Origin of the sequence: Bacillus sp. cl96 (assembly GCF_900100505.1) — a bacterium.
Lineage (GTDB): Bacteria > Bacillota > Bacilli > Bacillales > Bacillaceae_G > Bacillus_A > Bacillus_A cereus.
The window spans coordinates 272,560-330,230 of the sequence record NZ_FNDM01000001.1; the positions used below are offsets into that span (position 1 = coordinate 272,560).

Sequence of the window (57,671 nt, forward strand, 5' to 3'; positions counted from 1 at the left end):
TTGCAGACTATGTACATGATCAATTATGCAAACAATATTCCATCATTCGTCAGCATACCCTTCCAGAAGTACTTCCTGAAAATATTCATCTCGCTCTCGTATTACATGACGGATCTCCTTCTACTATTCATCATGACGCTGAGCTAATTTTTCGGTCAAATCATATTCCATGGCTACGTGGTTTTACTTCATTTGGCGAAGGTATTATCGGTCCTTACATTCATCCTCTTACGCCCGGATGTTCCCATTGTTCTGATGGACGCCGTTTTATCGCTGGCTTTGACCAAAAAGAAATGTGGGAACTACAGCGGAAATATGCCTTTAAAGCAGATGATGTAACGAGGCGTGATGTACGTGCCACCCAAAATGGAATGTTACAAATGTGCCATCTTATTTGCGCAGAAACAGAAAAAATATTAACTCATAACCATTCTTCTTTAGAAAATGAACTTATTTTACTAAACTTACAAACATTACAATGTACGCGGCATTCTTTTCTTCCAGATCCTCTCTGTCCTGTATGTAGTAATTTACCTAATGATACTGCGGATGCGGCGGAAATTTCTTTACAACCGAGTTTAAAAGTAAGCACCGAAACGTATCGCTGCCGTTCCATTCATGAATTAAACACATTTTTAACGAGAGACTATTTAGATTATCGGGTCGGTATGTTGAACGGCAAAATGCAGCATTCATTATTACCATTCGCTGACGTCATTATAAACATGCCATTAATGTTCGGAAATGAAGGTGTTGCAGGCCGAACTCATTCATTTGCAGTGAGTGAAGCAACTGCTATTTTAGAAGGTTTAGAACGATATTGCGGGATGTCGCCTCGCGGGAAAAAGACAAATGTGCATGGTAGTTTTCATGATTTAGAAGAACACGCACTAAATCCCCTCTCGCTCGGTGTACATACAAATGAACATTACAATCGTGATAATTTTCCATTTAAACCGTTTGATCCTGATTATGAGCAAAACTGGGTATGGGGATATTCTTTATCACAAAACAGACCGCTTTTAGTTCCTGAATCAATTGCTTATTATAGCCTCGGTCATCGAGACGCTTTCGTGTATGAAACATCAAATGGATGTGCAATTGGCGGTAGTTTAGAAGAAGCGATTTTTCACGGCATTTTAGAAATTGTAGAGCGTGATGCCTTCTTACTCACTTGGTATGCCGAATTACCTCTTCCCCGCCTTGATCTTAATTCAGCAAATGATACAGAATTACAATTAATGATCCAGCGGTTACGTACGATTACCGGATATGAATTACACGCTTTTAACGCGACGATGGAACACGGCATCCCGAGCTTATGGGTAATTGCAAAAAATACGCGTGAAAATGGAATGAACGTTGTTTGTGCGGGAGGCGCTCATTTAGATCCTATTCGAGCTTTAAAAAGTGCCATTCAAGAAATAGCAGGCATGTTACTTATAACAGACGATGAGCTCGAGCACAAAAGAGAATACTACGAAAAATGCTTACAAGATCCTTATTTCGTTAATAAAATGGAAGACCATAGTATGCTGTACGGATTGAAAGAAACGGAAGAACGTCTTCACTTCCTTTTACGAGAAGATGCACCGGTGCAAACGTTCCAAGAAATGAATGTATCACAATCATTTGATATGGATTTAACATCCGATCTCCACCAACTTTTAAATCGTTTGCATCAATCTGACCTTGAAGTAATCGTTGTAGATCAAACCGTTCCCCTTATAGAGAAGAACGGACTACACTGTGTAAAAGTTATTATTCCAGGTATGTTACCAATGACGTTCGGACACCATCTTACTCGGGTTACAGGACTGGAACGGGTATATACCGTACCGATGACACTTGGATATACAGACGAACCTTTAACAAATGAAAGATTAAATCCACATCCGCACCCGTTTCCATAGTAAAGGAGGGATTTCATGCAGCTAGATACTTTTTTACATCATCTCCATTTCTCTATCGATGAAATTATGCCGAATCATGAGGTGGACTGGAAAGACGCACCGCTTCCTTATAAATTATATCGAAATGTACCTACCATCCCGCTCTCCTTAGAAATCCCGTTATCTTTATCGAACTCTTCTACTACACCTACTCTAAATGAGATTGGTCACTACCTTTGGTATTCATTTGGTGTAACACAATTATGTCAGCTAAATAGCGAGAGAAATGTATTACGTAGATCCATTCCTTCAGGCGGTGCTTTATATCCGAATGAATTATATATCTATTTAAAGATTGACGATTATCCAGACGGCATTTACCATTATGACGCCGCGCATCACCGGCTTATTTTACTTCGCGAAGGAAATTTCGATTCTTATTTAGCAGACGCACTCGGTAATCGCTGTAATATACAGGATTGTTTCGGTGCCGCATTCGTATCCACTATGTTTTGGAAAAACTTCTTTAAATACAATAACTTTTCATATCGCCTTCAAGGATTAGATAGCGGGGTTCTCATTGGACAATTACTTGAATGTGCCAAACAGTTCGGTTATACGAACGGCGTATACTTTCAATTTCTAGACCGTGCACTGAACCATTTACTCGGATTGTCAGAAGGTGAAGAAAGTGTGTATGCCGTTATTCCTTTAAGTACAGAGCCAGAAACTAATTGGTTTCACAATGATTACCATGAAAATAAAACAGTTACTTCTCATGAGTTGTTGCAACAAATTCCGCCGCTCGCACATGAACATTTCGTTCGCTCAAAACATGTAGATAAATATCCGATGATAACAAAAATAAATGAAGCTTCTATGATCGAATCGACAGCACACTTCCAAACACTAGCTCATGAAGAGCACTATCAATATCATGAGCATGCTGTAAAACTGCCGAAAGTAGAGCGTTTATCTTATGATTTCTTACAACTTTGCAGAAAACGGTATTCCCCTGATGCTGACTTTACTTTAACGAAATGGGATGCAGCCGAGCTCGCTACTTTACTACAAGAAGCGAGCCTCTCCCTCCCTTATTCCAACGACCTTGATGGTAAGTATATAAATGAAAATGCGCGCGTCTCATTATATGGATGTTTCTATAATGTAAAAGATATAAAAAACGGCGCTTACACTTATAACAGTAAAACGCATTCCATACAACCACTTCGATATGGGGACCTTCGTTATCCTCTTCAATCTAGTATGACGATGGATAACGTAAACCTTTTTCAAGTATCACTTTGCCTACATGTAGTTGGAAAGAAAGATTATTATACAAATGCATTAGGCTATAGAGGGTATCGTATTCATCAAATGGAAGCAGGTATACTTGTTCATAAACTCGTTTTTGCAGCGACCGCGATGGGGATGGGCGGGCATCCTTTACTTAGTTTTGATACAAATTCATGTGATCAATTGTACGGAATAGATGCTGGGAATGAAACATCTCTTATTCAAGTTCCAGTTGGGGCATATCGGGCGCGGAATTGGTTAAAAGGGGCTTTGCATAATTAGAAGCACGCCGGTAGACGGCGTGCTTTTTTACTAGATTAACTTAAAAATACTCTTAATTTGTCTAGCAAATAACCAATTTTTCGTACCGTAGTTATCATTTAAACTATCTAAATTGATAGATTGTCCGTTAGCAAACTTTAATTCTAACGTAGTATTTTTGTCATTTGTTTTTAAGTTACTATTTGTAATGGCATCATACTTTAATTTTTCAATCTCAACATATTCGTCTTTTTCTTGTCCAATCACGACATGGTCTTGGAAGAAGAAAAATACTTCTACTTTTTTACCGAAACAAAATACATTTTTCGTATAAATTAATGTCGCGTTATCAAGTCCGACACATACTTCTTTCATTTCTTCCACAACGTGTCCAAAGTCTTCTTCATGTCTTGCATTTGATTCAGCAATCCATTCTTCGATTGTTTTCATGTTAATTGCCATACTGCGCCCCCAGGTTCGTTCATTGCTTCGTTTAAAAAATAAATACTATATGAAAATATAAGCGATACGTAATATGTTTTCAAGGGGAAACGGTATATTCAAAATAAAGTGAAACTTTATTTACTCCCTCATTGTAAAAAAAATAGCACTTTAAAAAGTGCTATTCCGCTCTCCTTGCCGCTTGCTGAATTGGATCCCAAACGCTGTTATATGGTGGGGCATAACTTAAGTCGACATCTTCTAAATCATGAATGCTCATTTTATTGAAGAGTGCCATTGCGATTACATCAATCCGTTTATCTACACCTTCTTCTCCAATTACTTGTCCGCCTAATAATTGTTTCGTGTCGGAACGGTATAGTAATTTCAAGTAAAGTGGTTTCGCATTTGGATAATAGCCCGCCATATTAGTCGAATCTACTTTGACTGTTTTATACGGGATGTGTAGCCCTTTCGCTTCTTTTTCATTTAATCCTGTTCTTGCAAGCGTCAAATCCATAAATTTAATAATGCCTGTACCTAACGTACCTTTAAATGCTCTTCGTTTATCAAGCATATTCAGTCCAGCAAGTCGCCCTTGTTTATTGGCAGTCGTTCCGAGCGGGATATGATCATGAATTTCCTTTATAACGTGGTAATGTGTTGCGCAATCACCAGCTGCATATACGTCTTGCACATTCGTTTGCATATATGCATTTACTTCAATTGCCCCTTTATGATTCTTACGTATATTTGTTCCTTCAAGAAAATCAGTATTTGGCTTCACCCCGACAGATACTAAAACAAGATCTGCTTTATACGTACCTTTATCCGTTTCAATTGCTTCTACTCGTTCATTCCCTTTAAACGCTTTTACATTTTCATTCGTTAAAATTTCAATATGATGTTTATCTGCTTCTTTATGTATGTACTCTGCCATATCTGCATCATAAATCGTACCGATATGATCATTTCGCTCAATCATTCTTACTTTCTTACCAAGTTCGACGAATGTTTCTGCCATCTCAAGTCCGATTGCGCCACCGCCAATAATCGTTACATCTTCAACTTTATTCGTTTCTAGCGTTTTTAATATGCGCTCAGCATCAGGAATTGTTTTTAAAAGATGAACGCCTTGTAATTCCCGTCCTTCCCATTCTGGCATAACAGGACGCACTCCAGTCGCAATTAATAATCGATCGTACGGAAATTCAAAGACATCTTTCGTCTTCGTATGCTCTGCGTACACCATTTTCTTTTCCGTATCTACTTTCGTTACTTCATGACGCACTTTCGCATCAATTCCATATTTCTCACGAAACGTCTTTACGTTACGCGCGATTAACTTTTCAGTTGAAGCGATAGCACCACTAATGACATACGGTAATCCACACTGAGCGTATGAATAAATTTCACCTTTTTCTAAAGTTACAACATTTGCATTTTCATCGTTTCTAACAATTTGCATCGCTGCACTCATACCAGCTGCATCTCCGCCAATAATGACATAGTTCACTTTACCACTCCTTCTTTTTTACATACTCTTTACGTTTTCCATATTTTATAGAAATAACACCTACTTCCATTGTAAAGAAAGAGAATTTCATCTTCAAATTTTGTGCACAAACCTATGCTTGAATAGGTAACTGTCGTGTCTTATAAACAATATGTTTAATATGCTATAACAGTAACAATTGAAAGTAGGTGAAACATACATGTGCGCCGGCCTTCTCGCTCAAACTCCAGAGGAACCGAAAGAACCAAAACCCGCCTTGTCGCTTGATCAAGAATTCTCTATTAACGCAACCATCTATAGTGCTCGTGCTTGGTTATCTAATGATGAGACTTTCCCACAAACGATTTGGAAAGGCTCTCGCTTCGCTTCAGCATCACACGCTGGCAAGTCCATCTTACCAATCGGCACTGTAAAAATTTTGAACTTATCTGATGATACAATAACAGTTACTGCATCATCAGAATCAGATGATAATCTCAAAATAGTCGTACCCCCTCATTCTGAAGGTGTTTTAACATCTAATGGTTTATCTGATGTGCAAGCAAGTACATCAGGAGGAGCAAGTAAAGTCACATTTCTCTTTCATATCTTTTTCTCAAGGGATCCTGGTTCAGATAAAAAACCATAAAAAGGTACAGTTATGCACTGTACCTTTTTTCCTGTGTTCTATTCTCTTGATTTGATTAGTTCAATATTATAAGTTTCGATATCTGTTAACTTTCCTTTAAAATAAGGATTTTCTCTATACCAAGACTGTTTTGCAAAATACGCTTGCATATCTTTCGTTTGAAAAATATGTCCATGCCTTGCATATATTTCATTTCTAGCAATTTTCAACTGCTCTTTCGATAAATATGTTAAATCTGCACTCGTTAATTTTCGAATATCACTATCAGGAAAGATGAAACCATTATATACATGCCCAATCGCGGGCGTTGGAGTAACATTATAAACAACTGTTTTTTCTGTACTTTTCTTTTGGAATGGAAGATTATAAGACGAAAGTGTCGTTATCGTCTCTACTTGTGTCGTTTCTCGTCCGCTTTCTCCATTTCGTTCTAAATAAATCGTCGCACTTCCATCAGTCGCTACAGGCCCCCATGTAATTTCTTCTCCTGCCAGCGCTGTAACCGGTTTTTGATTTACGTACAATGTTGCACCAGGCGCGTTCGTTTGAACTGTAATATATTGACCTTGCAACGTTAAATCTATCGTTACGTTATATTGGCTTTGTTTCATAAGTACAACCTTTTCCTCACGAGATAATTTTACATAGTCATTTTTATAATCTGATTGAAACACTTGATTTCCCGGAAGAAATGGCCCATATTGCTTCTCAAACTTTTTGTCATCTGTCTTATCAATTTCTTTTCCATTCATTTTTAACGATACGCCTTTTTCATTTGTAAGCAAAGTTGTATAGTACGTCTTCGCTTTCAATTTATATCGATCAAATATAAAGAAATACTTTCCGTCTTTCGTTAATGAAAAATCAACTCTTTCTATCCCGTCCCGTTGTTTTTCACCTTGTCTCAAATATCCTTTTAATTCATTTACGTAAGATGGATTTTCTTTTATATATGAAAATAGAGGCGTTAAACTCTCTCTCGTTATCATAACCGATGGATCATCTGCCGTAACGATCTCAGCTAATTTCTCTCCATCCCTCTCTTGTAAAATCGTAATCATCCGGTCTACTTGTGCCACCTGCGTATAATACGATGCTCCGTACAAATACAAGCCAATAATCACTATAACAAATAGTGCTAACAGTGTAATGCCAACTTTTGTACCGCCGCTCATGTTCTTCTTTACTACAGGACGTCCCCTCTTCGACCCGCAGTTTTGACAAAATTGCACACCATCTTCAAACTGAGCTCCGCACTTTGTACATACATTCATTCAGTCAACCACCTTTTCATTAGAAGCCAGTTATTCCCTTTGTTAAGGCTTGAATTATCGTACTAATGTAAGACCAAAGTACAATGAACGTTGCAATTCCAATTAAAACATTTGCAATAATAAGTGTGTAAACGAGATCTAATCCGCCATTGTCTAGCTTTAATACGGCTACAGTTATACTAATCCCTATATAAGTTGCAGCTACGGATAATAATATAGGTAAGAAAAAGATTAATAAGAAACTAAAAAGAAAAGAAAGGACTAATATGACAATAGTCGGCGTCGCTATCGTTCCCCATATACCAAATACTTCAAGAAACGAAAAAGACGATTTCATCATCTTACCACTTACAAAAATAATAAATCCGACAAATAAAGTTAAAATTAATAAAAAGAAAAAGACCGTTATAGATTCTCCAAAAAACGTGGGAGTAGATATATCTGGTGCAAATGTTCTCGTAACTGCTGATGCGGCACTCATCATTCTATAAAAAATACATGCTCCTAAAAAACAAATAAGAACAAGACTTACAATTCCATTTCGCACTTCAATAGCGCCGCTTTTCATAATCGCTGTGGGTGCTTGTAATGCATGTTTAAAAAATTGAAAATAGCCGCTCGCGAACCGCTTCGCTTGCTCTACCGTTTCATTTGGCCGAGCTTCCTTTGCTTGTGCCGCACGTACTTGTTCCGGCCCTTCTTCTTGGCCACTACTTGCCACTACTTCTTCCGTTAACGAATGTCCACAATTCCCGCAAAACTTTGCCTCCGCTGCATTTTCTGTATGACATGACGGACATTTCATTCTCTTATCCCTCCTTAAGCATATACCTTATAGGGTGTTACAAGTTCAATATATGACTTTGGACATAAAACATGACTACAAGAAAAAGATTCTGAAATCCTTCTTCCGAAAGAAAATATATGTGCTAGTAATCTTGAAAAAAAATGCTATTATGAAACAGAATAAATAATATTTTTAACAGATTGGATGACTGGCAATGGAATTGGTAAACTCAATTTTTCAAATACTCCTTACAAGCGTAATCCAATTATTATCTTTAATTGGCGTTATCATTGTAATTGGATTTCTATTAGGCTATTTAGAATCTCTCACACGGATGTATTGGTCGAGAGCTTTCGGAAGAAAAGGATTCCTATTAACGGCTTGGATCGGTGTTCCGATTCACGAACTTGGACATGCCATTATGTGCGTACTGTTCCGTCATAAAATTGTGGCGACTCAGTTCTTCCCGACAGATACAAGCCAAGGCGCTTTAGGCTACGTACAACATCAATACAATCAAAAAAGTGTGTATCAACGGATTGGGAATTTCTTCATCGGCATTGGGCCTATTATTTCTGGTATTACTGCACTAATCCTTTTAATGCGCTATTTCGTACCAGAATCATATTTTTTATTTAATACAACTCTCGAAAAAACGATTGCTTCTACTTCTATTAATATAGAAATGATCCAAAACATGCTCTTGTCGACGTTTGTATTATTGAAAAGCTTATTTACAATAAGTAATTTATTGAATCCTTCCTTTTGGCTATTTTTATTTATCGCCATTTGTATTTCTGCACATATCGCTTTAAGTAAACCAGATATTAAAGGATCAATAGACGGTGTGATCGTCATGTTTATCGTATTATTTTTATTCAACATAATCGCAGGACTATTTCAATACGACAGTAACCAGCTAATTGGACAGGTTATGAAATATAATATGTATCTCATTGCGTTTTCTAGTGTAGCACTGCTGTTCTCTTGCCTTTCTACACTTGTTAGTTTTGGGTTTTATAAAATAAGAGGAGGGCGTTCTTTTTGAACGCCCTCTTCTTATTAATTATTCCTCTTATAATCACAATGTTCAACCGGAACACGAGCATGCCCTTCTTCATCGGTACACCATGACTGTGATTGGAATGCAAGAAAGATACCAATCCATTCTTCTTCCTTTTCAAAGTGAATGAGTATCCCTCCATCTTGCCATATTCCATCATCACCTTGCCATTTTTCTACATTCCCTTGGTTCATATGAATATCATGTATACCGTTTCCTGGTTTGAAATGAAAATAGGAATCTGGTGTATTTTCTTCTGGTCCCCATCTTTCGCCAAACGCGTAAATAATTGCTTTTTCTTCTATCGCTCGCTTTATATAACGTTCTATTTTTTCATTTAAATCATTATCTGCTCCTGCTTTTTCGGGAGGTAAAGGAATCATTTGATTTGAGTCAAATAGATTTCCTCTTATATAATCTAAAGCTACTTTCGGTTCATTGTTTTTTATTTCTGTAAAACCGAATGGTAATGTCGGTAAAATATGAATCGCCTCTGACTTAATATTGTTACTCGCAAAATATAAAACTTCTGATGGATAACTTTGTGACTTTACGTTAATTGCAATACGATAATCTACTCCTGTCTCGCCCTGTAAATGAACTTGATAATGAGGTGTTTTCCCTTTTCCAATCTTTGATTGTATAACTGTACCTTTTAACACACCGTAGTTTTTTAGGGGCATACATTTCATCTCCTATTCATTTAGTAGAAGCTATTCATATTTAAATCATTATCCATTCATAAAAAAAAATCCTCCTATGTTAAGAGGATTTTTAATTTCTCAACATATACCAAACAATAACCTCTACCACTACAAGTAAAACCGCACCAAAGATCATTAACGTCGTCTTCTTTAATAGTTCATTTTCACGGTAAGGGATATTACATAAGTAAGCACCTAATGTAATCCGTGATGGACAAGCGATTGTCGCTACTGATGATGCAGTGTTTTGAAGGGTTGTGACATATTGCCACGGGAGTGCTACGTTTTGTGCGGTTTGCATTTGGAGTTTTATAAACATTGCATTTGATCCTGCGTTACTACCTGTTAAAAATCCACCAATAGCGCCAATAAACGGAGCAACGAAAACGAAAAAGGTTCCAAATGTATCACCAGCTGTCTTTGCGAGTAATGAATGCATGCCTGATGCACCCATGAGTTCTGAAATGGCGATAAACATTGTCGTCGTAATCGCAAAAGGAATCCATTGTTTGATCGTTTGTGAGAGTGATTGTTTAATAATATTAGACGGGATGCGGAAGAAAATAATAGTAAATAAGCAAGTCATACCGAGCCAAAATCCTGGTGAATACAGCATTTCTAATTTGTAAGAGTATGATTTCAAATCAAGGACTGCATATAATCTGAACAAGTCATGTAATGCAGGAACGAGGCGAGAAAGTAAAATACAAACTGTTAGAAATATATAAGGGCTAATAATTTTTATAATGGATACTTCTCTCTCCGTTGCAGCCGCATGTTCTGTTATAAGATTTTGCCCACTTTTTCCTTTTAATTTAATGATAAGAAAGCCAAATGTAATCGTAACGATAGAACTTAATATCCCTGCTAGTTCAACACTTACGTACGCATTAGAAAGGTAGATTCCGAGAGAAAATAATAGAAAGAATCCTACTCCTTCTTTCCACTTTTCTATAACCGCTCGCCAGCCGCCAACAACGTGTAAAGAAAGAATAACGAAGTAAGCAAACATCGGAATACTTAATAGCGCTGTATTTGTGCCAAGTGTTGTAAGAGGCATATTTATTAGCTGCGAACCGATAATCGTACCAGTTGCCATTGCGCCCCATGAACTAGCTAGTAAGCCGATGAATGAGAGTAGTACAGCTTGAAATGGTTTATATCCTAGTGAAAGAAAAATAGGTGCTGCAACCATGAAGCCGATACCGAATCCACTTACTGATTCAATAAGCGGGCAAATGCCAAAACACATAAGCAGCATTTGTAATAAGCGATCTTGCGTCACTGCTTCTAGAAAACGTGCCACTTGATCGATGTACCCCATTTTGTTCATGAGGTGAAATAAAAAAATACCGAAAAATAAAACGTACCCGACAATAAAACAAATTAACCATCCTTTAATCGTTGCGTGTACAGTTTCACTTATCCCTAATTGAAACGTTGGCGAGAGTAAAACGATTCCAACACATACAGCATAAGAAATTAACGAAGACCTTAATGACGTTTGTTTAAATAAAAATAAACAAATGAAAATCATCATAATTGGGATAAGTGCCAACAATATGGCCATGTTATCATCTCATTTCGTTTAAAATACAATTTTTAACTATTATATAACAGATGCTATAATTTTCAATTGTTTTTAAAACAGATTCAAAAAAGGAACCAAACGGCTCCTTTTCATTCACTCCCATTTTCTATTATCCTGAAAAACTGTCTGCTTTCCGACTATTTCTTTCAACACAACAAACACAATGTAAGTACATATTGCTTGCAATATAATATTCCAAAATTTCATTAATGTAAATGAATGAATCCGTAGAAATAGTTCGTTTAATAATACAATCGAAACGATACTAAATAATTCTATACTAATCGAAAATAGACATATTTCTAAAATAGACTGTTCTTGAATGCGATTTAAGTTGGAAAAGATGAATACATACCCTAAAAATAGAGCCATTAATTCTATTTTCGTCATGCTAATGAGCCAAGCGTATAATGGTACAGTTAAAAATAGATATAGTAATTTACGTCTTAGCATGCCTTCTCCCCCTCTGAATTATATGTATTTTCTGTATATTTTAACACTTATTACGCAAAACAAAAAGAAGAGACTATGCCTCTTCTTTTTGTTTTGTTGCATATATTAATTCACATATTTCTTCTCGCTTTTCATTTTCTAAAAGCTCAATGACCTTACTTCCAACGACAACTCCGTCGCATATTGTAACCATTTCTTCTACATGTTCTTTTGTTGAGATGCCGAATCCAGCGACTACTGGTAAGTTGACGTGTGATTTTACTTTTTCTAAGTAACTATGAATCTCCTCTTTAAAGTTTTGACGTACTCCCGTTACGCCCGCTACTGTAACAGCATAAACGAACCCTTCTGATTCACTCGTAATTTTTTCAATTCTTTCAATAGGACTCGTTACGGTAACCAGTGGGATGAGCGCAATGTTTACCTCTCGAAGTAACGGCGCAATAATATTTTGTTCTTCATACGGTAAGTCTGGAACGATGATGCCGTCTACACCTGCTTCTATACAGTTCTCAATGAATCTCTCTTTTCCGAATGCAAGTACCGGATTTAAATATGTCATAAGAACAAAAGGCATTTGTACTTCTTTCCTTACCTCTGCTAACGCTTGAAAAATGCCTTTTAATGTTACGCCGCTATCTAGCGCTCGTTTCCCTGCTCTTTGAATCGTTGGGCCATCTGCGACTGGATCTGAAAACGGAATACCAATTTCAACGATGCTTGCTCCAGCCTCATCTAGAAAACGAATTCTTTCTTTTAATTTTTCAAGGCCACCATCTCCGCCCATTACGTACGGAATAAATGCTTTCTTGCCATTTTCAAACGCTGCTTTAATTTTTTCTACTCCCATTTTTTACACCTCTTCCATATAACGTTTTATACTCTCTACATCTTTATCACCACGGCCAGATAAACAAATAACAAGTCCTTCATCTTCCTTCATTTTCGGAGCTAATTTTAATGCGTATGCGACAGCATGCGAGCTTTCTAACGCCGGGATAATACCTTCTTTTTTCGTTAATAATTGAAATGCTTCTAATGCTTCTTCGTCTGTTATCGAATGATAAGAAACGCGGCCAATATCTTTTAGCAAGCTATGTTCTGGACCAACACCTGGATAATCAAGTCCTGCTGAAATAGAGTGTGCTTCTTGAATTTGTCCTTCTTCGTTTTGCAGAAGATACATCATTGATCCGTGGAGAACGCCAACGCTTCCTTTCGTTAAAGTTGCTGCATGCTTTTCTGTATGAACGCCTTTTCCAGCTGCTTCTACGCCGTAAAGAGCAACTTCTTCATCGTGTACGAACGGATAAAACATCCCCATCGCATTACTACCACCGCCAATACAAGCAACGACTGCTTCTGGTAACTTTCCTTCTAACGCCTCATATTGTTTTTTCGTTTCATTTCCAATTACACTTTGGAAATCACGGACAATTTGCGGGAATGGATGTGGTCCGAGAACAGATCCCATAATGTAGTGCGTATCATGCACATGTGAAACCCAGTAACGAAGCGCCTCGTTTACCGCATCTTTTAATGTACCGCTACCTGCCGCTACACTTTCTACTTTCGCTCCGAGTAATTCCATTCGGAACACATTTAATTTTTGACGTCTTACATCTTCTTCTCCCATAAAAATGACGCATTCTAATCCGAGAAGAGCACATACAGTAGCTGTTGCAACTCCGTGTTGTCCAGCTCCTGTTTCAGCGACAACTTTTTTCTTGCCCATTCGCACTGCAAGTAGTGCCTGACCGATTGTATTGTTAATTTTATGAGCTCCTGTATGATTCAAATCTTCACGTTTTAAATAAATCTTTGCACCACCGCAATACTTCGTCATATTTTCAGCATAATATAGCGGTGTTTCTCTTCCGACGTACGTTTTTAAATAATGATTTAATTCCTTTTGAAATGCTTCATCTTGCATCGCTTCTTTATATGCTTCTTCTAGTTCTAGTACAGATTGCATTAACGTTTCTGGAACGTATCGTCCTCCGTATATACCGTAATGTCCTTTTTCATCTGGATATGCGTAGTTCATTTGGAACACTCCTTCGCTTTTATAATAAATTGTTTTATTTTCTCTACATCTTTCTTTCCTTCTGTCTCTACTCCGCTGCTCACATCGACCATATATGGCCGAACAGTTCGAATTGCTTCTTCTATATTAAGAGCGTTTAATCCACCAGCTAATATCATTTTCTTTCGCAATTCTTTTGGCATATCTCTAAGTAGTTCCCATGAAAATGTCTTTCCATTTCCTCCATGAAACTTTTCTTTCGGGCTATCAAATAATATATAATCCGCTTCATACCCTTGGGCGTTTTTCATATCACTCTCTGAAGTTACTCCTAGTGACTTTATAGACGGAATATTCAATCTTCTAATTTGATAATTGTCTTCATCCCCATGTAGTTGTACATGTGTTAACCCGCACTCATCTGCAATTTTCTGGATCACTTCTACTGATTCATTTACGAAAACACCGATTTTTAACACGTTGGCTGGAAGCTCCTGAATGATTTCTTCCGCTCTCTTTGGAGTGATCTCCCGCTTACTTTCTGCAAAAACAAATCCGAGTGCATCTGCGCCATATTCGCACGCACTTTTCGCTGTTTCCACATCAGTGATGCCGCAAATTTTCACTTTCATATATTCACCTTACAATCTTCAAAAAAACTACTAATAGAAGATGATGTCATAAGCGCCTCTCCAACTAATACACCTTTGGCTCCAGCTCTTTTAACACGAATAATATCTTCTTTTGAATGAATGCCACTTTCACTAATCCAAAGTAGTTTCTCCTCATTCAATCTTTTTCCAAGCTTTTCAGTTTGGCTTAAATCTACTTCGAACGTTTTTAAATTACGATTATTAATGCCAATAACGTGCGGATTTAATACAATCGCAGTTTCTAATTCCTGTTCATCATGAACTTCAACAATCGCTTCTAATCCTTTTTCTAACACGTAGCTATACAGCTCTTTTAACTTCTCTTTCGTTAACGCTGCTACGATTAGTAAAATAATATCTGCTCCCGCTTCATACGCTCTATCGATTTGAATCTTATCGATTATGAAATCTTTACATAAAAGCGGAATGTTACTTTCTTCTCTTGCTGTTTGTAAATCGTGAAACGATCCTTTAAAAAATTGACCATCTGTTAAAACAGATACTGCTCCTGCACCACATTTCTCATATGTTCCCACTTGTTTTCGTACGTCAACGTGTAAATTGATATCTCCTTTTGATGGTGATGCTCGCTTTACTTCTGCAATGACAGTAAACTGCTGTAACGCTTCTACAAGTGAATGTGTCTTTCTTTTTGTTTTTACTGGTGTATATATTTCATATAACTCCGCAACTTCCTTTTTCTTCTGTTCTACAATTTTATCTAAAATCGTCCCCACTTTAGTTCACCCTTTCTAATTTTTCGTTGCTTGCTACAATTAATAAGTTTAATTTGGCTAATGCTTTTCCAGAGTCAATGCTATGTGCCGCGAGTTTAATTCCTTCTTCAATCGTTTCCGTTTTTCCATTTGCGAAAAGAGCTAGACCTGCATTTAATAAAACTGTATCGCGATAAACACTCTTTTCTCCGCTCAATACTTCAAGCGTAATCTTTGCATTTTCTTTTGAATTCCCCCCTCTAATTTCTTCATTTTTCACTCTTGAAAAACCATACTTTTCTGGATCAATACTCATTTCCACTATTTCATTATCTTTTAAAAGGACTACGTGATTTTCCCCTTGTAATGATGCTTCATCTAAAAAACCACTTCCATTTACGACAAGCGCTTGTTTCCGGCCTAACTTTTGTAATACTTGCGCAACTGGTAATAACATATCTCGTTTATAAATACCGACAAATTGTGTTTCTAAATTTACCGGATTTGTTAAAGGACCAATTAAATTAAAGATCGTCGGCACGTTTAACTCTTTTCTTATTTTCATAATGCGCCTTAGTGCTGGATGCATCGCTGGTGCAAATAAAAATGCAATGCCCACATGCTCTAATAAATAATCAATTTCGTTTGGCGTACTGCTAATATTTACACCTAATTCTTCTAATAAGTCCGCACTTCCTGTTTTACTAGAAACAGCTCGATTACCATGTTTTGCAACCTTTACGCCAGCTCCTGCCAGTACAAATGCCGATGTTGTACTAATATTAAACGTTCGGGCACCGTCACCACCCGTTCCGCAATTGTCCATCGCTCCTTGTATATGGTTCGAAAATGGTAGTGCCTTTTCGTGAAGAGCTCGAACAAGGCCGTATATTTCTTCTGCAGTTTCACCTTTCGCTTTCAGTAAGACTAAAAAAGCTGCAATTTCACTTTCCAATATGTTTTCATTTAATAAAAGAAGCCCTGCTCTATACATTTCCTCTTCTGTTAAATGTTTCCCCTCCACTAATTTACGAAGATAGCTATTCATACTCTTTCCGCCTCCTTCACTTCTGTTAAAAAGGCACATATTAACTTTCCGCCTTCTTCTGTCGCGATTGATTCCGGATGAAACTGTAATCCGAAGAGCGGATAATAATTGTGACGAACTGCCATAATTTCTCCATCGTCCATCGCTGTCGCTAGTATGTCAAAACACTCTGGCAAGCTCGTTTGCGCTGCAACAAGGGAATGGTAGCGCATCGCTGTTAACGGCTGTGTAACGTATGAAAAAATTGACGTTCCATTATGTTTCACGCGTGATGTTTTCCCATGTTTAATACGTTCTGCTCTAACAATGTCTCCTCCAAATGCTGATATAATCGCCTGATGACCAAGGCAAATACCTAATATGGGAACGTTCTTATAAAAATGACGAATCACTTCGATACAAATACCAGCATCCTCTGGTTTTCCTGGTCCTGGTGAAAGTACAATTCCTCTTGGATTCATCTCTTCTAGCTGTTCTATCGTTATTTGATCATTTCTTACAACTACAATTTCTTCTTCATGTTCGCCTAACAGTTGATACAAGTTATATGTGAACGAATCGTAATTATCGATAAGTACAATCATTTCATTACCTCCAAAAGCGCTCTCGCTTTATTTAACGTTTCTTCATATTCAGCTACTGGGTCTGAATCATAAACAATTCCCGCTCCTGCCTGAACGTATGCTTTTTCATCCTTTACGACCATCGTTCGAATAGCGAGCGCCATATCAAGATTTCCTGAAAAACTAACGTATCCAACTGCACCCGCGTATACATTTCTTTTTTCATTCTCTAGCTCATTTATAATTTCCATCGCTCTAATTTTCGGAGCCCCAGAAACCGTTCCTGCTGGTAGGCAATACGCTACTGCATCAAATCCGCTCATTTGTTTTCGCAATGTTCCGTAAACTTCAGATACAATGTGCATAACGTGAGAGTATTTTTCTACTTTCATATATTTATCTATCGTAACCGAGCCGATTTCGCTCACTCTACCAATATCGTTTCGCCCAAGATCTACAAGCATCATATGCTCTGCTCGCTCTTTCTCATTGTCTAATAGTTCTTTTGCGATTTCCTCATCTTCCCTCTTCGTTTTCCCTCTCGGTCTTGTACCAGCAATTGGATTCGTCATTACTTTATCCTCCCTTACTGATAGCAAACTTTCCGGCGAAGAACCGAGTACAACATAATCTTGAAAATCGATATAGAACATATATGGTGATGGATTTGCAATTCGAAGTTTTCGGTATAACGCGAATGGATCACCAATACATTCACTTTGTAAACGCTGTGACAGTACGACTTGGAATATGTCTCCGGCTCTTATATGTTCTTTCGCCATTTCTACCATCCCACAAAACTCTTTTTCCGTTATAGAAGAAGTGAATGATAATGTGGATTGTATTGCATTTACTTCAGTTTCTTCTCCTTGTAGCACTTCCTCTTTGTATACTCGTAGCCTTTCGTATACTTCCTCATAATCTGCTGAATCATCTTCCCTGCATACATATACAAACGACAACCTTTGGCGTAAATGATCGTAAACGATAAACTCACGATATAGTAAGAGGTGTACTTCCGGAATATTTAATGGGTCGTGTAAATCCGCTCCAATGTTTTCATACTGCCGAATGACATCATATCCAATATAACCAACTGCTCCTCCGCAAAATGGAAATGGGCTGTCTACTTGTGATGATGCGATTATTTCTTCTAACACTTGTAGTACGTTACCTTGTAACTTTTCTGCCCGGCCGAAAATCGTTCGTTCTACTTCCGTACCAACGCTTTTCACTTCTCCATAAGGATTACATCCTAAGTAAGAATAACGCCCTTTATCTTGATGAAGCTGTGAACTTTCTAATAAAAATTTCTTCTTTCCTTTCATACGTCTATATAAAGAAATTGGCGTAATGCTATCTCCTTCTTCTTCAGTAATTACTAAAAATGTCTTTCTCTCTCTTTTTTGTTTTATAAATTCTTCTTTCGTCATCATGTCCTTCACCTCACTCTGAAAAATAAAAAAGTCCCCTACATATCGAAAATATGTAGAGGACGATAAATATACCGCGGTACCACCTCGTGTTGGATGCAAAAGCATCCCGCTTTGTTCAGGTACAAAATTTATACCTTATCCTTGTAACGGCGGAACCCGGGTTGCCTACTGAAAACAATTGTTCAGCATACCTCTCGTAAGCCCATTCCGTATATGGCACCGTACCGGGCTCCCACCTATTCCCGGCTCTCTGTAACGTCTCCAATATACGTACTCTTCTTACTTAAACGATTTCATTTATTTAATTTTTTATACACAAAAAGGGAGTACTCATCCTATAGAAAGGACGGGTACTCCCGTGGTGCCACCTTAATTCGTTACAAATGTAACGCACTTTACCGTATCAAAAACAATACGTGTCTCTTGTATCGATGAGATCATGTCGCCAAAGCCTACTTCTTTCGTTTCGGTTTGGAAGCTCCGAAGCCCATTCCACATCAATTCCATACTGATTCGCACCAACCATCAGCTCTCTGACATGTTCATCATGTGTACTCTTCTTCATCAACGCTTGCATTTTTTTAAGTTGCACTCATTATAGACCTGACTTTTTTCACAAGTCAATACTTTTTTAAAAATTTTATTTTTCTTTCCTTTCAATATTATATTGACAAAACAACCTCTTTTTATGTAAATATAATAAATACTCTATTAAAAATAAGGTTTTTTGTATGAATATTATATATTAAAAAAGTAAAATGACATCAAAAAACGCTTACATTTCTGAAAATTCATATTTCTATATGGATTTTTCAGAATAATCATGATAGATTATAAATATGCATAACGCATCAAAAGACATGACAAAAGGAAGGGGAACTACATGAGTACGCAGATGTTAACTTTAACTTCGATCTCTATCTACATGCTCGGGATGTTAGTAATTGGCTATTTCGCCTACAAACGAACGTCCAACTTAACAGATTATATGCTTGGCGGGCGTACACTAGGCCCCGCAGTAACAGCATTAAGTGCTGGAGCATCCGATATGAGTGGTTGGCTTTTAATGGGATTACCCGGTGCAATGTTTAGCGTTGGATTAAGTAGTAGTTGGATTGCGATCGGCCTAACACTAGGCGCATACGCAAACTGGCTTTATGTCGCTCCTCGCTTACGTACCTACTCAGAAATTGCAAATAACTCTATTACTATCCCAGAATTTTTGGAACACCGTTTCCACGACAAATCTCATATGCTACGTTTAGTATCTGGACTTGTTATTATGATTTTCTTTACTTTCTATGTAGCTTCAGGATTAGTTTCAGGCGCTGTATTATTTGAAAATTCATTTGGCATGAACTATCATGTTGGATTATTCATTGTAGCAGGCGTTGTTGTAGCTTACACATTATTTGGTGGTTTCTTAGCAGTAAGTTGGACAGACTTCGTGCAAGGAATCATTATGGTAGTTGCTCTTATTCTTGTTCCTATCGTAACAATTATGAATTCGAACGGACTTGGACCTGCATTTGATACAATTCGATCTGTAGATCCAACACGTCTAGATATTTTTAAAGGTGCCTCTACTTTAGGAATGATTTCTCTATTCGCATGGGGCCTTGGTTATGTCGGACAACCTCATATTATCGTACGCTTTATGGCAATCGCTTCTGTAAAAGAACTTAAAAGCGCACGAAGAATTGGTATGAGCTGGATGATTTTCTCTGTTGTCGGAGCTATGTTTACTGGTCTTATTGGTATTGCTTACTATTCACAACAAGAGTTAACATTATCTAACCCAGAAACAATTTTCCTTGAACTTGGGAAAATTTTATTCCACCCACTTATTACTGGATTTTTATTAGCCGCAATTTTAGCAGCGATTATGAGTACAATCTCATCTCAGTTACTCGTTACTTCTAGTGCCGTAACGGAAGACTTATATCGTACATTCTTCAAACGTTCTGCATCTGATAAAGAACTTGTATTTGTCGGTCGTATGGCTGTACTTGTTATTGCATTAGTTGGGTGCGCTTTAGCGTTTAAACAAAATGATACGATTTTAGCTCTTGTTGGATACGCTTGGGCTGGTTTTGGTTCTTCATTCGGACCTGCTATTTTATTAAGCTTATATTGGAAACGTATGACGAAATGGGGCGCGCTTGCTGGTATGATTTCTGGTGCCGCTACTGTTATTATCTGGACTCAATTCAAATTCTTAAAAGATTTCTTATATGAAATGATTCCAGGTTTCGCTATTAGTTTACTAGCCATCGTAATTGTTAGTTTACTAACACAACCTTCAAAAGAAGTTGAAGAGCAATTTGAGGATTTCGAAAAACAACATCGTCATAATTTATAAAAAAATCTCTGCTGTTATCGTAACAGCAGAGATTTTTTACAGTTCGACAATCTTCTTATCAAATTTAACAAATTCTTTATGTTTCGTTAAATTTAACATAACACTACTCCTTTATAGTATGAGTATCAGCACTTATACAGAAAGGGGACTCCAACATGTTAGCAGTTTTCCAGCAACAACAAACACGAAAATTTTCACCTATCACAAATACTTCTGCGTCTTGTTTAAACATGCAACCTAACCCGCCTAAAATTTCAATTGCTCCTTCTGTTATTTCAGTCATCGGTGTTCATATGGAAAAACATAAATTAAAAATAAAAACGGGACAAAACATTGTGTTAGCAGCTTCTACTTTGCCAATACAAGCAACGAATAAAGAGCTTATTTGGTCAAATATGAATTCTGATATCATCACCATATATCCAAAAGGTGACACCGTGACGATTACTGGAAAAAGTGCAGGTAAAGCAGTCGTAATTGTTACAACTGCTGAAGGCAAATTCCGTGACCTATGTGTCATTCACGTACAACCTTATATGACAAACCCAAAGTAAAAGAGTGGCTTCGTAGCCACTCTTTTACTTTGTTTCAATATTTGAGTTTTTACTTTTTACAAGGTTAATAAATTGTTCTTTATTTCTTGGAGAAATAATTTCTGTTTTTATGTGTATCGTAAACAATTTCAAGTCGTTCAAATGATAATGCATGAGCTACTATTGGATTTTTCGTATTTGAAATTTGTTTTATATCTCGTATAAATATACGTTTTGTAACGAGACCCGATCTAATCGTAATTGTTTCTTTCCCGGCAATATATTTTGCCAAAAATCAACTCCAACTAAACAACATTGCTAATGGAATTGTAAAAAGCAAAAGGAAATATTCTCTCCCTGCAAATATAGGAGCAAAACAGGCGCCTACAACAATAAAAAAAATTGGATGTAACCATACATCTTTTTTTGATGGAAATTCCATTTTCCTCCCCCTTCTACACCCGTATTTCTATAAAACAAAAAGAGAAGTATCACAACTTCTCTTTTCTCCCCTAACACTATAATTCCTGTGTATACACCGGCTCGTTTACGACATTTTTTGCTGTACGTTTTTGTTGCTGCAGTAAGAAAACAGATACACCAAACAATACGAGCATGCTACCGATAATTTGCATTGCATTTAATTTTTCTCCAAGTAAGAAGAACGCAAGTATAGATGCTCCAACAGGTTCTCCTAAAATACTCATTGAAATTGTCGTTGCATTTACATAATTTAATAGCCAGTTATTAATTACATGTGACACTGTTGGCACAATTGCAAGTAAAAGAAAAACAGTCCAATCCCACCTCGTATAACCTGTAAAGGGAACTTGTAATATGACATTATAAATCCCCATAAAAAGACCTGCGAACGCAAAGACTGTAAAGCTATAAATCCAGTGCGATACTTTCTTCACTGTCGTTTGCCCGATAAATAAATAACCGACAACCGCTATTACACTTAGAAAGGATAATATGTCACCATAAATTGCTTGCTTACTTAAACCTAAATCTCCCCAACCAATGCACATTACTCCCAAAATAGCGATTCCCATCGTTGCAATGGCTGAATATGTTGTTCTTTCTTTAAATAGAAAAAAACCTCCAACTAAAGATACGATTGGTTGAAGCGCCAAAATAATTGTTGAACTAGCAACTGTTGTATGCTTTAAAGATTCAAACCATAAAAGAAAATGAAGTGCTAAAAAGAAACCAGATCCAATTAAAAAGCCCCAATCTTTCATTTGAATCCTATTAAATTCCTCTCTTTTTTTCCATACGATAGGCAGCATAATAAGTACGATAATCCATAAGCGGTACATACTTAATATTGAAGATGGTGCTGAGGACATCTTTACAAAAACTGCTGCAAAGGAAATGGCAATTATAGAAATAGCCAATGGTAGTGCGATTGATTTTTCTTGTTTCAAATCCTGTCTCCCCTCTCACCTGTCAAAAATCCCACTTCATTATATCCGTTTTCTTTCGTAACTTAAATACTAATTTTTTAGATTCTTCGTACCATTATGGTAAAATAGAAATTAAGGCACCAATTAGTGAATATTTCTTTCCTTTTCACTACAAGCGTCGCTCTTACAATCGTTACAGTAAATTTTTATTTAGGGGGATCTACATGAGTCAAACAATAGGGAGAATTGAAGAAATTTCATTTTATAGCGCATCACTTCAAGAAGATGTTACACTTCTCGTTTATTTACCAGTAAATTACACACCACTGCACAAACATACAGTTGTAATTGCACAAGATGGTAGAGATTATTTTCAGCTCGGTAAAGCGCACCGTGTAATTGAGCGCCTTCGTGAAACCGAAGAAATTGACCGTACAATTATTGTCGGTATTCCATATAAAAATGTACATGATCGTAAAGAAAAATATTTCCCAAATGAAGTGAAAAATGCTGCATATATTCGTTTCCTTGCTCATGAACTTGCACCATATATTGATGAAAATTATCCAACGTATCAAATGGGAAAAGGTCGTGTTTTAATTGGTGATTCTCTTGGCGGAACAGTTTCCTTTATGACTGCACTTATGTATCCGCATACATTCGGTAAAGTCGTTATGCAATCACCATTTGTGGATGAGACAGTGATGAACTTAGCAAAAGAATTCAAAGATCCACAGGCGTTAGAACTGTATCACGTCATCGGTACAGAAGAAACGGCTGTAAAGCGTACTGATGGACAAGTATCTGATTTCGTAGGGCCGAACCGTGAGTTAAATACGCTTCTTACAGATAGAAACTTCATCACGCATTACGAGGAATTTGAAGGCAATCATACTTGGAAATATTGGCAGACTGATTTACCGAAAGCCTTCTCTCATATTCTATCAATGAAATAATAGAGAGCAGTATTCAGAATAATTTGATATAATAGATAAAGAGATTTATTTATCTCAAAATCTAACTAGACTTACAAAGGGAGGAATTGGAACATGAAATTAGGCATTGTAATTTTTCCATCTAAAATGATTCAAGATAAAGCGAACGGATTGCGTAAACGTTATGACCCGCACTACGCATTAGTTCCGCCACATATTACATTGAAAACACCCTTTGAGGCGCAAGATGAACAATTAGAGTCGATTGTAAACGAGTTACATACAATCGCAAGTAAAACGAACCCTTTCACCCTTCATGTTGGGAAAGTTGGTTCTTTCGCACCTGTTAATAACGTCCTTTACTTTAAAGTAGAAAAAACACCTGAACTTACTTTCTTAAATGAAGAAATGCATAGCGGGTTATTCACGCAAGAACGCGAATATGCTTTCGTACCTCATTTAACAATCGGACAAGGCTTATCAGATGCAGAGCATGCTGATGTGTTGGGCCGATTACGTATGAAAGATTTCTATTACGAACAACCAATTGATCGTTTCCATCTTCTATATCAATTAGAAAATGGAACATGGACTGTACACGAAACATTCCGTCTTGGAAAGGGGAACAACTAATTTGCACGCACAGATTGTACAAACGGACGAACAACTAAGAGATGCATTCTCTGTACGTAAACAAGTGTTTGTAAATGAACAACGTGTCTCTGCTGAAGAAGAGTACGATGAGTTTGAAGAAACTTCAACACACGTTGTTATATATGACAATGATGTTCCAGTTGGTGCTGGACGTTTTCGCATCCTTGATGGTATAGGAAAAATGGAACGCATTTGCGTGCTAAATTCCCATCGCAAAAAAGGGATTGGAAAAATTGTTATGGATTCTCTTGAAGCGTATGCAAAAGAAAATTCGCTACCAAAATTGAAACTTCACGCTCAAACACATGCTGAAGATTTCTATAAAAAACTTGGATATGTAACAAGTTCTGATGTATTTATGGAAGCAAATATCCCGCACGTCGTAATGATAAAAAAATTGTAATTTGAAAACAGGAGGTAACCCCTCCTGTTTTTTTACATTGCTATTTTCTTTTTCTTCCGCTAAAGTTAAATGTTGATGCTATAGTTTTGAAGGTGAACATATGACACAAGAAAAATTTTCACAAAAATCGTTAACACACGCTGATATTCCGCGTGCGACATATCATATTCCGAAAACATCTACCCATTTAATTATGGAAGAAGATGTAGATGCGGCTTATTTCCGCGCTCTTGAACAACAAAATGTTTTTTTAAACGAAAAACAATTAGAAGCCGTGCGCACAACAGAAGGTCCTGTTCTTACACTAGCTGGTGCTGGAAGCGGGAAAACATCTGTTTTAACAACTCGCGTTGGTTATTTAGTAAATGTAAAACAAGTTCATCCACGAAATATTTTATTACTTACATTTACACAAAAAGCAGCTGAAGAAATCCGAAGTCGTGTTGCGAAGTTACCAGGTATGAATCATGCAGCAAGTAGCTACGTTGTTGCTGGTACATTTCACTCTGTTTTCTTAAAATTGCTTCGTAGTCAAGGTTATAATCAGCAAATTTTAGCAAATGAAAAACATAAACAAATTATGATAAAGAAAATCTTAAAAGAATTGCGTTTAAAAGACGATTATGATGCGGAAACGATGCTCGCGATGATTTCACTTGAGAAAAACAAATTAAATCGTCCGAAAGATGTAAAAGCGAAAACACCAGTGGAACAAGAATTTAAAGAAGTATATGAACGTTTTGAAGAGGTAAAACAACGATACAATTATATTGATTTCGATGACATCTTATTGGAAACATATTACATGTTAGAAAATAATGCTCCTTTACTAACTCAATTACAACAACGTTTTCACTACATTGAAGTAGATGAGTTTCAAGATACATCCTATGCACAATATGAAATTGTAAAATTGTTAGCCACGCCAAGAAATAATTTGTTCATCGCAGGTGATGATGATCAAGCAATTTATGGCTGGCGAGGGGCAAGTCACCAAATTATTTTATCTTTTCCAAAAGAATTTGATAACACAACAATCATTGCACTAAATACGAATTATCGATCCAATCCCTTTATCGTCGGGCTTGGAAATGAAGTTATAAAATTAAATCAAGAACGTTTTGATAAAGAGCTATACTCCGTTCGTGAAGAAGGTGTACAACCTTTTTATGCAAGACCTGCTACGACTCTTGATGAAGCAAATCAAATTTTGCAGCTCATTCAAGAAAAAGTAGATAGCGGTGACCGAAACTATAAAGATTTTTGTTTACTGTATCGCACACATTCTGTAAGTCGTTCGTTACTTGATCAGCTTACCATTCATAAAGTCCCGTTTATTAAACACGGGGCGAGCCAATCATTTTATGAACATTCTTTAATCAAGCCTGTATTAGATCATTTAAGACTCGTGATTGAGCCGTTTCGACTAGAATCACTTTCAAACATATTGCCGACGATGTATATCGGACGTGATGATTGTATTTCATTTATTGAACGTGAACAATGGAAATATGGTGAGGGTCGCTTCCCTTCTCTTCTTCATTTCTTACTATTAAACCCAAGCTTAAAACCTTTTCAAGTGAAAAAGGTAAATGAGCGCATCGATTTTATTAAGTTTATTAAAGAATTAGAACCGAAAAAAGCATTAAAAGAAATCATTCATGGTAAAGGAAAATATTTAGAATACTTACAAAGTAACGATCGTTCTTCCTTTACGATGCATAAAGACATACAAGAAGAAATGTTGGAAGAATTAATGGAGTCTGCAACTCGTTTCACCGATATTCCAGCTTATTTACAATTTATCGACGAGGCGATTCAAGGTCAAAAAGAAATGGAAGCATTAAAAACAATGCCGCAAAAAGATGCCGTTTCACTTATGTCAATCCATAACGCAAAAGGCCTTGAATTTCCATGTGTCTTTTTACTTGGAGCGAGTGATGGAATCCTGCCCCACACTTCTTCTTTAAAAGATGCAAATGATCGTGTTACGGAAACTTCTGAAGCGTTAGAAGAAGAACGCCGATTACTGTATGTCGCCATTACACGTGCGAAAGAAGAACTTTATATTTCTTCTCCGCAATTTTTCAGAGGAAAGAAATTAGATATATCTCGTTTTTTATATACTGTGCGAAAAGATTTACCTGAAAAGACATCCACTAAATAAGGATGTCTTTTTTTTATATCACGTTATGTACATCCCTCCTATATAAATTCCTTGTTTTTATCGTGAGAATTAACGTAATATCAGCCATATTCCACTCATATTGTAATAGTGTATGTCAGAACTCACGAGAAGGAGTGAACATAATGAGCTGCAATTGTAATGAAGATCATCAACATGAGTGTGATTTCAACTGTGTATCGAATGTTGTTCGTTTTATACATGAACTACAAGAATGTGCAACGACAACATGTGGATCTGGTTGCGAAGTTCCATTTTTAGGTGCACATAACAATGCATCAGTAGCGAATACACGTCCTTTTATTTTATACACAAAAACTGGAGAACCTTTTGAAGCATTTGCACCATCTTCAAGCCTTACTAGCTGCAGATCTCCCATTTTCCGCGTAGAAAGTATAGATGATGATGACTGTGCTGTATTGCGTGTATTAACTGTAGTTTTAGGTGATGGTACCGCTGTACCACCTGGTGACGACCCAATCTGTACGTTTTTAGCTGTACCAAATGCAAGACTAATATCAACCTCCACTTGCATTACTGTTGATTTAAGTTGCTTCTGCGCTATTCAATGCTTACGCGATGTTTCTATTTAAAACTAAATAATGAGTTAAGCATGGATTGGGTGGCAGATAATTCTGCCACCCAATCCATGCTTAAAGAGTATTCTTATGTAAATTTCTTAAAATTGGGAACTTGTCTAGAACATAGAACCTGTCCTTTTCATTAACTGAAAGTAGAAACAGATAAAGGAGTGAAAAACATGTTCTCTTCTGATTGCGAATTTACTAAAATCGATTGCGAGGCGAAGCCAGCTAGTACACTACCTGCCTTTGGTTTTGCTTTCAACGCGTCTGCACCTCAGTTTGCTTCACTATTTACACCACTATTATTACCTAGCGTAAGTCCAAACCCAAATATTACTGTTCCTGTAATAAATGATACAGTAAGTGTCGGAGATGGCATTCGAATTCTACGAGCTGGTATTTATCAAATCAGTTATACATTAACAATTAGTCTTGATAACTCACCTGTTGCACCAGAAGCTGGTCGTTTCTTCTTATCATTAAATACACCAGCTAACATTATTCCTGGATCAGGTACAGCAGTTCGTTCTAACGTTATTGGTACTGGTGAAGTAGACGTATCCAGCGGTGTTATTCTTATTAACTTAAATCCTGGTGACTTAATTCAAATTGTGCCAGTTCAGTTAATTGGAACTGTAGACATTCGTGCTGCAGCATTAACAGTTGCACAAATTAGCTAGTAAAAAGCGGTATTTCTAATACAGAAATACCGCTTTTTATATATAATAAAAAACACTCACAGTAGCATGAGTGTTTCATTCTTCATATTGTTTTATTGTGTTCTTCTTTTTCCCACAATTGCATCCCTTTTTCTTCACAAATCCTTGTTGTTGTAATTGTTCTTGATATGCCTGTTGTTGTGCTTGGTGTTGTTGCTGTATATGATACCACTGCTGCAGGTCATATGAATTTTGCCTTGGATTATTGCTCACAGCAAACATCTCCTCTACTGTCAATTCTGTCTATTTACTATATGAACAACTCTTTATTTCCGTTCCCTCATTCTTTTAAACTCCGCTTTTTCTCGTATTATGAAAATATATTATTCTCCCATAAAATATCCTGTAATCGTTTCAATGATTGCTGCTGCTCCTGCAATAGCTAATAATGCAAGTAACGGTTCTGCAACGATAGGAATCCAATTATATAAGACTAATAAAAAAGCACTAACCCATACACCTGTACACCAATAACAGCTTAACAATTCGCCAATCCACTTTCTTAATCCTTTACCTTTCACTTTTGTAAACGTTGATACACTTCCATCCGGCTCCGTAATCTCTAATTCATCAATAAATGGTCTTCGCAAAAAGGCTGTAATTTTATCATAAACAATTAAACGAGTGAGCCTAAAAGCAGCTAACGCAAAAATAAAAAATAAAAGCCAGCTTGTAAACAGCATGATTCCACCTTCCCTTATCCTCTTTCGCCTATTTAAAAAAAAAGGTCTTGAGATTGTGACCAAATCTCCTCGACTCCAATATCTTATTAATGTAAATACAAACAAGAAGATAAGGAGTGACATTAATGAGTTGTAACGAAAATAAACACCATGGCTCTTCTCATTGTGTAGTTGACGTTGTAAAATTCATCAATGAATTACAAGATTGTTCTACAACAACATGTGGATCTGGTTGTGAAATCCCATTCTTAGGTGCACACAATACTGCATCAGTAGCTAATACACGCCCTTTTATTTTATACACAAAAACTGGAGAACCTTTTGAAGCATTTGCACCATCATCAAGCCTTACTAGCTGCCGTTCTCCAATTTTCCGTGTGGAAAGTGTAGATGACGATAGCTGTGCTGTACTACGTGTATTAACTGTAGTTTTAGGTGACAGTTCTCCGGTACCACCTGGTGACGATCCAATTTGTACGTTTTTAGCTGTACCAAATGCAAGATTAATATCTACAACTACTTGCATTACTGTTGATTTAAGCTGTTTCTGTGCGATTCAATGCTTACGCGACGTTTCTATCGTAAAGTAAACTAAAAAACTATTGGGGTGGTAGAAGCTTTCTACCACCTTTACATATTTAAAAACCGGCCATACTAATCGATTGGATATCATCTATAGACAGCCTAATATCTCTCATACTATTTTGCGGCATAATAGATACAATACCATTTCGATACGATATGATCGATCCAACATATGAGACTGTAGCTGTTTTTATTCTGCACCTTACTTTCGGAATGTAATGAGGGCGGTTTAGTAAAAAATGAATTTTTTCATCATTATTCATATCCTTAAATGATTTATTATACGGGACAGTTCTTACTGGTTCTGGTTCTTGCTCTTCTTGCTCTTCTTGCTCTTCTTGTTCTTCTTTTTCTTCTATTTTTTCTTCCACTTGCTGCTCTTCTTGTTGTTCTTGTTCTATTACCTCTTCCACAGCACTACTTACAATATTTTCTTGTCTATTACTTTTCTCTTTTTGATCTTCATTTTCAAAGTTTGTCAGGATAATCCTTTTTATTTTCGGTGCAGCAAGTTCTAAACTTACTTGCGTGATATATAACAACGGTTTTCCAACTGTTGAACTTTTATTTTTATTCTTCACACTCGTCCCTCCCACTTCCATACGTAGCTAAATAAATCGTGTACTATTATAGTTATATTCATCACGTGGTAAGAACTTTCGTTAAAAATCGTTCTTTCTCAGAACAAATAAAAAGGACAATCTCAGCATTTAGAGATTGTCCTTTAAAAATTAATATTATATTTATCCTAGGATATGATACCCTGAATCAACATGAATGTTTTCTCCTGTTACACCGCGTGCTAAATCACTGAATAGGAATACTGCTGTATCGCCAACTTCTTCTTGCGTTGTTGTACGACGAAGTGGTGCGCGCTCCTCAATTTCTCTTAAGATTGAGTTGAAATCGCCTACACCTTTTGCAGATAACGTACGAATTGGTCCTGCAGAAATAGCGTTAACACGAATACCGTGTTGACCTAAATCGTTCGCTAAATATTTCACGCTCGCTTCTAATGAAGCTTTCGCAACACCCATAACGTTATAATTCTTCACAACGCGCTCGCCGCCAAGGTATGTTAACGTTAAAATATTTCCGCCTTCTGTCATTACTTTTTTTGCTTCTCTTGCTACAGCTGTTAAAGAGAATGCACTAATATTTTGTGCAAGTAAAAATCCATCGCGAGAAGTATCTACAAATTCACCTTTTAAGTCATCGCGATTTGCAAAAGCAATACAATGTGCTACACCGTGAATAGTACCTACTTCTTGTTTAATTGTTTCAAAGCAAGCTGTAAGTTCCTCATCATTCGTTACATCACAAGGTAATACAAGTGATTCTTGTCCTTCTAATGTGTCCGCTAATTCACGAACGTTTCTTTCTAAACGTTCTCCTGCATATGTGAATATTAATTTTGCACCTGCATTATGCAAAGAGCGAGCTATTCCCCATGCAATACTTCTTTGGTTCGCAACGCCCATAACAACAAATGTTTTCCCTTGTAATAGTTCCATGATATATCCTCCCAGAAATACTTATACTTGTTATTAGTACCTGATACTATAATTATAGTACCATAAAACCGCTTAAAGGCAAACAAAAAAGTCATTAACAGAAATTTGTTAATGACTTTTGGTTTCTATAAAAAACCGCTCTAATCCTTCTTCCCAAGACGGCATTTGTGAAAAACCATTTAATCTTAGCATGTTATGTTGAAAAATAGAATATTTGGGCCTCGCAGCCGCAGCCCCGAATTCTTCCGTTGAAACAGGTAATACATTCACTTTCATATTGGCGTACGAAAATATCTTTTGTGCAAATTCAAACCAAGAGCATGAGCCTCTGTTTGATACGTGGTATGTACCGTATAAAGAAGTATGAATGAGCTTATTAATAACCATATTCAAATCCGCCACATACGTAGGAGAGCCAACTTGATCCGCTACAACAGATATTTCATCTCTTTCTTTTCCTAATCGCATCATCGTTTTCACGAAATTATTCCCATATTTACCATATAGCCACGATGTGCGAACGATAAAATATTTATTATGTAACTCTTTGACGAACTGCTCCCCCGCATACTTAGAGGCCCCATATATATTTATCGGCGCTGGACTATGAAATTCGTCGTATCCATCTGGTCTGGCGCCTTGAAATACATAATCAGTACTAATATAAACTAGCTTCGCCCCTACTAATTGTGAAGCAACCGCTACATTTCGAGCTCCGATTGCATTTATTCTATATGCAAGATCCTGTTCTTTCTCCGCATGATCTACTTTCGTATAGGCAGCACAATGAATAATTATATGTGGTTTTATTTCTTGTACCACTTGTTGTATTCGGGATATATTTGTCACATCTAATAACTTTTTATCAAATGGATATATATCATATTCTTCAGAGTCTAACTCTTCAAATAGTTGCTTTCCTAATTGACCGTTTGCTCCTGTTATGATAACCCTCTCTTTCATTTAACATGCCCCTTACTAATCTTTTAGTGGTTTCCACCATTCCTTATTCTTTTCATACCATTTCACCGTCTCTTGTAATCCTTGTTCAAACGTATATTTCGGTTCCCAATCAAATTCATTCTTCATTTTCTCTGCATCAATCGCATAACGACGATCGTGCCCTAAACGATCTGTAACATATTCAATGTCTTTTTTTGTTTTTCCTAAAAGAGTAATAATTTGTTCCACAACTTCTACATTTGTTTTTTCATTATTTCCACCTATATTATATACTTCTCCGACACGTCCCTTATGCAAAACAACGTCAATCGCACTGCAATGATCCGTTACATGTAACCAATCTCTTACATTTAAACCATCACCATATAACGGTAGTTTTTTTCCTTCTAGTGCATTCGTAACCATTAATGGAATTAATTTTTCAGGATACTGGTACGGTCCATAATTGTTAGAACAACGCGTTACTATAACCGGTAATTGATATGTTTTATAGTAAGATAGAGCTATCATGTCCGCGCTCGCCTTACTTGAAGAATATGGACTATTTGGAGCTAACGGCGTTTTCTCTGTGAACTTCCCTGTTTTTCCTAAAGAGCCATACACTTCATCCGTTGATACTTGCACAAGTTTTATATGCGAATATTTTTTAACTAGTTCTAATAAAGTGACCGTCCCAATTACATTTGTATCATAAAAAGGAATCGGATTTTCAATACTACGGTCCACATGTGATTCAGCTGCAAAATTTACAATCACTTGTACGTCCCGCTCTTTTATAACGTGTTCTAATAGCTCTCCATTTTGAATTTCTCCCTTTACAAAAGAGTAATTCGGGTGATCCAGAAGAGATTTTACGTTATTTAAATTCCCGCTATATGTTAATGCATCGTAATTAATAATTTTATATGTTTCATAACTTTGTAGCATGTAATGAACGAAATTACTTCCAATAAATCCAGCCCCACCTGTTACTAATATATTCATAAACAACGCTCCTACTTAAAAACTATCTTCATATTCCTCTAATAATGGTAATATCTGATCCTTATCGGACAATATAGGATCGGTTACTGGCCAAGGAATTGCTAAATCTTTATCTTCCCAAAGTAATCCTGAGTCATGCTCTGCGCTATAATATTCATCTACTTTATACATAACGATAGTATGCGGAACAAGCGTGCAAAATCCATGCGCAAACCCTTTTGGCACTAGTAATTGCCGATGGTTATCTGCACTTAAAATATATCCTTTCCATTGTTTAAATGTTGGTGATTTTTTTCGTAAATCAACGATAACATCATAAATTGCCCCTTGCATAACTTGAATGAGTTTCGTTTGTGCTTTCGGTTTTTTTTGAAAGTGTAGTCCCCGAATCGTTCCTGCCTTAGCCGAATAAGATACGTTATCCTGTACAAATGAATACGTTATCCCTAATGTTTCTAGCACCTGCTTATTATAACTCTCTGAAAAAAAGCCACGCTCGTCTCCAAACAACCTCGGTTCTAACAATTTTGCATCGGTAAAATTTGTTTCTACAACTTTCATATTCTCACCTATTCTCCGTTAAACTGTTTCCCAAAATTAATATCACGCGCTAACGTATTCGCCTTTTGAAGCGAAGCATGAGTTCCCGCATCAGTCCACCAACCGCTCATTTCATTATAAGTAAGTACCCCTCGTTTTAAATACCAATTATTTATATCTGTAATTTCAAGTTCTCCCCGCGCAGAAGGTTTTAATTCTTTAATATAAGAAAAGACTTTCGAATCATACAAATAAATTCCCGTAACCGCATAAGAACTTTTCGGCTCTTTCGGCTTTTCTTCAATTTCAACTATTTTTCGGTTTTGAATATGTGCTACGCCAAATCTTTCGGGATCTTCTACAGATTGCAATAGCACTTTCGCACCTTCTTCTTGATTTGCAAACTCTTCAACATACGGAAGAATATCATCTGAAAAAATATTATCCCCTAATATAACTACCATACGATCATTCCCGACGAAATCTTCACAAAGCCCTAACGCCTGTGCGATCCCGCCCGCTTTATCTTGCACACGATACGTAAAGGATACTCCAAATTCATGACCACTTCCTAAAAAGCTAACAACATCCCCCATATGCTCTTTACCTGTAATAATCATAATATCTGTAATATCACATTGTTTTAACTTATATACCGCATGATAAATCATCGGATACCGACCAACAGGAAGTAAATGTTTATTCGTTACTTTCGTTATTGGATATAATCTCGATCCAGTACCACCTGCTAAAATAATTCCTTTCACTTTGCATCTCTCCTTTATGATGGAGATAATATATCTTTGTAATGTTCTACAAACACTTTCCGGTACTTCTCATATGTATCCGCATCAAACTCATCCCCGTTGTAATGAATACACCATAAATTTGCTTGATTTGGGATACCAATTAAATAACCAGCCCTTTGAAACTCTAAAGACTGTGACACATCATAAAAGTGAAACCCTTGAAACAAATCTTCTCGCCACGGAATATCATACTGCGTTGCCATGAATAAGCCATCAATTGCCTGAACTGACAAAAATGGTTGATTACCATAAAAAACCTGATCTAAATTTAATAATTGATAATTCCGTCTTCTATACTCAATCACTTTCCCTACTAAATTTTTTCCTTCCCACCATATCCCGTTATTCGGTAAAAACTGAGCCCCAGCGACTCCTATTAAACCAAGTTTTTCATTTTCTTTAAAAAGAGATATAAGTGTAGAAAACATGTCTCGATTAATAAGATATGTATCTTGATGTATATATACTTTGTATTTCGCTGGATATGAAAGGGCTCGGTTGTATGCACTTGCCATACTTTGTGCATCTCGTATCGGAAAAATTTGCACGACATAACCTGGGGGAACAAAAATGTTTCTTATTTGGCTCTCACATTGTTTGAAAAGCTCCTCATTATTTACACAAACAACAACTAATATTGTATGATCTTTCATTTTTGTCCCCCCTTTTATTCTTCCTTATTTACATCTGACATATAGTGTTCCACAAATATTTTCCGATACTTTTCATAGTTCGTCATATTCACATCAAAATGATAATGGATACACCAAGCATCGCGCTGTACAGGTACACCGACTGTATATCCTGCTTTTCTAAATTCAAATGATTGAGATACATCATAAAAATCAAATCCGTCAAATAAGTCTTCTCGCCACGGAACATCATATTGTGTCGCCATTAATAAACCATCAATACATTCTACAGGAATAAATGTTTTTGATTCATGATACGGTTGTTCTAAACTTGCCATATAAAACAAATCATTCATATAACCAATGACTTTTCCTACAATGCCACGCCCTTCGTTCCATACACCAGTCGGAGGAACATATTGCGCTCCAACCATCCCGATCATCCCAAGGTGTTCATGTTCCTCAAATAATTGAAGTAATCCATATAAAAAAGCCCTATTTATAATAAAAACATCTTGATGTAAATACACTTTATACTTCGCTGGATGCGAAATGGCTTGATTGTATCCACTCGTCATACTTTTCGCATTTCGAATCGGCATGAATTGGACAATATACCCTGGCGGTACTAACAATTGCAATATATGTCGCACGCAGTTTGCATACAATTTCCGATCATTTATACATGTAACAAATAATATTGTTTTGTCTGCAGCACTCATAATTGTGATTTTTCAGCTTCAATAATATACTGAAATACAACTGTCTCAGCCATGAAGCCACTTCCAAGACGATATTTTTTACAAATTCCATATAGCTCCTCAATAAGCGGTTCATACATTTTATGATCAACATATACACGATCTACTTTACTAATTGAATATCCTGCTTTTAAAAACATTCTTAGCATTTCATTGAATGTAAAGAAACGAATATGTGTTTTATCTAATAAACCATATTCTGTATACGTCCAATTTCCAGCAAGTAAGGGAGCTAATACTGAAATATGAGCAACGTTTGGTATACTTGCTAAAATCACACCATTTTGCTTTATATATGGCTTAACCTTTTCAATCACAGCCCACGGATCAAATAAATGCTCTAATACATCCCCAAATAGGACGCAATCAAATTGCCCCTCCTCATAAGGAAGATCTATTTTTTCTATATCCCCTAAAATAACATGATCTAGTCTTTCCTTCGCTTTTTCTGCCGCCTCTGGAAATGCCTCTATTCCTGATACACGTGTACCGTTTTCTTTAATAGCTGCTCCCAATGCACCGCTCGAACAACCAATATCAAGAACTTCTTTCCATTCCTTTTTTATATGCTTTAATAAATTCGGATTCGCTGCATTATAATAATGCTCGGATTTTTCTTCATATAAAGAACTTTTTTCGCGATTCATTTCACACACTCCTTATGCAAATTGAATTAGAAATATAAATCTCATATGAATTCTATAAAGTGCAGATTTTGTTCATCCCCCAATGATTATTAGCCCGCAAATAGCAGTATAAAATCTTTTATTTATATTGGTTACGTTACTGATACTCTAATATATAACCAATCTATTAGAGTTAGAATAGCGATAAATCATTTCTAAAAAACGAAACCTATTACACTTTATATGGTTTATCAAAAACTCCCCGAAAATATTTACGGTTATATTCAATTGCAGCATTATTCGGAACATAAGAAGCTGCTAATTCATTGTAATAATACGCTTTATCCTGCTCCCCTAACCTGCTATAACAAATACACATTTGTAAATAGGGTAGCCATGTGTAGCTAGCTGGACTATGGAAAGGACTTTCCGTTGCCATTGGTACTTCCGTAGCAAGTTTAAACCAAAATATCGCTTCATTATATTTTTCTTGTTCCATATATATATATCCTATTCTTGTACAATTCTCTCCTCTAGGGACGTCATACCGAAACGACTTCACACAAGATTCGATTGCCTTCTCCCACATTCCGAGCTTTGCATAGCAATCTCCTAACTTACCACATGCATAAATTTTCTCTTCATACCATCCTTCGTCTTGATTAAGAAATGTTTCATATAGAAGAACTGCATCATCATATTTTTGGTTATCTGTAGATTCATTTGCGTAATAAAATAAATCTCTCGGACTTAATTCTTCACCTGCCGCTACAGTATTTTGAAAAATTTTCAAATTACGATTTGTTACTTTTTTTTCTTTTTTATGTGTAATAGCAACATTACTACTAAAAACCTCACCAGAAATAGCTAAATACTCATGAACCTTTCCAAACCATTGAAATTGTTTTTCACGCTTTACAAGTCGATTTCTTTTTGTACAATATAAAGGTTTCCCGTTAGAATCCAATGCAAGGTGATAAGGCATCGAAACAGCATCAATTTTAGGATCTAATTCTCTTTTTAAAAGTTTCAATGCTTCTTGAGCATCTTCTAATAAGACATCATCTGCATCTAGCCACAATATATACTCTTGCGTCGCTTTTGAAAAAGAAAAATTTCTTGCTGCTGCAAAATCATCAATCCACTGGAAATCATATATGTTAGAAGTATATTTCTCTACGATTTCTTTCGTTCGATCGACGGAACCTGTATCAACTACTATAATTTCATCCACAATTTTTTCAACTGTTTCTAAACAACGGGCTATTGTCTCCTCCTCATCTCGAACAATCATACATAAACTAATTGTAATTCCTTGCTTGTTCAACATAATCACCCTCTTCCAAATCAATCATATGTTATACATATACTAAACTTTCCATTTTTTTAAATTGTTCAAGTAGTTTAAGATTTCTTTTCAATAATTCAAATGTCCGTGTCATTTTCTTTCGGTTTTGCATCTACTATATAATGAACGCTTTATGGAGGTGAATTTATGTCAAATAATAATTATTCAAATGGATTAAATCCCGATGAATCTTTATCAGCTAGTGCATTTGACCCTAATCTTGTAGGACCAACATTACCACCGATACCACCGTTTACCCTTCCGACTGGGCCGACCGGGCCGACTGGACCGACTGGACCTACAGGGCCGACTGTACCTACCGGGCCAACTGGACCAACTGGACCTACGGGGCCGACTGGACCTACGGGGCCGACTGGTGGCACTGGGACTACTGGACCTACGGGGCCGACTGGTGACACTGGGGCTACTGGACCTACGGGGCCGACTGGTGACACTGGGGCTACTGGACCTACGGGGCCGACTGGTGACACTGGGGCTACTGGACCTACAGGGCCGACTGGTGACACTGGAGCTACTGGACCGACTGGGGCTACTGGGGCTACTGGACCGACTGGACCGACTGGACCATCCGGACTAGGACTTCCAGCAGGATTGTATGCATTTAACTCCGCTGGAATTTCTTTAGATCTTGGACTAAATGCTCCAGTACCATTTAATACTGTTGGATCTCAGTTTGGTACAGCAATTTCTCAATTAGATGCTGATACTTTCGTTATTGCTGAAACTGGATTCTATAAAATCACTGTTATCGTATATACTGCGGCAATAAGTGTATTAGGGGGGCTTACAATCCAAGTAAATGGGGTATCTGTACCAGGTACTGGGGCTACTTTAATCTCAGTTGGAGCACCTATCGTTGTTCAAGCAATTACGCAAATTACGACAACTCCATCATTAGTTGAAGTAATCGTTACAGGACTTGGGCTATCATTAGCTCTTGGTACAAATGCATCTATTATTATTGAAAAAATCGCTTAATTTTTTACTTAGCAGTAAAACTGATATCAGTTTTACTGCTTTTTCAATTTCAAATTCAATCATGAAACATTCGCTATCTACATAATCATATTGTTGTATGACATTTTGCAGGAGGCACAAATATGGAAAGTAAATCTGCTGTTCAGCTTTATCTCGAATTGCTAAAGAAGACCATTTTATTTGAAATATGGTTAGAATATGAGGCATACTTACCCGCATCTCTACATATTTCAAAAGAACTAGAATTCGAACCAGTTACAGTCCCTCTCCCTTTATTCATTAAGCAATATGCTGAAAACCATAACTTAAAAATTGTAAAACCAAATGTTTCTAAAAGTGAACGTCATGATGGAATGGATTGGCCAAGAGCAGCACATAGCATGATTGGTCGAGAACGTATGAACCAATTACAAGAGGCGATGGAAACCGTTGTTCGTGAAAATATAGAAGGTGATTTTATTGAAACAGGTGTATGGCGCGGAGGATCATGCATTTTTATGAATGGTTTTTTACAAGCAAACAACATTACGGATCGTAATGTGTGGGTTGCAGATTCATTTGAAGGTTTGCCAGCACCGAATCTAGAACAATATCCAAAAGATTACGGTGATTATTTACACACATTCGATTACTTACGCGTCTCTTTAGAACAAGTACAAGAGAATTTCAAAAAATATGATTTACTAAATAATCAAGTGAAATTTTTAAAAGGTTGGTTTAAAGATACTTTACCAACAGCACCAATTGAAAAAATAGCAATTGCACGGCTTGATGGTGATATGTACGAATCCACAATGGATGGTCTCGTGAACTTATATGATAAAGTTTCTAAAGGTGGCTATATAATTATCGATGACTACGGGCTACCGCCATGCGCTGAGGCTGTGACAGACTTTAGAAACCAACGAAATTTAAAAGCCCCTATTACTAAAATTGATGTATTTGGCGTTTATTGGAGAAAAGAATAAAAAAAGATTTAATCTATAGGAGATTCCATTTTCACTCATTCTTCTCTCACTTCTAATCCAATTAAGTATTCTTTTTCGGAATCTCCTTACATATAACAATTGTTTTCCTGTATTCTCTCACTACAAATTGAAAATTTTATTAATAGATTTACTGCATCTTCTCATACAAGAAAGGGGTATACTCATGAGTGAACTTAACAAAGAAATGACTTTACTCCCCCCTCCTGAACTCGTCCAATATGTAGGTGGCGACTTCAAAAAGGTTGGAAAAGAGTTCCTAAAGCATTTTATTCAAATTGGTGCTTTAAAATCAAATGAAAAAGTATTAGATGTAGGCTGCGGTGTCGGCCGAATGGCTGTACCATTAATGAATTACTTAAATGATGATGGAGCGTATTATGGATTTGATTTGTTTAAAGATGGAATTACTTGGTGTCAAAATAACATTTCAACTATGCGTAATAATTTTCACTTTGAACATGTTGACATATACAATCAATTCTATAATCCGGAAGGAAAAGAAGATGCCTCTCAATATCGTTTTCCCTATGAAGACGGAACATTCGATTTTATCTTTTTAACTTCTGTATTTACACATCTTCTCCCAAAAGAATTAGAACATTACGTATCTGAAATTGTACGTGTATTAAAAAAAGACGGGAGATGTTTCATTACATTCTTTCTTATAAACCCTGAATCGTCCTATTATTTAAATGCAGGACAAAGTACATTAGGTTTTTATCATCGAATCGAAAATTGCTACGTTGTAAATAAAGATATTCCGAATTTCGCAGTTGCTTATCCTGAGACAGATATTTGCAATCTATTGAATAAGTACGACCTAGAAATAATCAATAAGCCGCATTACGGTTTATGGTGCGGCAGACATGAATATACAAGTTACCAAGATATTGTTCTTACAAAAAAAAGCTTCTGAAAGGAAGTTATGTATGATGAATGAAAAAAATCCACCTCTCGTTTCCATCCTTATTCCTACTTATAATCGGCCTCATTATTTCAAAATTGCTCTAGAAAGTGCATTGGCACAAACTTATTCAAATATTGAAATCATCATCGGAGATGATAGTACAAATGATGAAACAGCAACTTTAATACGCAAACAATACTTACCAAATTATAAAAATATAACATACATTCGAAATACCCCTACTCTAGGACAATTTCACAATGACCTTATGCTCATAGAAAAATCAAATGGTGAGTATATAAATTTTTTAATGGACGATGACGTGTTTTATAAGCATAAAATACAAAAAATGATGACCTATTTTGAGCAAGATCCCAATAAAAATCTTGCTCTTGTTACTTCTTATCGAGTACGCATTGATGATCATGGAAATCTAATAGGTGATTCCCATCCAACACAAAGGTTATATAGTGAAGACACCCCATTAAACGGGATATTTTTAGGTAATTGGATGTTAAAGGGCGGACACAACATTATCGGTGAGCCTACAACTACTTTGTTCCGAAAGGAATTGCTCACTGAACCTTTTGGCACCCTTAAAGAGCGACAATATTCTTGTAGTGTTGATATGGCCTCATGGATTTCTTTACTTTCTAAAGGAAATGCAATATACATTTCTGAGCCTTTAAGTCAATTTCGCTACCATGCTGGACAACAAATACACAATAAGCTCCTTCAAGGTTGTGAAGATTTCACACACCTTGTTATAACAGCAAAAGAATATGGCTTTTTACAAAATACTACGGACTATAGAGCAGCTCTACTTAGTGCTTACCAATGGTGTAAAAGTTCCTTAAAATACTATCTTCATCAACTAGATATTTTTCCTGACGCACATGTACGTCTCTCTCATTGTTTGGATATAATTATTAAAGAGCTAAACAATTAAACTACTCTGCAAAATTAAAAGTGTATGGACTATATGTGAATCATTCGTATAGTTCATACATTCTTTCTCATACTATAAAGTGAAACTTTAATCAGCTCTCACCAATCGGGCTTTTACGGGCAGTTGATCCCCCACCTAACTTCTTCGCTTTCGCTGAATTTTGAGGTGGGGGTCTTACTGCCCATTAATGCGGGATAAAATCCATTACTATAAAGAGCAGTAGAAAGGAATACCTACATTGAAAGATCCAAATTCTCAATATCAAATAGACTACGTATTACTATTTATTTTATTTGCCATTGGGATTGTTAGTTGTTGTGCTATTGCAAGTGCGCAAGCCTCTTTACCGCCATTTTTACAAAACGTCAATTTTGTACTAAAGCAAATCCAATGGTATTTCATTGGATTTATAGCCATTGGTGTTATTATGATTATCGACTTCGATCGTTATCAAAAAATTGCTTGGTATTTGTACAGCTTTGCAATGGTACTACTTATTGGACTAGAACTTCAAGTACCAGGTGCCGTTACAATTAAAGGCGCTACCGCTTGGTACAGGCTCCCAGGCATCGGAAATTTTCAGCCTTCTGAAATTATGAAATTGTTTTTAATTATCGTCATTGGACGAATTATAGCAAATCATAATGAGAAATATTTTTCCCAAACGATACATGACGATTTTTTACTACTTGGAAAAATATTTGCGACAAGCTTGCCACCACTACTACTTATTGCAAAAGAACCAGATTTAGGAAACACAATGGTCATTTCAGCGATGCTTGCAGCAATGATACTAGTTTCTGGCATACGATGGCGTTTTATTTTTGGATTAGTTTCAGGTACTTTCGTTGCTGGATCTACATTAATATATATTTTTTTTACTCACACAGATTTCTTTAAAGCACACATTTTAAAAGAGTATCAATTAAATCGCTTCTACGGATGGTTAGCACCTTACAAATATGATGCACAAGGCTATCAATTAAGACAAGCATTCTTAGCGACTGGATCCGGCGAAATGCAAGGAAAAGGGTGGGAAAATGGACAAGTATATTTTCCAGAACCACATACAGATTTTATTTTCACTAATGTCGCTGAACAATTTGGATTTCTAGGCGCAAGTGTCATTATTTCTCTTTTTTTCTTACTCATTTTTCGAATGATTCATATTGCTTTAGAAAGTAATGACCCTTTCGGTAGTTACATTTGCGCTGGTACAATCGGAATGTTTACTTTCCAAGTATTCCAAAATATCGGGATGACAATCGGATTACTCCCCATTACAGGGATAACATTACCTCTTATGAGTTACGGAGGAAGTTCACTGCTTACATACATGATTGCGATTGGATTCATTTTAAATGTTCGCTCAAGAACGAAAATCTTTATGTTTAAATGAACAACACAAAAACGCTATATTTTTATCTCTATCCTTTTTTAGATATACTAATGAAAAATACGATGGAGGTTTAAATATGAAATATGACATTATAGGAGATATTCATGGATGCTTCCAAGAGTTTCAAAATTTAACAGAGAAGCTAGGATATAACTGGAGTAGCGGTCTACCGGTTCACCCTGACCAACGTAAACTTGCATTCGTTGGCGATATTACAGACCGTGGTCCTCATTCATTACGTATGATTGAAATTGTATGGGAACTTGTCATACATAAAAAAGAAGCTTATTACGCTCCTGGAAATCACTGTAATAAACTATATCGATTTTTCCTTGGGCGTAATGTAACAGTCGCTCACGGACTTGAAACAACTGTTGCTGAATATGAGGCACTTCCTTCTCATAAGCAAAACATTATAAAAGAAAAGTTTATCACTCTTTATGAACAATCACCCCTCTACCACATACTAGATGAAAAAAGAGTAATCGTATGTCACGCTGGGATTCGGCAAGATTACATAGGAAGACGAGATAAAAAAGTACAAACCTTTGTATTATATGGCGATATTACAGGAGAAAAGCATGCCGATGGCTCACCTGTCCGTCGCGATTGGGCGCAAGAGTACAAGGGGCAAGCTTGGATTGTATATGGACATACACCAGTAGCAGAACCTCGATTCGTCAATCAGACAGTCAATATTGATACTGGTGCTGTATTTGGTGGCAAATTAACCGGATTACGTTATCCTGAAATGGAGACTATCTCTGTTCCTTCTTCTTTACCTTTTGTCGCTGAGAAATTCCGTCCAATTTCATAACTACCTTACTTAGCGAAAGATTACCGTATTATTTAGGCAGATCTCATATAAAACTAGGTAAAGTAATTAAAAAAAGATGCAATAAAGTGCATCTTTTTTTAATTACACTACATATAATGTCGCAGGAGGTGACAGAATGAAGAAAAAATCTTCTAAACAAAAAAGAAAATTTCCCCCTTTATATCTGCCCATGTACGGAATTAACAACTGGTGTAGTATTCGGGCTGCAGCGATAGAAGAACTGGAAGAACAAGAGTCATCAAAAAAAAGCAAAGTAAAACCAACATATGTCTCTTTAGAAAATGCTGTGATGAGCCGCATAATCGATCGCAGAAAAATAAAGATGCAACAAAAAAATAAACAGCTCTCAAATCAAGATGAACAGGTAATACATTCTAATCAAACAGAAGAAAAGACGGAAGAAAATATTTCTGTAGCAATAAATAAAAAAGTGGAACCAGAAATTCCAGCTGCTATTATAAACAAAGTAAAAAAAATAAAAGAGGCATTGGCTTCATCGAATGATATACAAACTGAAAAACCACTCATAATTGAGACACCTACACCTGAAAATACAAAAGTTAAAAGGGGCGGCCGATATGCATATGCGGAAGGGCTTCACTCTCATGCGGAGGGCATGGCAGCACATGCGGAAGGCTTATTAACACACGCAAAAGGTTCTTTCTCTCATGCAGAGGGATCAAACTCAAAAGCAACTGGACATAGTTCGCATAGTGAGGGAAGTGAAACGACAGCAGGCGGAGCTTATTCTCATGCAGAGGGTAAACAGACGATTGCTTTAGGCGAAGCAGCACACGCAGAAGGAACCGCAACTATCGCTAACGGATCCTCTTCTCATGCGGAAGGTCATCATACATCAACAGCTCATTTTGCAGGTAGCCATATTATGGGGCGCTTCGGCACTGCAGAAGAAGCTTATTCTTGGTTTATTGCAAATGGTGTAAGCGACACCGACCATAATATCGGGGCTAAATGGCTTGCCCATAATGGAGAAATGTACATTGAGGGTGCGTCTTACAATGCAAGTGGAACGGATTTTGCACAAATGTTTGAAACCGAAGATCATAAACCTATTGATGTCGGTTATTTCGTTACATTTAGTAGCGAAGAAAAAATTCGGATAGCTACTTCACACGACTCGTTCATTTTAGGAATATCTAGTGCAACCCCTGCCCTTATAGGAAATAGCGGGGCTTTAAGTTGGGAAAAACGTTATAAAACAGATAACTTTGGAAAACGCCAATATGTATGGACGGAAACCGAAGAAATACAACCTCTTTTAAATACAGAATGGGATCCAACTCGCAAATATGTAGCAAGAAAAGATCGCGCCGAGTGGCTTCCTGTTGGATTAATTGGACAAATGTTAGTACGTGATGACGGAACTTGCGAAGCACATGGATTTTGTCTTCCAAATGACAATGGCATTGCTACAAAAGCCGAAAGTGGATTTTTCGTTATAAAGCGTACGGGTGAAAACCAAATTTTAATATTATTCCGCTAAGAAAAAAAGGAACAAAATTCTTTATAATATAAGAATTTTGTTCCCTTTTTAAGTATGCCGCAACACTTCTTGCATATCGCTTGGAAGCTTTATAGTGAAAGACATCTCTTTCTCTAAAATAGGATGATAAAACGTCAAAGATTTACTATGAAGTGCTTGCCGCTTCATTTCATCCCTTCTCCCTCCATATAAGCTATCACCAAGTAATGGATGTCCTATATGAGCCATATGCACACGAATTTGATGCGTTCTTCCTGTCTCAAGCTCAAGCGCTACATGTGTCTTATGATATGTACTATCAATTACTTTAAAATGAGTAACTGCCCTTTGTCCATCCTCACAAACCATTCGCTCAATAATGCTATCAGATTTTCGACCAATTGGTGCATCAATCATTCCTTCTCGTTCTACAATCTTTCCGTGAACAATTGCTTCATACGTTCGTTTCACAGCTTTTTGTTGATGCTGCTTCGATAAAAGATGATGCACGAAACGATTTTTTGCAATAAGCATAAGCCCCGAAGTATCACGATCTAAACGTGTTACGATGTGCACTGTACTTGCAAGATGCTGCTTATCATAATGAGATAACAGCGCATTGGCAACACTTCCTGCCGGATGTTCTCTAGACGGAATCGTTGACATATTCGCCTCTTTATTAATGATAAGAACCGCGTCATCTTCATATATAATGCATAAAGGAATATCTTCTGCCATCATCCCTTCACTTCTTTCCTCCACTGGAAAAAAGACACGTAATTCTTCACCAGCACGCAACTGATGACGAACACTCGCATGTTGACCATTTACTTCAATTGCTCCGCCATGAAACTTTATATCCGTTAAAGCGGCTTTAGAAATACCTTTCGTTTTCAAAAATTCCCTAACTAAAGTTCCCTCTTCAGCCGGCCCTATATCCCATTTCAATGTAAATCTGTTCAAATATATAACCCTTTCTATTTATCTGCAACAAACGAGTCACGAACTCGTTTCCAGAACGGGAATGGGCGGAAACGAACAAATCGTACTTTCTCGTTTGCGACGCGATACTGGATTGATTTCACATCTTGATGAACCATCGTTAAGTGATCCACTGTAATTTGTAAGTTCATTCCTGCAGCTGGCTTTAACACACATGTATGATGCTTCGGCAATACGAGTGGTGATCCTACAGTACGAAATACACGATTGTTAATGGACGCCATTTCTGCAATTTGAATCGCTTCAATAGATGGGTGAATAATTGCTCCGCCAAGCGCTTTATTATATGCGGTACTTCCTGAAGGAGTAGAGATACAAAGGCCATCTCCGCGGAATGTTTCAAAATATTCTCCGCGTATTTCTACTTCTGTTACTAATGTACCTTCTGCACTTTTTACAGTCGCCTCATTCATCGCTAAATACTGTGACTCTTTACTTCCATTCACATAGCGAATAATAACTTCTAAAAGCGGATATTCCACCACTTGGAATGGTGTTTTCGCAATCGCAATTACTAATTTCTCTACTTCTGTCGGTAACCAATCTGCATAGAAACCTAGATGTCCTGTATGTACACCAACAAATGCTGTTTCATCCAATCGATTATAATAACGATGAAACGCATATAAAAGCGTTCCATCTCCCCCAACAGAAATTACAATATCGGGTTCCTTTTCATCCATTATAAATCCAAAATCTAGCAAGTACTCTTTCATCGTGCTTGCCAGTGTATCTGATGATTGATCTCCCTTTGACATAATTGTAAATTTCATCGCCCAACACCCTTTAGTTTATGATTCGGAATCTTTCGTTTCTTGCTTTCTTGAAAAAGCCTTTTGCGCTTCTTGAATTTCAAGACGAATAGAAGACATTTCTTCATCTAATAAAAACGCCGCTTCAGCTGCACGTTGCAATCGTATTTTAATATCTTCAGGAAAACGTCCACTATATTTATAATTTAAAGAATGCTCAATTGTTGCCCAAAAGTTCATTGCTAGCGTGCGTATTTGGATTTCTACCAATACTTTTTTTTCACCTTGAATCGTTTGAACAGGATAACTAATGACAACATGATAAGAACGATAACCGCTATCTTTCTTTTGCGTGACATAATCACGTTCTTCCACGATTTCAAAGTCATTTCGTTTTCGAAGATATTCTACAACAGGCTTAATCTCATCAACAAATTGACACATCATTCTAAGCCCAGCAATATCCTGCATATCTTCTCTCAATCGGTCTAGCGGTACATTTCTCTTCTCCGCTTTATCAATAATACTTGCAACCGACTTTACCCTTCCTGTTACAAACTCAATTGGAGAATGCTCTGTTAACATTGCAAATTGAGTACGCATTCCTTTTAGTTTCACTTTTAGCTCTGCCACCGCTTGGTGGTAAGGTGCTAAAAATTCTTCCCAATTTCGATTCATTTCAACCACCACCAAAATCAATCCATTTGCTTATAGAAATACTTTTTCTACAGCAGTTACTAATTCTTCTCCGTAATTTGCATTACCTTCAATATTTTCAACTAAATATTCTACTTCTTCTTTTAATCCTTCTAATTCCATTTCAATGTCATTCACGCGAACGAACATAACCACATCGTTATTCATCGCTTCATGCATTGCTTCCCAGCATGTGTGCGGAATACTTACATAAATGAAAGATGATTCATTTTCTAAGATATATAAAAATGATAAATTGTCTGAGTCTACAAGTACGTGATTACGCGCACTTAACTCCTTTACCTCTATTTCACTATTTTCCGCACAAAAAATAAGAGCATTCTCTCTCTTTTCTACGCTCTTAACTTGGATTTTATTTTGCATGCTCTAACTCCTCCATCTCAACTTCCTGTCTTACTTAACAGTATTATTGTATCATAACATGGACGCAAACAAATAAAACATTGAACCAAATTTATGAAAAAGCGATAATGTGTAAAGAATTATTTTTCAAAAGGAGATTATACAATGACACAAGAAATTGAAATTGAATTCAAAAATATCGTTACAAAAGAAGAATTCGATACATTATGTAAATCGTTTTCTATTGAAGCATTTACAAAACAAGTGAATCACTACTTTGAAACACCTGACTTCTCGTTAAAAGAAGCTGGCTCTGCACTTCGTATTCGTCATAAAGGAGAAACTTATACGTTAACGTTGAAACAACCTGCAGAAATCGGTTTATTAGAAACGCATCAAGTCGTAACAGAAGACGAAGCAAAAATGATGATGGAAACAAACACAATCATTCAAGGAGCAGTAGTAGATCAATTACACAAATTACAAATTCCTGTTTCTGCTTTAACATATATGGGTAGTTTAACAACAGAAAGAGCAGAAACATTATTTAAAGGCGGAACGCTTGTCTTTGATCATAGTTTCTATTACAATCACGATGATTATGAAATTGAATTTGAAGTGCAAGATGAAGAAACAGGAAAAGCTGCATTTATTCATTTATTAACGCAACATAACATACCTGTTCGCCATACAAATAACAAAGTAAAACGCTTTTTCCTTGCCAAACAAAAAAAAGCACGCTAAAGTGAAAATTCCACTAGTGAATATGTTTCACTAGTGGATACATCTCACTAAAAAAGTTTACACCCGTAGAATAAGCAAAGAATCTTTGAGAAAGCTGTTTATTTGCCCTCTCGAACATTCCATTGCTACAATAGATATACATTTCATGGAAAAAGGAGTTTATAAAGGATGAGCAAGCAACCGATGACACCATTTGAAGCAATTGGCGGTGAACAATGCATTGCAATATTAGTAGATACATTTTATTCCTATGTCAGTAAACACCCTGACTTATCTCCCATCTTCCCGGAAGATTTAACAGAAACCGCTAGGAAGCAGAAGCAATTTTTAACACAATATTTAGGTGGTCCTAATTTGTACACTGAAGAACATGGTCATCCTATGTTAAGAGCACGCCATCTTCCGTTTGAGATTACTCCAAAACGAGCAGAGGCTTGGCTATCATGTATGGAGCAAGCAATGGATGATACTGGAGTTCATGGTCATATAAGAGAGTTTGTTTTTGAACGTTTAGCATTAACCGCTCAGCATATGGTTAATACTCCAAACGAAACAGGTGAAGTGTAATGGATAAGCAGGAAGCAAAGCATATAAATATGCCATCTCCTTCCGCATGCGAGCATAAGTCTGTAGAAGCATATTTATTTATTGATCCACTTTGTAAAGATTGCTGGGAAATTGAGCCTTTTATTATTAAACTATGGCTTGAATACGGGAAATACTTCTCTATTCGTCATATCGTAACAGGAAAAGTGGATGGAACGAACGCTTCCTCACACAAATGGAATAAACCTGCTAATATTCGATTTGTGTGGGAAAAGACAACCAGTTTACAAGGTTTTTCATGTGATGGAAAGGTACATATGCAAGAAGCATCGTCAACACCATATTTAGTTTCGATGGCAATTAAGGCAGCGGAGTTGCAAGGCCGAAAAGCAGGTTCGAAGTTTTTGCGAAAACTCCAAGAATACATTTTCCTTGAAAATGTATCAAACCCTGACTGCGAACTATTACTTGCATGTGCGAAAGATAGCAATATTGATGTAGAAGAATTTAAAAAAGATCTACATTCTGCTAGTGCAAAAAAAGCTTTCCAATGTGACTTGAAATTCACAAATGAAATGCATATTACAGAAATACCTTCCCTCGTCTTTTTTCATGCGAACTCAGATGAAGAAGGTATTAAAATCGCTGGAAATTATTCCTACGATGTATACGTACAATTATTGAAAGAACTTGTAAAATGTGAAATTGAGCCAGAACCATTACCACCTTTAGAAGTGTTACTAGAAGCAACACAATTTATATCTTCAAAAGAAGTAGCATTTATTTATGATTGTCCGCAACAAGAAATTGAACGCGAACTAAAAAAATTACAACTGAAACGAAAAGTACAAATGATAGAAGTAAAATGCGAACGTTATTGGAAATGGATAGCAAAAGAAAAAGACCTGGTGTAAACACCAGGTCTTTTTCTTTACGGCTTATAAAAATATTAAAGGGGATGGGAGAAATTTTCACGTTCAAACAAAGGGGTATATGTTTGTATGTGAATTCGTTCACGCTTATTATATTACAAGATTCGACGTCAGATGACAACCCCTTTTGTCGAATTTCACACTTTTGTCACATTCTAAACGTTTTCATTTTTGAATAAGCTATAAAAAAGGTCATTTAGGGGGTTTATTTATGAAAAAATCTTATATTGCTCTTCTCTTTCTAGCTGTCATCGTTTCTTTTTTCTTGTACATCCTCTCTCTACTACAAGCTTTTCCTAAAATTATTGCCTTACCTCTTTTATTTGGAATCATCGTTATCACTCTCTCTTATTTCAATTATAAAAAACGATTCAAAGGGTTTTAATTTTAAAAATCAGTCGTAAAACTATCCTTTCAGTTAAAAAAACAAAGAAATTCACCTTTCTTTCCGACAAATATCGACATTGAATCTATTCAACAAAAAGACGAGGATACAATCCCTCGTCTTTTTTCATTACTTTTCTTCAAATAATAATGCTTCTAATTCATTTAATTTCTCTTCAAATACTTGTAGTGCCTCTTTTACTGGTTCAGGAGATGCCATATCTACTCCTGCTTTTTTCAGCACTTCAATTGGATAATCAGAGCTTCCTGCTTTTAAGAACTCGTTAATATAACGTTCTACTGCTGGTTGTCCTTCTTCTAAAATCTGTTTAGATAGAGCTGTCGCTGCACTAAATCCTGTTGCATATTGATATACGTAATAGTTGTAGTAGAAGTGTGGAATACGAGACCATTCTAAACCAATCTCTTCGTCGATTACTAAAGCGTCACCGAAATATTTCTTATTTAAATCATAGTAAATTTCCGTTAACATGTCTGGCGTAACAGCATGTCCTTCTTGTACTTTCTTATGAATAATATGTTCAAACTCTGCAAACATCGTTTGACGGAATACAGTACCACGGAACCCTTCTAAATAATGATTTAATAAATATAGACGCTCTTTCTTATCTTCTGTCGTTTTTAATAAATAATCATTTAGAAGCGCTTCATTACAAGTAGATGCCACTTCTGCTACGAAGATGGAATAATCACCATATACGTGCGGTTGTGTTTTTCTTGTATAGTAACTATGCACCGAATGACCAAACTCATGAGCAAGTGTAAATAAATTATTTACATTATCATGCCAGTTCATTAAAATATACGGATTTGTTCCATATGCACCAGATGAATATGCCCCGCTTCGTTTTCCTTTATTCTCATACACATCTACCCAGCGATTTTCATATGCCTCTTTCAAAATATCAACATATTCATCACCAAGTACGTTTAAAGATTTTAATAAAAGGTCTTGCGCTTCTTCGTATTTCACATTCATTTTCACTTCTGGTACAAGTGGTGTATATAAATCATACATATGAAGCTCATCAAGTCCTAGTGCACGCTTACGAATATCGATGTAACGGTGTAATAAATGTAAGTTGTCATTTACTGTTTCAACGAGTTGATCGTATACTGCTTCCGGAATATTATTATTGCTCAGTGCAGCTTGGCGAGCAGAATCATATTTACGAACACGCGCATTGAAATTATTACGTTTTACTGCTCCGCTTAACGTACTTGCGAATGTGTTTTTAAATTTTCCGTACGTTTCATATACAGCTTTAAATGCATCTTTGCGAACACGAGGATCATCACTTTCTAAAAACTGAATGTAACGGCCATGTGTAATTTCTATTTCTTCTCCGTCTTCCCCTTTAATAGATGGGAATTTTAAATCCGCGTTATTCAACATACCGAATGTATTGCTTGATGAACTCATTACTTCAGATGCTTCCGCTAATAAAGCTTCCTCAGCTTCTGATAATACGTGCGGGCGTTGACGTGTAATTTCTTCTAATGCATGTTCATATACACTTAAATCTCTATTTTCCTTCAAGAATGTTTGCAGTGTATCTTCTGAAATCGATAAAATTTCAGGCACAATATACGCTGTGCTACTAGATACTTGTGAATATAAATTTGTTGCACGATCATTTAATGCTTGATATACAGAGTTTGTTGTATCTTGATCGTAACGCATATGAGCATATGTATATAACTTACCTAATCGCATTGATATTTCATCTTCATATTGCAATGCCTCAAGTAAATTGTCCGCAGAGTCACCAAGTTTCCCTTTAAATTCAGTTAACTTCGGTAATAGCTCTTTAATAGCTTGGAATTCTTTTTCCCATTCTGCATCCGTTTGGAAAATATCTTCTAATCGCCACGTACTTGCTTCTTCAATCTCGTTGCGATCTGGTAATGCTTTCGCTTTGTTTTGTTCAGACATTCTTTAAGCCCTCCTTTAAATATCTCTACTTAAGTACAATTCGTTTTTTTCTTATGTAATTCCTTCACAATCATTCTTTATTATATCCGCTTTTCCTCCTCTCATGTTAAAATTTGCCTCAAATAAAGATAGCGCATGTATTAAGCAAATCTCATCATGTTTCATAATTTCCTCCTCTGTTTTTAATATCACGGCATCCCTTATTTTTCGGTACGTATAAGTTCCCACTTTACGTAAAACACCTATATAGCATAAAAATGTCATATATTCAGTAACTGCCATTTTCCATATGTGCTGCGAAAAGTACGGAAGTATCCGCCTTTTCGTATACCTTTTTACATAACTACACACGTATTGAAGAGAAATACACTCTCCCACTGCAAGCTCCCCTATACACTTCATATATAGAAAAGCTTGCCATATAAATGGGTTTGTTTGAAAAGCAAATGCAGAAGGGAGTGGAACACCAATTTCAGAAGGAAAGCTCGCTGGGGTACATTTAAATTGATATAAGAGGCGTAATAATGACTTATAATTATAATTCCAAATCGGTAAGGCATTTTGGCGAAAGTTTTTCTTTCTCTTCTTCCACTCTTCACCCAATCTTTCTTTCCCGAAAGGAACAGGAGAAAAAAGCATTTCAAAAGTAGTCGCATCAGTTGGTAAATATATAGTATGTGAGAAAAAAACATTTGTAGAAAAGGGAGTGACAAATGCACATTTCATAAATGATTTTTGTTTCGGACAGAAGAAAATAAGAAGTGGCTGAGGATAAGATTGTAAGGAGAAAGCCATAAGTGAGGAAAATTTCATCCAATATGCAGATTGCTTTTTCAATTGATTTCCACCAACGATCCAAATGACCTGTATACCAGCTTGCCAATACGAATATGTTCTTTTGTACAGCTGCTCTATAGCGAGGTTTGCACATTGGTATTCAATTGCAATTTTTCTACCCGCCCTCTCTACAAAAACATCTGGTCGTTGCTTAATTTCTGGGAGGTAGTACTCTATATCCACCTGAAAGTTTTGACGTTTGAACCATCTATATAACAATTCTTTACCATGCATATGATACTTTGATTCCGCTTCATAAAAGGCAAGACATGAATCCACTTTTTTATGAGCAAAATGCCAACTTTTTTGTTTCCCTAATTTCATTTGCACTTCCTTTCCGCAAGCTACACAAAAGAATCGTTCTTGTTGACGCATACGGCGCAAAAGCTCTTCATTACAATTATAGAGTAAATGAATTTTTTCACCGTTTTCTCTTTTAGCGATAAATATCGTAATCACACCCTTTCAGCTCCTTATATTCTACAATTTGTTACAAATTCCTTTTAAAAAAGAGATGTCCCAATTTCGGACATCTCTTTTTATAATAAAGGTGATAATAATCGGTACGTTGATTCAACAATTCGTCTATGAAGACGTCTTTTATGAAAATGATCACCATGAATTTCACTTGATTCTTCTAAATCATCTTTAAAGTCTTGAACAAGTTTTCGAATGCTATCTGTATCATATAAAAAGGCATTTACTTCAAAATTCAAATGAAAACTTCTCATATCCATATTAGCTGTCCCAATTGAAGCTAAATCAGAATCAACGATGACAATTTTACTATGAAGAAAACCTTTTTCGTATTCATATATCTTTACTCCTGCATCTAAAAGCTCTGGGAAGTACGATCTCGATGCGTAAAAGACAGTACGCTTATCCGGTTTACTCGGCATTAATAAACGAACATCAATACCAGCAAGTGCAGCAACCTTTAATGCGGATAAAATATCATCATCCGGAATAAAATACGGCGTTGCAATCCAAATAGATTTCCGAGCAGAAGCGATCATTGCGAAATATAAATGCTTAATCGTTTCCCACTTATTATCGGGGCCACCTGCAACTAGCTGCACTCCTCCCCAATGATCACCCTCAACTGCTTTTGCTTGTAAATATTCAGGGGCTAGCACAGCCTCTCCAGTCATATAAAACCAGTCTTGAAGGAAAATAAGTTGTAAACTTTGAACCGCTTCACCACGTAAATACAAATGCGTATCTCGCCAAAAGCCAAAATATTTATTTTTCCCTAAATACTCATCACCGATATTTAATCCGCCTACAAACCCTTCGTTCCCATCAATCACAACAATTTTCCTATGATTTCGATAATTAATCTTATCGTTTAAAATCGGAAAGCGCACAGGAAAGAATGGAATCATTTCTACACCTGCATCGTTTAATTCTTCAATATACGATTTCGATAACTTAAAACTTCCAACCGCATCATATAAAAAGCGAACAACAACGCCTTCTTTCGATTTTTGTATTAAAATATCTTTAATTTCTGTTCCTAATTTATCATCACGCACAATGTAATATTCCATATGAATGTGATGTTTCGCTCGTTTTAACCCATTTAAAATAGCCCGAAACGTTTCATCTCCATTTGTTAATGTCCTCGTTTCAGTTTGAAATGAAATATTTAAAGCTCCTAATCGATCCGCTAAACGAAATAACAGTTCTTGATGCTTATGATTGCGTAAAATTCGTTCTTCGTAATCTTCATGCCCTTTATATTGTAAAAACGCCTGTTCATCAAGTAACGCCTTCTTTTGGAACATTCTTTTTCTTCGAAAATTTTGTCCGAATAATAAATAAGCAAAGAAACCAAATACCGGAAAAATTCCTAAAACAATTAACCATGTAAGTGTTTTAGATGGATGTCGATTTTCTAAGAAAATAACGCAACCAATTAAAAACGCAGATACTGTAAATAAAATACTAATAATACCTAAAATCGAAACATCTTTTATCCCAATCACATCTGAATAAAATGCTACATCAATAAACATACGTAACGAAACAAATAATGCGAACAATAGCAGTATAAAGAAAATCAGCTTTAACGTATTTTTCATCTCTTACCTCCTAACTAAGAAAGCTTTCCTATTCTTCATATAAAAAGCCGATTTCATACTACAGAAATCGGCCTACGTTTTAGCAGGAAAATTATTGCGAATCGTTTCAAGCGCATGCTCTTTCACAATTTGTTTTCCATACTCACTTACACGATGAATTGTTAAAGTTGATTCTTCTCCATATTCTAAAATAATACTTAAAATACGATCGATTTCTTCTTCATCATGTAGCACTTCATCGAATTCCACATATACATAATAGCGGTCCTCAAATGAATACAGCTCATCTTTTATATCTTCAAAGATAAGACGATGACTTAATGAAATGACATCTTCAAAATCATTAAATTTAATTAAAAAGCCAAACGTACCATCTTCATTAAAGTTTGTTCCTGTTTGTTCTTCTACCTCTTCGACTAATTCTTGTTGGAATAATGATTCGATGCCTTCATCTAGAGGAATATCTATAATTTTGTCTACCCCTATCGGTAGTTCTAGCTTTTGTCCGTCCTTTGAAAGCTCTGCTTTCGTGACAAGTACTTCAATCCCTTTATCGACTGCTTGCACTTGAATCCATAACGGTCCATCAATAAAGAAATCGTCATGATCACGAGCTTCGTCCATCATCTCCCAAAAGAGCTCTTCACTTCGTTCGCGATCATACCAAATTTCTTCACGATTAAATCCTCTATCCTCTATATCAATGTACGTAATAAAAAATTTCATCGTATGATCATTAATTCTTTCAATATCCAAAATACAACTCTCCCTTCCTGCTTAGAATTGTTATGAAGGGATTCCCCACTCATATGACAAATCAATAGATTCTTGTACTCTCATTTTATGATAAGATTCTCCAGAATGGAAATAAAATCGATTTATTTTACAAAAATAGTTATATGCCTATCTTTACTCGATAAACTACATAAATATATTATTATAGCGATTTCTTACTTACAAAAAATTTGGACATACATTTCCACATTCCCCCGTACACTGTAATAAAGTGAAACTTCTATTAGAAGAGATTATTTAACAACAACTTTCTTCATCACATACATATAGTTCGCTTATTAAAACATCATAAATGGAGGCAGACGAATGGACTTAGAGTTTTTAACATCCGTACTAATGATTGTCGGTATCGATGTTGTATTAGGTGGTGACAATGCAATCGTCATCGCACTAGCTAGCCGAAATTTACCTGAATCGAAACGAAATAAGGCTATTTTGATCGGTACTCTTTTAGCGATTGTACTAAGAATCATCCTTACTATACTAGCTGTCTATTTACTCGACATTCCATTTCTACAATTGATTGGCGGGGTTTTACTTACATTAATTGCAGTCAATTTATTAACCGATAATAGCAACGATCTTTCTTCTATTCAAGGAAAAACAACTTTATTTCAAGCTGTGCGGACAATTGTTTTCGCGGATCTCGTTATGGGGTTTGATAATGTTATTGCCATTGCAGGTGCAGCTCACGGGAGATTTTTACTCGTCATAATCGGCTTACTCATTTCTATCCCGATTATTATTTGGGGCAGCAAACTTATTTTAATACTTATGGAACGATTTCCATTCCTCATTTATTGCGGTGCAGCGATTCTTGCCTATACTGCAGGAAAAATGGTTACACATGAAGACAGACTTGCAACCTTTTTTCATAACAATCCAAGTTTCACTACAAGCATTCCTTATTTGTTCATTTTCACTATTTTATGCATCGGCTTTATCGTACAACAAGTTCGATTACGCAATGTGAAACATTAAAAAAAACCTTCTACTATATAATAGGTAGAAGGTTTTCATATTATTATAATTAATTTACAAGACGTTGTGCTTCACGTAATTGGAACGTTCTTACTGTACGTGGTAAGAAACGACGAATTTCGTCTTCGTTGTAACCAACTTGAAGGCGTTTCTCGTCAATCATAATTGGACGACGTAAAATCCCTGGATAGTCACGAATCATCTTATATAAATCTTGAAGTGGTAAAGACTCTAAGTTTACATTCAATTCTTGGAAAACTTTCGAACGAGTAGAAATAATCTCATCCGTTCCGCTTTCTGTCATACGTAAAATCTCTTTAATTTCCTCAATCGTTAATGGATCTGAGAAAATATTACGTTCTGTATAGGGAATATGATTTTCCTCTAGCCATAATTTCGCCTTTCTACAAGACGTACAGCTTGGAGAACTATATAATGTTACCATACAAAGCTCACT

The 57,671-nt window shown here is 36.3% G+C and carries 61 protein-coding genes, 1 pseudogene and 2 other annotated features (1 of these 64 running past the window's edge); of the genes and pseudogenes, 25 read left to right on the forward strand and 37 right to left on the reverse strand.

The window, feature by feature from the left end; genetic code table 11:
- Positions 1-1,913 carry the 3' portion of a TOMM precursor leader peptide-binding protein gene (locus BLT20_RS01550; protein WP_000192982.1) on the forward strand. It extends 37 nt beyond the left edge of the window, so 1,913 of the gene's 1,950 nt are visible here — the last part of the coding sequence; the start codon falls outside the window, past its left edge; its stop codon occupies positions 1,911-1,913.
- 15 nt (positions 1,914-1,928) lie between these two features.
- Positions 1,929-3,470, forward strand: coding sequence for a SagB family peptide dehydrogenase (locus BLT20_RS01555; protein WP_061685117.1), 1,542 nt, complete (start codon positions 1,929-1,931; stop codon positions 3,468-3,470).
- Positions 3,471-3,500: 30 nt separating this feature from the next.
- Here BLT20_RS01555 and BLT20_RS01560 read toward each other — a convergent pair whose 3' ends face one another.
- Both BLT20_RS01560 and BLT20_RS01565 read right to left on the reverse strand, forming a co-directional pair.
- Complete coding sequence (locus tag BLT20_RS01560; protein ID WP_000996782.1) at positions 3,501-3,911, reverse strand: DUF3908 family protein; 411 nt, start codon at positions 3,909-3,911, stop codon at positions 3,501-3,503.
- Positions 3,912-4,071: 160 nt separating this feature from the next.
- Positions 4,072-5,406 (reverse strand): CoA-disulfide reductase, encoded by a 1,335-nt coding sequence (locus BLT20_RS01565; RefSeq protein WP_001110229.1) that lies wholly within the window; start codon positions 5,404-5,406, stop codon positions 4,072-4,074.
- 199 nt (positions 5,407-5,605) lie between these two features.
- Here BLT20_RS01565 and BLT20_RS01575 point away from each other — a divergent pair, with 199 nt between their 5' ends.
- Positions 5,606-6,034 (forward strand): hypothetical protein, encoded by a 429-nt coding sequence (locus BLT20_RS01575; RefSeq protein WP_000332414.1) that lies wholly within the window; start codon positions 5,606-5,608, stop codon positions 6,032-6,034.
- A gap of 38 nt (positions 6,035-6,072) precedes the next feature.
- Here BLT20_RS01575 and BLT20_RS01580 read toward each other — a convergent pair whose 3' ends face one another.
- Both BLT20_RS01580 and BLT20_RS01585 read right to left on the reverse strand, forming a co-directional pair.
- Complete coding sequence (locus BLT20_RS01580; RefSeq protein ID WP_001099908.1) at positions 6,073-7,308, reverse strand: TcaA 3rd/4th domain-containing protein; 1,236 nt, start codon at positions 7,306-7,308, stop codon at positions 6,073-6,075.
- 19 nt (positions 7,309-7,327) lie between these two features.
- Entirely contained in the window at positions 7,328-8,113 is a 786-nt protein-coding gene (locus BLT20_RS01585; protein ID WP_000650098.1) for a zinc ribbon domain-containing protein, read from the reverse strand.
- 196 nt (positions 8,114-8,309) lie between these two features.
- Between BLT20_RS01585 and BLT20_RS01590 the strand changes: the two genes are divergently transcribed.
- Positions 8,310-9,143: a hypothetical protein gene (locus BLT20_RS01590; protein WP_000424527.1), complete on the forward strand. Its 834-nt coding sequence runs from the start codon at positions 8,310-8,312 to the stop codon at positions 9,141-9,143.
- A gap of 14 nt (positions 9,144-9,157) precedes the next feature.
- Here the strand turns inward: BLT20_RS01590 and BLT20_RS01595 are convergent, their stop codons facing one another.
- From BLT20_RS01595 to trpE, 10 genes are all read right to left on the reverse strand, one after another.
- Positions 9,158-9,841, reverse strand: a complete 684-nt coding sequence (locus BLT20_RS01595) for a DUF2278 family protein (RefSeq protein ID WP_001128604.1) — start codon at positions 9,839-9,841, stop codon at positions 9,158-9,160.
- Positions 9,842-9,932: 91 nt separating this feature from the next.
- Positions 9,933-11,432, reverse strand: a complete 1,500-nt coding sequence (locus BLT20_RS01600; RefSeq protein ID WP_000996220.1) for an L-lactate permease — start codon at positions 11,430-11,432, stop codon at positions 9,933-9,935.
- A gap of 114 nt (positions 11,433-11,546) precedes the next feature.
- Positions 11,547-11,906 carry a DUF4029 domain-containing protein gene (locus tag BLT20_RS01605; protein WP_000946131.1) on the reverse strand — a complete coding sequence of 120 codons (360 nt, stop codon included), beginning with the start codon at positions 11,904-11,906 and terminating at the stop codon, positions 11,547-11,549.
- Positions 11,907-11,979: 73 nt separating this feature from the next.
- Positions 11,980-12,756, reverse strand: coding sequence for a tryptophan synthase subunit alpha (trpA, locus tag BLT20_RS01610; protein ID WP_000537825.1), 777 nt, complete (start codon positions 12,754-12,756; stop codon positions 11,980-11,982).
- A 3-nt stretch (positions 12,757-12,759) separates the two neighbouring features.
- Complete coding sequence (gene trpB / locus BLT20_RS01615; RefSeq protein ID WP_001105035.1) at positions 12,760-13,953, reverse strand: tryptophan synthase subunit beta; 1,194 nt, start codon at positions 13,951-13,953, stop codon at positions 12,760-12,762.
- Complete coding sequence (locus tag BLT20_RS01620; protein WP_000865141.1) at positions 13,950-14,564, reverse strand: phosphoribosylanthranilate isomerase; 615 nt, start codon at positions 14,562-14,564, stop codon at positions 13,950-13,952. The genes trpB and BLT20_RS01620 overlap by 4 nt, the downstream gene beginning before the upstream one ends.
- The gene (trpC, locus tag BLT20_RS01625; protein ID WP_000536699.1) at positions 14,561-15,322 is read right to left on the reverse strand and encodes an indole-3-glycerol phosphate synthase TrpC; all 762 of its coding nucleotides are present in this window, start codon (positions 15,320-15,322) and stop codon (positions 14,561-14,563) included. The genes BLT20_RS01620 and trpC overlap by 4 nt, the downstream gene beginning before the upstream one ends.
- A gap of 1 nt (position 15,323) precedes the next feature.
- Complete coding sequence (trpD, locus tag BLT20_RS01630; protein ID WP_001089851.1) at positions 15,324-16,349, reverse strand: anthranilate phosphoribosyltransferase; 1,026 nt, start codon at positions 16,347-16,349, stop codon at positions 15,324-15,326.
- Positions 16,346-16,933, reverse strand: a complete 588-nt coding sequence (locus BLT20_RS01635) for an anthranilate synthase component II (protein WP_000636323.1) — start codon at positions 16,931-16,933, stop codon at positions 16,346-16,348. Before BLT20_RS01635 ends, trpD begins: the two co-directional genes overlap by 4 nt.
- On the reverse strand, positions 16,930-18,348 hold the full coding sequence (trpE, locus tag BLT20_RS01640; protein WP_002025480.1) for an anthranilate synthase component I: 1,419 nt from the start codon (positions 18,346-18,348) through the stop codon (positions 16,930-16,932). Before trpE ends, BLT20_RS01635 begins: the two co-directional genes overlap by 4 nt.
- 52 nt (positions 18,349-18,400) lie before the next feature.
- Positions 18,401-18,645 (reverse strand) — a binding site (T-box leader).
- Positions 18,646-18,687: 42 nt separating this feature from the next.
- Positions 18,688-18,925 (reverse strand) — a binding site (T-box leader).
- 306 nt (positions 18,926-19,231) lie between these two features.
- Here trpE and putP point away from each other — a divergent pair.
- Together putP and BLT20_RS01655 are read left to right on the forward strand one after the other, a co-directional pair.
- Entirely contained in the window at positions 19,232-20,710 is a 1,479-nt protein-coding gene (gene putP, locus BLT20_RS01650; RefSeq protein WP_000107208.1) for a sodium/proline symporter PutP, read from the forward strand.
- 155 nt (positions 20,711-20,865) lie between these two features.
- Complete coding sequence (locus tag BLT20_RS01655; RefSeq protein WP_000881612.1) at positions 20,866-21,264, forward strand: Ig-like domain-containing protein; 399 nt, start codon at positions 20,866-20,868, stop codon at positions 21,262-21,264.
- Positions 21,265-21,288: 24 nt separating this feature from the next.
- Here BLT20_RS01655 and BLT20_RS01660 read toward each other — a convergent pair.
- Together BLT20_RS01660 and BLT20_RS01665 are read right to left on the reverse strand one after the other, a co-directional pair.
- A pseudogene (locus BLT20_RS01660) lies at positions 21,289-21,685 on the reverse strand (PH domain-containing protein).
- A 76-nt stretch (positions 21,686-21,761) separates the two neighbouring features.
- Positions 21,762-22,673: a DMT family transporter gene (locus BLT20_RS01665; protein WP_000806943.1), complete on the reverse strand. Its 912-nt coding sequence runs from the start codon at positions 22,671-22,673 to the stop codon at positions 21,762-21,764.
- Positions 22,674-22,876: 203 nt separating this feature from the next.
- Here BLT20_RS01665 and BLT20_RS01670 point away from each other — a divergent pair, with 203 nt between their 5' ends.
- From BLT20_RS01670 to exsF, 6 genes are all read left to right on the forward strand, one after another.
- Positions 22,877-23,608: an alpha/beta hydrolase gene (locus BLT20_RS01670; RefSeq protein ID WP_000084013.1), complete on the forward strand. Its 732-nt coding sequence runs from the start codon at positions 22,877-22,879 to the stop codon at positions 23,606-23,608.
- 93 nt (positions 23,609-23,701) lie between these two features.
- The gene (locus tag BLT20_RS01675) at positions 23,702-24,220 is read left to right on the forward strand and encodes a YjcG family protein (RefSeq protein ID WP_000765863.1); all 519 of its coding nucleotides are present in this window, start codon (positions 23,702-23,704) and stop codon (positions 24,218-24,220) included.
- Position 24,221: 1 nt separating this feature from the next.
- The gene (locus BLT20_RS01680) at positions 24,222-24,644 is read left to right on the forward strand and encodes a GNAT family N-acetyltransferase (RefSeq protein WP_000543296.1); all 423 of its coding nucleotides are present in this window, start codon (positions 24,222-24,224) and stop codon (positions 24,642-24,644) included.
- Between the two features lie 100 nt (positions 24,645-24,744).
- A complete protein-coding gene (locus BLT20_RS01685) occupies positions 24,745-26,811 on the forward strand; it encodes an ATP-dependent helicase (protein ID WP_000191200.1) in 2,067 nt (688 codons plus the stop codon).
- A 143-nt stretch (positions 26,812-26,954) separates the two neighbouring features.
- A complete protein-coding gene (gene cotY / locus BLT20_RS01690) occupies positions 26,955-27,422 on the forward strand; it encodes a spore coat protein CotY (RefSeq protein WP_001277719.1) in 468 nt (155 codons plus the stop codon).
- A gap of 167 nt (positions 27,423-27,589) precedes the next feature.
- Positions 27,590-28,093, forward strand: coding sequence for an exosporium protein ExsF (gene exsF / locus BLT20_RS01695; RefSeq protein ID WP_000492939.1), 504 nt, complete (start codon positions 27,590-27,592; stop codon positions 28,091-28,093).
- Positions 28,094-28,168: 75 nt separating this feature from the next.
- On the opposite strand, the gene BLT20_RS01700 is transcribed toward exsF, so the two are convergent.
- Both BLT20_RS01700 and BLT20_RS01705 read right to left on the reverse strand, forming a co-directional pair.
- Complete coding sequence (locus tag BLT20_RS01700) at positions 28,169-28,354, reverse strand: hypothetical protein (protein ID WP_029948404.1); 186 nt, start codon at positions 28,352-28,354, stop codon at positions 28,169-28,171.
- A 101-nt stretch (positions 28,355-28,455) separates the two neighbouring features.
- Entirely contained in the window at positions 28,456-28,815 is a 360-nt protein-coding gene (locus BLT20_RS01705; protein ID WP_000899662.1) for a DUF1360 domain-containing protein, read from the reverse strand.
- 125 nt (positions 28,816-28,940) lie between these two features.
- On the opposite strand from BLT20_RS01705, the gene exsY reads away from it, so the two are divergent.
- Positions 28,941-29,405, forward strand: coding sequence for an exosporium assembly protein ExsY (gene exsY, locus BLT20_RS01710; RefSeq protein WP_001277744.1), 465 nt, complete (start codon positions 28,941-28,943; stop codon positions 29,403-29,405).
- 48 nt (positions 29,406-29,453) lie between these two features.
- Here exsY and BLT20_RS01715 read toward each other — a convergent pair whose 3' ends face one another.
- The 10 genes from BLT20_RS01715 to BLT20_RS01760 form a co-directional block, all read right to left on the reverse strand.
- Positions 29,454-30,002: a spore coat CotO family protein gene (locus BLT20_RS01715; RefSeq protein ID WP_002025474.1), complete on the reverse strand. Its 549-nt coding sequence runs from the start codon at positions 30,000-30,002 to the stop codon at positions 29,454-29,456.
- 141 nt (positions 30,003-30,143) lie between these two features.
- Positions 30,144-30,914 (reverse strand): enoyl-ACP reductase FabI, encoded by a 771-nt coding sequence (gene fabI, locus BLT20_RS01720; RefSeq protein ID WP_000421886.1) that lies wholly within the window; start codon positions 30,912-30,914, stop codon positions 30,144-30,146.
- Between the two features lie 108 nt (positions 30,915-31,022).
- Complete coding sequence (gene rfbD / locus BLT20_RS01725; protein ID WP_000664653.1) at positions 31,023-31,877, reverse strand: dTDP-4-dehydrorhamnose reductase; 855 nt, start codon at positions 31,875-31,877, stop codon at positions 31,023-31,025.
- A gap of 15 nt (positions 31,878-31,892) precedes the next feature.
- Positions 31,893-32,861 carry a dTDP-glucose 4,6-dehydratase gene (gene rfbB, locus BLT20_RS01730; RefSeq protein WP_001024160.1) on the reverse strand — a complete coding sequence of 323 codons (969 nt, stop codon included), beginning with the start codon at positions 32,859-32,861 and terminating at the stop codon, positions 31,893-31,895.
- Positions 32,862-32,876: 15 nt separating this feature from the next.
- Entirely contained in the window at positions 32,877-33,422 is a 546-nt protein-coding gene (rfbC, locus tag BLT20_RS01735) for a dTDP-4-dehydrorhamnose 3,5-epimerase (RefSeq protein WP_000869415.1), read from the reverse strand.
- Positions 33,423-33,430: 8 nt separating this feature from the next.
- Complete coding sequence (locus BLT20_RS01740; RefSeq protein WP_000676156.1) at positions 33,431-34,168, reverse strand: sugar phosphate nucleotidyltransferase; 738 nt, start codon at positions 34,166-34,168, stop codon at positions 33,431-33,433.
- A 14-nt stretch (positions 34,169-34,182) separates the two neighbouring features.
- A complete protein-coding gene (locus BLT20_RS01745) occupies positions 34,183-34,863 on the reverse strand; it encodes a glycosyltransferase family protein (protein WP_000651527.1) in 681 nt (226 codons plus the stop codon).
- 14 nt (positions 34,864-34,877) lie between these two features.
- Positions 34,878-35,564: a glycosyltransferase family protein gene (locus BLT20_RS01750; protein ID WP_001271184.1), complete on the reverse strand. Its 687-nt coding sequence runs from the start codon at positions 35,562-35,564 to the stop codon at positions 34,878-34,880.
- Positions 35,561-36,250 carry a class I SAM-dependent methyltransferase gene (locus tag BLT20_RS01755; protein ID WP_001078432.1) on the reverse strand — a complete coding sequence of 230 codons (690 nt, stop codon included), beginning with the start codon at positions 36,248-36,250 and terminating at the stop codon, positions 35,561-35,563. Before BLT20_RS01755 ends, BLT20_RS01750 begins: the two co-directional genes overlap by 4 nt.
- 211 nt (positions 36,251-36,461) lie before the next feature.
- A complete protein-coding gene (locus BLT20_RS01760; protein WP_000932912.1) occupies positions 36,462-37,559 on the reverse strand; it encodes a glycosyltransferase in 1,098 nt (365 codons plus the stop codon).
- A 165-nt stretch (positions 37,560-37,724) separates the two neighbouring features.
- Here BLT20_RS01760 and BLT20_RS01765 point away from each other — a divergent pair, with 165 nt between their 5' ends.
- From BLT20_RS01765 to BLT20_RS01795, 7 genes are all read left to right on the forward strand, one after another.
- The gene (locus BLT20_RS01765) at positions 37,725-38,576 is read left to right on the forward strand and encodes a BclA C-terminal domain-containing protein (RefSeq protein ID WP_090869516.1); all 852 of its coding nucleotides are present in this window, start codon (positions 37,725-37,727) and stop codon (positions 38,574-38,576) included.
- A 122-nt stretch (positions 38,577-38,698) separates the two neighbouring features.
- Positions 38,699-39,544, forward strand: coding sequence for a TylF/MycF family methyltransferase (locus BLT20_RS01770; protein ID WP_000444383.1), 846 nt, complete (start codon positions 38,699-38,701; stop codon positions 39,542-39,544).
- A gap of 184 nt (positions 39,545-39,728) precedes the next feature.
- A complete protein-coding gene (locus BLT20_RS01775) occupies positions 39,729-40,481 on the forward strand; it encodes a class I SAM-dependent methyltransferase (RefSeq protein WP_001292842.1) in 753 nt (250 codons plus the stop codon).
- A 13-nt stretch (positions 40,482-40,494) separates the two neighbouring features.
- Positions 40,495-41,421 carry a glycosyltransferase family 2 protein gene (locus BLT20_RS01780; RefSeq protein ID WP_002025472.1) on the forward strand — a complete coding sequence of 309 codons (927 nt, stop codon included), beginning with the start codon at positions 40,495-40,497 and terminating at the stop codon, positions 41,419-41,421.
- A gap of 238 nt (positions 41,422-41,659) precedes the next feature.
- On the forward strand, positions 41,660-42,820 hold the full coding sequence (locus BLT20_RS01785) for an FtsW/RodA/SpoVE family cell cycle protein (RefSeq protein ID WP_000654702.1): 1,161 nt from the start codon (positions 41,660-41,662) through the stop codon (positions 42,818-42,820).
- Positions 42,821-42,896: 76 nt separating this feature from the next.
- Positions 42,897-43,637: a bis(5'-nucleosyl)-tetraphosphatase PrpE gene (gene prpE / locus BLT20_RS01790; RefSeq protein ID WP_000872698.1), complete on the forward strand. Its 741-nt coding sequence runs from the start codon at positions 42,897-42,899 to the stop codon at positions 43,635-43,637.
- 136 nt (positions 43,638-43,773) lie between these two features.
- Positions 43,774-45,162, forward strand: a complete 1,389-nt coding sequence (locus BLT20_RS01795; RefSeq protein WP_000730518.1) for a peptidase G2 autoproteolytic cleavage domain-containing protein — start codon at positions 43,774-43,776, stop codon at positions 45,160-45,162.
- A gap of 48 nt (positions 45,163-45,210) precedes the next feature.
- Here the strand turns inward: BLT20_RS01795 and BLT20_RS01800 are convergent, their stop codons facing one another.
- The 4 genes from BLT20_RS01800 to BLT20_RS01815 are packed head-to-tail and all read right to left on the reverse strand — an operon-like array spanning position 45,211 to position 47,975.
- Complete coding sequence (locus BLT20_RS01800; protein WP_001079134.1) at positions 45,211-46,104, reverse strand: RluA family pseudouridine synthase; 894 nt, start codon at positions 46,102-46,104, stop codon at positions 45,211-45,213.
- Positions 46,105-46,118: 14 nt separating this feature from the next.
- Positions 46,119-46,916 (reverse strand): NAD kinase, encoded by a 798-nt coding sequence (locus tag BLT20_RS01805; protein WP_000673190.1) that lies wholly within the window; start codon positions 46,914-46,916, stop codon positions 46,119-46,121.
- A gap of 18 nt (positions 46,917-46,934) precedes the next feature.
- Positions 46,935-47,573: a GTP diphosphokinase gene (locus tag BLT20_RS01810; RefSeq protein ID WP_001081480.1), complete on the reverse strand. Its 639-nt coding sequence runs from the start codon at positions 47,571-47,573 to the stop codon at positions 46,935-46,937.
- A 30-nt stretch (positions 47,574-47,603) separates the two neighbouring features.
- On the reverse strand, positions 47,604-47,975 hold the full coding sequence (locus BLT20_RS01815; RefSeq protein WP_001180003.1) for a UPF0738 family protein: 372 nt from the start codon (positions 47,973-47,975) through the stop codon (positions 47,604-47,606).
- A gap of 144 nt (positions 47,976-48,119) precedes the next feature.
- On the opposite strand from BLT20_RS01815, the gene BLT20_RS01820 reads away from it, so the two are divergent.
- From BLT20_RS01820 to BLT20_RS30410, 4 genes are all read left to right on the forward strand, one after another.
- Positions 48,120-48,698 (forward strand): CYTH domain-containing protein, encoded by a 579-nt coding sequence (locus tag BLT20_RS01820; RefSeq protein WP_000191121.1) that lies wholly within the window; start codon positions 48,120-48,122, stop codon positions 48,696-48,698.
- Positions 48,699-48,866: 168 nt separating this feature from the next.
- Positions 48,867-49,265: a globin domain-containing protein gene (locus BLT20_RS01825; RefSeq protein WP_000043386.1), complete on the forward strand. Its 399-nt coding sequence runs from the start codon at positions 48,867-48,869 to the stop codon at positions 49,263-49,265.
- The gene (locus tag BLT20_RS01830) at positions 49,265-50,158 is read left to right on the forward strand and encodes a ClpXP adapter SpxH family protein (protein ID WP_000360645.1); all 894 of its coding nucleotides are present in this window, start codon (positions 49,265-49,267) and stop codon (positions 50,156-50,158) included. Before BLT20_RS01825 ends, BLT20_RS01830 begins: the two co-directional genes overlap by 1 nt.
- A 229-nt stretch (positions 50,159-50,387) precedes the next feature.
- The gene (locus tag BLT20_RS30410; protein WP_000750355.1) at positions 50,388-50,561 is read left to right on the forward strand and encodes a hypothetical protein; all 174 of its coding nucleotides are present in this window, start codon (positions 50,388-50,390) and stop codon (positions 50,559-50,561) included.
- Positions 50,562-50,690: 129 nt separating this feature from the next.
- Here the strand turns inward: BLT20_RS30410 and pepF are convergent, their stop codons facing one another.
- From pepF to mecA, 4 genes are all read right to left on the reverse strand, one after another.
- Positions 50,691-52,517, reverse strand: coding sequence for an oligoendopeptidase F (pepF, locus tag BLT20_RS01840; RefSeq protein WP_000003348.1), 1,827 nt, complete (start codon positions 52,515-52,517; stop codon positions 50,691-50,693).
- Between the two features lie 51 nt (positions 52,518-52,568).
- Positions 52,569-53,813 (reverse strand): competence protein CoiA, encoded by a 1,245-nt coding sequence (locus tag BLT20_RS01845; protein WP_000628314.1) that lies wholly within the window; start codon positions 53,811-53,813, stop codon positions 52,569-52,571.
- A gap of 80 nt (positions 53,814-53,893) precedes the next feature.
- On the reverse strand, positions 53,894-55,438 hold the full coding sequence (locus BLT20_RS01850) for a cardiolipin synthase (RefSeq protein ID WP_000799194.1): 1,545 nt from the start codon (positions 55,436-55,438) through the stop codon (positions 53,894-53,896).
- Positions 55,439-55,510: 72 nt separating this feature from the next.
- Complete coding sequence (gene mecA, locus BLT20_RS01855; protein WP_000350713.1) at positions 55,511-56,194, reverse strand: adaptor protein MecA; 684 nt, start codon at positions 56,192-56,194, stop codon at positions 55,511-55,513.
- 345 nt (positions 56,195-56,539) lie between these two features.
- On the opposite strand from mecA, the gene BLT20_RS01860 reads away from it, so the two are divergent.
- Positions 56,540-57,214, forward strand: coding sequence for a TerC family protein (locus BLT20_RS01860; RefSeq protein WP_000362607.1), 675 nt, complete (start codon positions 56,540-56,542; stop codon positions 57,212-57,214).
- A 49-nt stretch (positions 57,215-57,263) separates the two neighbouring features.
- Here the strand turns inward: BLT20_RS01860 and spx are convergent, their stop codons facing one another.
- Positions 57,264-57,659 carry a transcriptional regulator Spx gene (spx, locus tag BLT20_RS01865; protein ID WP_000258267.1) on the reverse strand — a complete coding sequence of 132 codons (396 nt, stop codon included), beginning with the start codon at positions 57,657-57,659 and terminating at the stop codon, positions 57,264-57,266.
- Positions 57,660-57,671 lie beyond the last annotated feature (12 nt).

Coding starts and splice junctions, on each gene's coding strand:
- trpE (WP_002025480.1), bottom strand. CDS start 18,348: ATGATGACGAAAGAAGAATTTATAAAACAAAAAAGAGAGAGAAAGACA.
- BLT20_RS01795 (WP_000730518.1), top strand. CDS start 43,774: ATGAAGAAAAAATCTTCTAAACAAAAAAGAAAATTTCCCCCTTTATAT.
- BLT20_RS01580 (WP_001099908.1), bottom strand. CDS start 7,308: ATGAATGTATGTACAAAGTGCGGAGCTCAGTTTGAAGATGGTGTGCAA.
- trpD (WP_001089851.1), bottom strand. CDS start 16,349: ATGAATAGCTATCTTCGTAAATTAGTGGAGGGGAAACATTTAACAGAA.
- BLT20_RS01770 (WP_000444383.1), top strand. CDS start 38,699: ATGGAAAGTAAATCTGCTGTTCAGCTTTATCTCGAATTGCTAAAGAAG.
- trpB (WP_001105035.1), bottom strand. CDS start 13,953: ATGAACTACGCATATCCAGATGAAAAAGGACATTACGGTATATACGGA.
- BLT20_RS01780 (WP_002025472.1), top strand. CDS start 40,495: ATGATGAATGAAAAAAATCCACCTCTCGTTTCCATCCTTATTCCTACT.
- BLT20_RS01750 (WP_001271184.1), bottom strand. CDS start 35,564: ATGAGTGCTGCAGACAAAACAATATTATTTGTTACATGTATAAATGAT.
- BLT20_RS01555 (WP_061685117.1), top strand. CDS start 1,929: ATGCAGCTAGATACTTTTTTACATCATCTCCATTTCTCTATCGATGAA.
- fabI (WP_000421886.1), bottom strand. CDS start 30,914: ATGGAACTATTACAAGGGAAAACATTTGTTGTTATGGGCGTTGCGAAC.
- BLT20_RS01825 (WP_000043386.1), top strand. CDS start 48,867: ATGAGCAAGCAACCGATGACACCATTTGAAGCAATTGGCGGTGAACAA.
- BLT20_RS01830 (WP_000360645.1), top strand. CDS start 49,265: ATGGATAAGCAGGAAGCAAAGCATATAAATATGCCATCTCCTTCCGCA.
- rfbD (WP_000664653.1), bottom strand. CDS start 31,877: ATGAAAGAGAGGGTTATCATAACAGGAGCAAACGGTCAATTAGGAAAG.
- BLT20_RS01815 (WP_001180003.1), bottom strand. CDS start 47,975: ATGCAAAATAAAATCCAAGTTAAGAGCGTAGAAAAGAGAGAGAATGCT.
- trpA (WP_000537825.1), bottom strand. CDS start 12,756: ATGGGAGTAGAAAAAATTAAAGCAGCGTTTGAAAATGGCAAGAAAGCA.
- BLT20_RS01685 (WP_000191200.1), top strand. CDS start 24,745: ATGACACAAGAAAAATTTTCACAAAAATCGTTAACACACGCTGATATT.
- BLT20_RS01745 (WP_000651527.1), bottom strand. CDS start 34,863: ATGAAAGATCATACAATATTAGTTGTTGTTTGTGTAAATAATGAGGAG.
- BLT20_RS01860 (WP_000362607.1), top strand. CDS start 56,540: ATGGACTTAGAGTTTTTAACATCCGTACTAATGATTGTCGGTATCGAT.
- BLT20_RS01620 (WP_000865141.1), bottom strand. CDS start 14,564: ATGAAAGTGAAAATTTGCGGCATCACTGATGTGGAAACAGCGAAAAGT.
- rfbC (WP_000869415.1), bottom strand. CDS start 33,422: ATGAAAGTTGTAGAAACAAATTTTACCGATGCAAAATTGTTAGAACCG.
- BLT20_RS01810 (WP_001081480.1), bottom strand. CDS start 47,573: ATGAATCGAAATTGGGAAGAATTTTTAGCACCTTACCACCAAGCGGTG.
- BLT20_RS01595 (WP_001128604.1), bottom strand. CDS start 9,841: ATGCCCCTAAAAAACTACGGTGTGTTAAAAGGTACAGTTATACAATCA.
- BLT20_RS01670 (WP_000084013.1), top strand. CDS start 22,877: ATGAGTCAAACAATAGGGAGAATTGAAGAAATTTCATTTTATAGCGCA.
- BLT20_RS01590 (WP_000424527.1), top strand. CDS start 8,310: ATGGAATTGGTAAACTCAATTTTTCAAATACTCCTTACAAGCGTAATC.
- pepF (WP_000003348.1), bottom strand. CDS start 52,517: ATGTCTGAACAAAACAAAGCGAAAGCATTACCAGATCGCAACGAGATT.
- BLT20_RS01760 (WP_000932912.1), bottom strand. CDS start 37,559: ATGTTGAACAAGCAAGGAATTACAATTAGTTTATGTATGATTGTTCGA.
- putP (WP_000107208.1), top strand. CDS start 19,232: ATGAGTACGCAGATGTTAACTTTAACTTCGATCTCTATCTACATGCTC.
- BLT20_RS01705 (WP_000899662.1), bottom strand. CDS start 28,815: ATGCTGTTTACAAGCTGGCTTTTATTTTTTATTTTTGCGTTAGCTGCT.
- BLT20_RS01805 (WP_000673190.1), bottom strand. CDS start 46,916: ATGAAATTTACAATTATGTCAAAGGGAGATCAATCATCAGATACACTG.
- exsY (WP_001277744.1), top strand. CDS start 28,941: ATGAGTTGTAACGAAAATAAACACCATGGCTCTTCTCATTGTGTAGTT.
- BLT20_RS01600 (WP_000996220.1), bottom strand. CDS start 11,432: ATGGCCATATTGTTGGCACTTATCCCAATTATGATGATTTTCATTTGT.
- BLT20_RS30410 (WP_000750355.1), top strand. CDS start 50,388: ATGAAAAAATCTTATATTGCTCTTCTCTTTCTAGCTGTCATCGTTTCT.
- BLT20_RS01655 (WP_000881612.1), top strand. CDS start 20,866: ATGTTAGCAGTTTTCCAGCAACAACAAACACGAAAATTTTCACCTATC.
- BLT20_RS01820 (WP_000191121.1), top strand. CDS start 48,120: ATGACACAAGAAATTGAAATTGAATTCAAAAATATCGTTACAAAAGAA.
- BLT20_RS01605 (WP_000946131.1), bottom strand. CDS start 11,906: ATGCTAAGACGTAAATTACTATATCTATTTTTAACTGTACCATTATAC.
- BLT20_RS01635 (WP_000636323.1), bottom strand. CDS start 16,933: ATGATTGTACTTATCGATAATTACGATTCGTTCACATATAACTTGTAT.
- BLT20_RS01775 (WP_001292842.1), top strand. CDS start 39,729: ATGAGTGAACTTAACAAAGAAATGACTTTACTCCCCCCTCCTGAACTC.
- prpE (WP_000872698.1), top strand. CDS start 42,897: ATGAAATATGACATTATAGGAGATATTCATGGATGCTTCCAAGAGTTT.
- rfbB (WP_001024160.1), bottom strand. CDS start 32,861: ATGAATATATTAGTAACAGGTGGGGCTGGATTTATTGGAAGTAATTTC.
- BLT20_RS01765 (WP_090869516.1), top strand. CDS start 37,725: ATGTCAAATAATAATTATTCAAATGGATTAAATCCCGATGAATCTTTA.
- BLT20_RS01675 (WP_000765863.1), top strand. CDS start 23,702: ATGAAATTAGGCATTGTAATTTTTCCATCTAAAATGATTCAAGATAAA.
- BLT20_RS01715 (WP_002025474.1), bottom strand. CDS start 30,002: ATGGAAGTGGGAGGGACGAGTGTGAAGAATAAAAATAAAAGTTCAACA.
- cotY (WP_001277719.1), top strand. CDS start 26,955: ATGAGCTGCAATTGTAATGAAGATCATCAACATGAGTGTGATTTCAAC.
- exsF (WP_000492939.1), top strand. CDS start 27,590: ATGTTCTCTTCTGATTGCGAATTTACTAAAATCGATTGCGAGGCGAAG.
- BLT20_RS01850 (WP_000799194.1), bottom strand. CDS start 55,438: ATGAAAAATACGTTAAAGCTGATTTTCTTTATACTGCTATTGTTCGCA.
- BLT20_RS01700 (WP_029948404.1), bottom strand. CDS start 28,354: ATGTTTGCTGTGAGCAATAATCCAAGGCAAAATTCATATGACCTGCAG.
- spx (WP_000258267.1), bottom strand. CDS start 57,659: ATGGTAACATTATATAGTTCTCCAAGCTGTACGTCTTGTAGAAAGGCG.
- BLT20_RS01585 (WP_000650098.1), bottom strand. CDS start 8,113: ATGAAATGTCCGTCATGTCATACAGAAAATGCAGCGGAGGCAAAGTTT.
- BLT20_RS01575 (WP_000332414.1), top strand. CDS start 5,606: ATGTGCGCCGGCCTTCTCGCTCAAACTCCAGAGGAACCGAAAGAACCA.
- BLT20_RS01755 (WP_001078432.1), bottom strand. CDS start 36,250: ATGAATCGCGAAAAAAGTTCTTTATATGAAGAAAAATCCGAGCATTAT.
- BLT20_RS01560 (WP_000996782.1), bottom strand. CDS start 3,911: ATGGCAATTAACATGAAAACAATCGAAGAATGGATTGCTGAATCAAAT.